Genomic DNA, 56679 nt, shown 5'->3' on the forward strand with positions numbered 1-56679 from the left:
TGGTTGGCGTTGACCCGGGCGGCCAGCGCGTGCACCTCGTCGAGGAGGGCGAAGTCGGCGCCGTAGGTGCAGAGCCGCTCGCCGTTGACGCCCGCGGTGGCGATCATCCGGTCCGCCGCGGCGCGGGCCTCGCCGTCGGTCCGCCCGTGCAGCAGGACCGTGGCCCCGCGCTCGGCGAGCAGCCGGGCGGTCTCGTAACCGATCCCGGACGTCGCGCCGGTGACCAGGACCGTACGGCCGGTGAGGGAGGAAAGGGTCAAGTCGTTCATGGGTGTCCCGTGTTCAGGAGTTCGGGGAACGCGCTCGGCGAATGCGTTCGGGGAACGAGTACGTGGAAGGGGTGCCGGACCGGTGGGGTCACGGCGCCCCGGGGCCGCGGAAGACGCGTCAGTGGGAGGCGGGCTCTTCCGGGCGGCAGCGGGGCGCACGACGGGGCGACGCCTGATGAGGCGGCCGGTCGAGAAGGAGCCACGCGCTGTTCACGTTCTTCATCCAACGCGCCGCCCGTGGCCGGTTCAAGGGACGGCGAACGACCCTGACGGAGTTCTGACATCGGGTGGGCGGGCCGGAGCGGACGCGGTCGGGTGATAGTTCCGCGTGCCGCCGGCGGCCGGTAGATTCACGCGCGTCGAGTTCCCCTGCGCGGAAGGAACTTTCATGAGGGCAAGAACCGGACGCGTCTGCACGGCCGTTGTGAGTCTGGCGGTCGCCCTGGCCATGGCACCCGCCCCGGCCTCGGCCGGAGGCGGAGACACAGCCGGAGCCGGAGAAGCAGCCGGAGCCGGAGCCGGAGCCGGAGCCGGAAACGCAGACCGGGACCGGGACCGGGACGAGGACCGGGGGCATACGGGGTGGACCAGCGCCTGGGGCTCCGCTCTCCACCGCGCCGTTCCGCCGCCGCCGTGGGCCGGGCCCAACTGGTCCATGGAGGGCTTCTCCGACCAGAGCCTGAGGCAGACCGTCCGGGTCACCGCCGCGGGCACGAAACTCCGCGTCCGGCTCTCCAACCGGTACGGACGGCAGCCGCTCCAGATCGCACGGGCGACCGTCGCCAAGACGGCCGAGGGAGCCGCCGTGCGTGCCGGAACCCTCCGGGAACTGCGGTTCTCCGGCCGGGCCGGCACCGTCGTGCCCACGGGAGCCGAGCGGCTCTCGGACGCGGCGGCACTGACCGTACGGCCGCTGGAGAAGCTCACCCTCACCCTCTACTTCGCCGCCGGCACGGGCCCCGCCACCTTCCACCTGGAGGGCTTCGCCACCTCCTACCGCGCCTCCGGAGACCGCGCGGGCGACGCCTCGGGCGCGGCCTTCGGCCAGGAGACCACCCAGTCGCTGTACTTCCTCTCCGGGGTGGAGGTGGCGGGGGCGCGCACCGAGGGAAGCGTCGTCGCCTTCGGGGACTCCATCACCGACGGCTACGCCTCCACGCCCGGCGCGGACCGCCGCTACCCGGACCGGCTCAGCGAGCGGCTCCTCGCCGACGGCCGGCGTCTCGGCGTCGTCAACGCCGGGATCAGCGGCAATATGCTCCTCACCGACTCCCGCTGCTTCGGCGAGAAGGGCCTTACCCGCTTCCGTCCCGAGGTGCTGGACCGGGCCGGCGTCCGTACCGCCGTCGTACTGATCGGCATCAACGACATCGGCGGCGGCGGGCTGCCCGATGTGAGCTGCGCGGTCCGTCCCGTGGTCGGCGCCGAGCAGATCATCGCGGGACACCGGGAGCTGATCCGGACGGCGCGGCAGCGCGGCGTCACGGTGGTCGGCGCCACCATGACCCCCTTCAAGAACTACCAGCCCTACTACACCCCGGAGAAGGAGGAGGTGCGCGACGCCGTGAACCACTGGATCCGGACCAGCGGGGCCTATGACGCGGTGGTCGACCTCGATCGCGCCCTCGCCGATCCCCGCCCCGGGCATGGGGACGAACTGGCCCCCGCGTACGACTTCGGGGACGGGATCCACCCCAATGACGCGGGCATGAAGGCCCTCGCGGAAGCCGTCGCGGACCGCCTTCCTGAGTCTGAGCTCTGATCGCTGAGCTCTGACCTCCGGTCCTGATGAGCTCCAGAGGCGCGCTGAGGATCGAAGGCCCCCCGGGGGCCCGGGCCCGGCCTCGGGCTCAGGCGACCTCGATGCCGTACTCCTGGACCAGGGATTCCAGCCCGCCCGGATAGCCCTTGCCCCCCATGACGAACTTCCAGTCCCCGCCCGCCCGTCTGCGGAACGAGCCGAGGACCAGGGCGGTCTCCCCGGCGCGGCCGTCGGAGACGGGCAGCCGGTCGAGCTCGGCCCCCGACGAGTCCAGGAGCCGGATCCGCGCGTCGGTGAATCCGGAGAGGTCCGCTTCCGGATGGGCGACGGGGTCGACCGCCGCCGCCAGCACCAGCCGGTCCGCGCCGCTGGGAAGCGCGTCGAACGCGACCCGCAGCGCCGCCTTGTCCGGTCCGGCGGCGGCTGCCGCACGGACCGCCCCTTCGGGGCACCGCGGATTGTTGAAGAACACGAAATGGTCCTCGCTCAGGACCCGTTGCCCCTGGCAGACGAGTGCGCACACGTCCAGGGCGACCTCGCCCGACCAGGACATCCCCAGCACATGGTGAGCGGAGGACGGAGCCGGTTCCGGGCTCGTAGCCGTAGCCGAAGCCGGAGCCGTGTCCGTACTCGCGTCTGTGTCCGCCGCATCCGGCCCGGTGCGCTGGGCCGGCACCCCGCCCCCGCCCCCGCTCCCGCCGCCGCCCAGCCGCCCGCGCAGCCCATGGCGGTGCAGCAGATCGACCAGCTCGCCGCCGGAGACCAGCTCCAGGGGCTTGCCATGGGCGAAGGCGTGCGACCCGGGGCCGAAGCGGGAAGTGGTGACCAGGACGCCCTTGTTGGCACCGGCGTCCTGCACCGTTCCGTAGAGATCCCGGACCGCGGTGGGAGGCACGGTGTTGCGGTAACGCTTGACCTGGACGACGATCTTGCCGCCCCGGATGGGCGTGGGGTCCATCGCGTCCACATCGACGCCGCCGTCGTTCGACCGCTGGGTCGTGACCGCCCGCATCCCCATGGCGCGGAAGAGCTCCGCGACCAGTGACTCGAAGGCGATCGGATCCATTTCGAATAGATCCGGGTCCCCCTCCCCGCCATGGGACACGACGCCCTCGCCGACATCGTCGGGCCGCCGCCCCGGGCGTACCGCCGTGCGCTGGTCGGGGCGCGCGGACAGCTGGCCCCGGAGCCCGTCCACCAGGCAGTCCACCGCCTGCACCTGCTCCAGACGCAGCTGGTCGAAGGCCGGACGCTGCGCCATGACCGTGGTGAGGAAGATCTGCGCCCGCCGCCCGGTCACCGGATCGTGGTCGTCCACGAAACCGTTCAGCGCGACGGACTCCAGCGCCCCGAACCCATCGGCGGCGAAGAGTTCGCGCAGCACCAGCAGCGCGCACTGAGCGATCACATCGCGGTACAGGGACCGGCGCTGCGCGACCGGACGGGCCGTCTCCCGGTCCTCATCGGCGGTCGGCATGTACCGCACCGACTTGGCCTCCGGGACGATGTCGTACCCCGGCAGCTCCCAGTCGATCACCAGCTGGCGCGCGGCCGGGTCATACGCCGCGGAGAGCTGCCGCGGCAGCTCCTCGGGCCATGCCGTGGACGCGTACAGGGCGGCGGAGAAGTACTCCACCACCGCGTCCGGCTCGCCGTCGCGCAGCTCCGCCGTCATCTCGGCGACGCCCGCGTTATGCCGGCGGATCTCCGTCAGCTGCGTCTCGGCCCACTGGTCGTACTGCCGCTGATACGCGGCCAGTTGGTGCTGCCGCTGGGTCTCCGCCGTCTGCGCCGCGTACCAGTCGCTCTCGTACCGCGCCCGTGCCTCGTCCTGTGCCCGCCGGTTCGCCCCGAAGGCCCAGCCGCTCTGCTGCTGTTGCTGGTAGAGGCCGGGGTCGGGCAGAGGGACGGGATGGGCGAGCGGGCCGGGGGAGAAGGGCTCGATCCTTTCGGAACGGGTCAGCGCGGACACGGTGAAGGAGGGGGCGCGGCACCCGGCGGCCAGCAGGTTTCCCAGGGCGTCGACCCGCGCGTCCAGCTCTTCGGTCCGCGCTCTGGCGTCCGCCTCCCGATGCCGCCGGTACGCCGCCTGCTGCTCGCGCTGGGTCCGTGCCACTTCGCGTTCCTGGGCCCGCTGCTGCCGGTCGAGATCGCGCTGCCGCTGGATGCGGGCACGTTCCTGTGCCTCCTGCTGCCGCTGCCGCTGGCGCTGGGCCTCGGCCCAGACGCCGATCAACCCGTTGGAGCGACGACTCATCGCGCAGGCCCTCCCCCTGGGGCCCGTCGTCCCCGCGATCGGCCGCCGGTCCCCGACCAGCGGTGGTGCAACGACTCTAGTCCGTCGTTCATTTGTCTGCCGTCCGTTCGCCGTCCGTTCGCCGGCCGGGTACGGGCCGGGTACGGGCCGGGTACGGGGCGAGCCTTTCGGACAACCTTCGCCGCGCGCGCATGGGCGGCCCGGTGCCGGGGCACTGATCGCCAGCGTGTCAGGGATCAGGACGGGGCAGAGGTGAGCACTGTGCGGGTGCGGGACGAGCGCGGGGCGGCGGAGCGTGCCTTCGTCGCCGTGTCCGAGACGCTGACGGGGTTCGACGCCGAGACGCTGTACGGGACCGGGCTGGTGGGCGAGTACCGGGCCCTGACGGCCGCCGAGGCGGGCGAGGATCGGTACGCGCGGTTCGCCGGAGGGGATCAGGGCGGCCCAGGTCATCAGGGTGACCCGGACGGTGATCCGGAGCTGACCCGCGCCGTCGTGCAGCTCTGGTACACCGGCCGCTGGCCGGGGCTCGCCGGTGGGCGGGGGCCGTACACGGTCTCCGTACGGGCCTATGCGGAGGGGCTGGTCTGGCGGGCGGTCGGCGTAGCGGCCCCCGGCGTCTCCGCGCCCGGCTTCGGGAGCTGGACCGAGCCGCCCGCCCCGCTCGACGGCTGGTCCGAGCCGCCCGCCCCGGCGGACGGGGCAGGCCGGTGAACCAGACGCCGACGCCGCAGCGGCGTTCCCAGCCGTACGATGTCATCGTCGTCGGGGCCGGGATCGCCGGTTCGATCCTCGCCCGGCGGCTGGGCGAGCTGGGCCGGCGCGTCCTGGTGCTGGAGGCCGGCGAGCGGGCCGCCGACCCGGAGCGGGCCCACCGCGAGGCGCTGGAGCGCTATCTCACCGCCCCGGTGAAGATGCCCGACTCCCCGTACCGGGAGAATCCGGCCGCGGCCTGGCCCGGAGGCACCGATGTGACCGGACTGCCCGGCGGCGGCTACCGGTCCGCCGGACATCTCGTCCAGCGCGGGGAGCTCCCGTACAGCAGCGGCTATCTCCGGGTCAACGGCGGAACCGGCAACGTGTGGACCGGGCTCACCCCGCGCATGCTGCCCGAGGACTTCGACACCGAGGCGTTCGGCTACGGCCGCCGCTGGCCGATCTCCTACGCCGACCTCGAACCGTACTACCGCGCCGCCGAACGGGAGATCGGCGTGGCCGCCGACGCCGGCGAACAGCGCGAGCGGCTCGGCCTGCCCTTCCCCGAGGGGTACGTCTACCCCATGCGGCCCATCCCGCCGAGCCGGCTCGACCGGGCCGTCGCCGCCCGGCTGGACGGTCGGCGGGTCGGCGACCCCGGCTCCCCGGACCCCGTGGAGCTCCGCGTCACCGGGACCCCGCAGGGGCGCAACAGCACACCCGACCCGGAGTACGACGGCGGCAGGGGATACGTCCCCATCGGCGCGCACGGGCGGCCCGATCCGGCGAGCCGGTGCGCGGGCAGCGCGACCTGTGTCCCGCACTGCCCGTCGTACGCGAAGTACACGCCGCTCAAGACGCAGGCACGCTGGGCCCCGTCCGTGACGCTGACCGCCCGCGCGGTGGTCAGCCGGGTGCTGGTGGACGGGACCGGCCGGGCCGTGGGCGTGGAGTACCTCTCGTACGAGGGCGGCGGTGGTGCGTACGGCGGCGGGTCCGGCGGCTCGTACGACGGCGGCTCGGGCGCGACCCGGCAGCACACCGCGCACACCACGTACACCGCGTACGCCGATGTCGTCGTCCTGGCCGCGCACGCCATCGAGAACGCCCGGCTCCTGCTGCTCTCCGATCTCGCCGGCCGCAGCGACCAGGTCGGCCGCAACCTCATGGACCACCCGGTACTGCTCACCTGGGGGCTGCTGCCCGAGCAGGCCGGACCGTACCGGGGACCGGCCTCCACCTCCGGTCTCGAAGGATTCCGGGCCGGTCCCGCCCGCCGCGCCCGCGCCCCGTTCCGCATCGAGATCGGGAACTGGGGATGGGCCTGGGCCAAGGGCCCGGTCGACGGCGACGTCGCCGAACTGCTGGGCCGGGGGCTCCTCGGCACGGAGCTGCGCCATGCCCTCCGGGACCGCGTCGGACGGCAGTTCACCCTCCAGTTCGAGCTGGAGCAGGGCGCCGACCCGGCCAACCGGATCACCCTCGACCCGGTGCTCCGCGATGCGCTGGGCCTGCCGCGCCCCGTGGCGACGTACGGTCTCGACACCCATGTCAGGGACGGCATCGCCGCCGCGAAGACGGTCTCCGACCAGATCTTCGGGCTTCTCGGCGCCGAGGACCGCACCGCGTACGAACCGGCCGAGGCATGGGCCGGCCGCTTCGAACACCGGGGCCGGACCTATGCGTTCCGGGGCGCGGGCCATGCCGCGGGCACCCACATCATGGGCGACTCCGCGGCCACCTCCGTCGTCGACTCATGGCAGCGCTGCTGGGACCACCCCGGCCTGTACGCGGTCGGCTGCGGCAGCATGCCGTCCGTCGCCACCTCCAACCCCACCCTCACCATGGCCGCCCTCGCGCTGCGCAGCGCCGAGCGGATCGAGGCCGAGCTGACCGAACGGGACCGCCCGCTCGCCGTTCTCAACCCTGGAGCGCACGCATGAGCCCGCTGACCCCGCCGCCGGTGCCCGAACCCTTTCAGCTCCCCTTCCACTACGGGGCGCTGCACACCATCGGCCTGGACTATCTCGTCGACCCGGCCCCCGTCCGCGAGCTGCTCGCCGAACACCATCCGGCGCTGAGCGCGGCGGAGTTCGCGGGGCGGGCGCTGGTGTCGCTCAACTATCAGCTGTACTTCGCCCAGTACGCGTCCGGCGGCGGCGTCACCCAGGAGATCGAGTACAACATCGTCGCCTTCCCCGCCGGGGACGAGGGGCGGCTCCCCGACATCGGCTACGCGCAGTACGCGCAGGGCTGGGACCAGACGAAACTGCTCGGCATCGCGCGTATCCACGTACTGTGCGACAACGCGCTCGCCATCGAGGCGGGGCGCGGGATCTACGCGGAGCCCAAGTATCCGGGCTGGTTCGAGACGGATACGCCCTCCCTCAACGGGCCCGCCACGGAGGTCTGGAGCATTCGCTGCAAGGCGGCCGGGTTCGGCGCGGACGGCGGCGTCGAGCGCCAGGACGGCGAGCTGTTCTCCTTCACGGCGGATCTCACCGGTCTGCCCGCCGTGCCCGTGAACACCACGCCGACCACCGGGTACGGCACCGACGCCGCCGGGCGGGCGCTGGCCGGGCCGATGAACGTCTACCAGCCCTACCGCTGGCACGATCTCGCGGACCCGGCCGCCGCCGGACGCGTACGCCTCGCCGTCCAGGACACGGCCTCCGGGATCGGCCGCGATCTGACCCGGCTCATCGGCGAAGCCCCGCCCGCCGGTGCCTGGACCTCTCAGTCGCCGCCGGTGGCCGCGCACAACCGGCCCTACTATCTGGCGGTGCCGCGCTGAGCTCCCGCCCGGGTCCGGGCGGTCCCGGACGGTCCCGGGCACGCCCGTCGATACCCAGCTGATACAGAGCCGTGCGGTGCCTGAAGCACTGCCCTGACCTGCCGGAAGTGTGACTCCCGGAGTCTGTGGACGTACCCGGTCCCGGTGTACGAGACGTTGGGAGACACGCGCCGTGCTGAGCTCGCCGAGGGCGTCCGCGCCCACTGAGGAGACCGGGCGCGCGGCTGCGGGCGTGGGGCCCGCCGTCCCGGGCGCGGCGTCCGCCGCTTCGAGCCCTACCGCTGTCCGCCGCCGGCGTGCCGGGCGTCGGCTCACCGCCGCCGCGCTGCTCTGCGCGGCGCTCACAGCGCTGCACGACCACGTCCCGAACACGGTCGGAAACCTCGGCAGCCTCTTCCAGACGCTGCTGCCCTGGACGGGCCTCAGCGTGCCCGTCCTGCTCGCGCTGGCGGCCGTCCGCCGCTCCCGGACCGCGGCCGTCGCGGCTCTCGCGCCCGCCGTCGTCTGGGGGGCGCTCTTCGGCGGCGCGCTCACCGACAAACGCTCCGGCGGCGGCGATCTGACGGTGGTCAGCCACAACGTGGACGAGGCGAACCCGGACCCGGTGCGGACCGCGCGCGTCCTCGCGGACGCGGACGCGGATGTACTGGCGCTGGAGGAGCTGCCCGCGCGGGCCGCGGAGGTCTACGAGCGTGAGCTGGCCGCCGACTATCCGCACCACGAGGTGCGCGGCGGGGTCGGCCTGTGGAGCAAGCACCCGCTCCGGGAGGTGGAAGAGGTGCCGATCATGCCGTGGACCCGTGCGGTACGGGCCACCGCACAGACCCCGGAGGGGCCCGTCGCCGTCTACGCCGCCCATCTCGCGTCGGTACGGGTCCACCCGGCCGCCGGTTTCACCGCGGACCGCCGCAACGAGGCGGCCCGGGCGCTGGCCGCAGCGGTACGGGCGGAGCCGCTGCCCCGCGTCGTGGTGCTGGGCGACTTCAACGGCACGGCCCAGGACGGGGCGCTGGCCCCGGTCACCTCGCAGCTGCGCTCCGCGCAGCGGGAGGCCGGGGACGGCTTCGGCTTCACCTGGCCCGCCGCGTTCCCGGTGGTCCGGATCGACGACGTCTACGTGAAGGGGATGACCCCGCTCTCCTCCTGGACCCTGCCCGCCACCGGCAGCGACCACCTTCCCGTGGCGGCCTCCCTGCGGCTGTGACCCGGCCCCGCTTGTCCCGGCCCCCGTCCGGGCATCGGGGGGACCGGCCGACTGACTACGATGCGAGCGACGAATGACTCATTACGGCCAAGTAGGCAGCGTGTCGGAAGCCCGGGTCCCGAACCCCGTCAGCGTGCTCCTCGTCGAGGACGACGCCGTCATCCGCCGCGCCGTCCAGCTGGCCCTGGAACGCTACGGCTACCAGGTCGCCGTGGCCGCCGACGGACTCAGCGGCCTGGAGGCGTTCCGCGCGGGCCGACACGGTGCGGGCGGACACGGTGCGGGCCGACACGATCTGCTGATCCTCGATGTGATGCTGCCCGAGCTCGACGGGATCGGCCTGTGCCACCGTATCCGCGAAGAGAGCCCGGTCCCGGTGCTGATGATGTCCGCGCGCGGCGACGCCCTCGACGTCGTCGCCGGGCTGGAGGCGGGCGCCGACGACTATGTGATCAAGCCGGTCGACACCGCCGTCTTGGTCGCCCGCATCCGCGCCCTGCTGCGCCGCGCCACCTTTCAGCCATCTCAGAGGCACCCGGCCACAGCGGCCCGGACCGCCGGCGGAGCCAATGCCGCCGAAGGGCTGCTCGTCTTCGGTGACCTGAGCGTGGACACCCTCGGCTTCGAGGTGCGCCGGGCCGGCCGGACCGTCCCGCTGACCCCCACCGAGCTGCGTCTGCTGCTGGAGTTCGCCGCCGCCCCCGGCGCGGTCCTCGACCGCCTCCGGCTGCTGCGCGACGTCTGGGACTACGGCTGGGAGGGCGACACCCGCGTCGTGGATCTGTGCGTGCTCCGGCTGCGCAAGAAGATCGGCAGCACCCGGATCGAGACCGTCCGGGGCTTCGGCTACAAACTCGTCCGCGACTGACGGCACTGACGGCACCGACGGCACTGACGGGCACTGACGGGAACTGGCGGGCACTGACGGCATGGACCTCCTCAACCCCCGCGCCCTGCGCTGGAAGATCGCCGGGCTGGCCGCCGCCGCCTGCTGCGCGGTCGCGGCCGTGATCGGCTTCCTGGTCCATGACGCGACCCGCGACCGCGGGCTGAGAGTGGGGCAGGACCGGGTCCTCACCCATCTGGCCACGGTGGAGAAGGAGTACGCCCGTACGGGGAAGCGGCCGACCGACGCCGACCTCAGGACACCGGACCAGCTGCCCGAGCCGCTGGCGCGCGACCTGGCCGAAGAGACGAGCCGGGGCGGAAGGTACGGCGTCTGGTACGACGTCAAGAGCCCGAACCACCACTGGATGTGGGGGGCGGCGGCCGTCGGCGACCAGGTGCTGGTCGTACGGAACGACATGATGATCGAGGAGCGCGGTCTCCAGCTCCTGGACCGCTCCATCATCACCTCCGTACTCGCCGCCCTCGCCGTCGTCGTTCCGCTCGCAGCCCTCGCGACCGAGCCCATCAACCGGCGGCTGCGCCACGGCGCGCGCACCGCCCGCGCGATCGCCGACGGCGATCTCGACGCCCGCATCGGCCGCACCGGACGGGCCCGTGACGAGATCACCGAGATGTCGGCGGCCGTCGACGAGATGGCCGGGGCCCTCCAGCGCGAGCTGGAGAACGAGCGGCGTTTCACCGCCGATGTCGCGCATGAGCTGCGTACCCCGCTGATGGGCCTGGTCACCGCCGCCGGACTGCTCCCGGAGGGCGACGAGGCGACCGAGCTGGTACGGGACCGGGTGCGGGCGCTGAACGCGCTGATCGAGGACCTGCTGGAGATCTCCCGGCTCGACGCGGGCGCCGAGCGGGCCCGCGTCGACGCGGTGCCGCTGGGCGAGCTGGTCGCCGACGTGGTGCGGCGGACGGGGACGGACACCCGGGTCGCCGCCGGGGCCGCCCGGACGGTGGAGACCGACCCGCGCCGGGTGGAGCGGATCGTGGTCAACCTGGTCGCCAACGCCCATCGGCACGGCGCCGCTCCGGTCGAGGTCACCGTCACGGGCGCGCGGATCGTCGTACGCGACCACGGGCCGGGCTTCCCCGCCGTGCTGCTCGACGAGGGCCCCCGGCGCTTCCGTACCGGCGCGAGCGAGCGCGGGCGCGGGCACGGCCTCGGGCTGACCGTCGCGCAGGGGCAGGCGGCGGTCCTCGGGGCGCGGCTGACCTTCGCGAACGACCCGGCTCAGGGCGCGGTCGCCACCCTCGAACTGGCCCCGGGCACGGTCTGAAACGGAACCGAAACGGGGTCTCGCGGCGGTGGAAACGGCGTCGCGCGGGTCCGGAAGAACGACTCACCGAAGGTGATTCAGGTGCGGGAACCGCACATGTCTCCCTGGAGGTGCCTCATGTCCGTCGACCACAGCAACCGCTCCGGAGCGGGAGCCGGAGCGGGAGCCGGAGCCGACACCGGAACCGACATCGACTCCGGAACCGGCTCCCGCTCCGATTCCGGAGCCGGTGTCCGCCCCGTGGTGGCCCGCTTCGGCCTCCGCTTCCGCTTCCGCCGCTCCGTTCTCGTACCGCTGTCCGCCGCCGCCGTCGTGCTCGTGACCGGCACTGGCGGCTGGTACGCCGCCGGCGGCGGCGGACAGCCCGGCCCGGGCGGCACCCCCCTGGCCCCCGCGGACCCCACGACCCCCCTGGCTCCTCTGACCCCCCTGGCTCCCGTGGCGAAGGAGATGGACCTGCCCTGGCCCGCCGAGGGCCAGTCGAGCGTGGAGGTCGAGGGGATCGGCAGTCTCGGCGCCGTGGGCGAGCAGACCCCCGTACCGATCGCCAGCGTCACCAAGGTCATGACCGCCTATGTGATCCTCAAGAACCATCCGCTGCGCCCCGGCGCCGCCGGGGCGAAGATCGTCGCCGACCAGCGGGCCGCCGACGAGTCGTTCTCGACCGTCGAGACGACGGCCCCCGTGCTGGCCGGGCGCGAGTACACCCAGCGCCGGCTGCTGGAGCTCATGATGCTGCCGTCCGGCAACAATGTGGCGCGTCTGCTGGCCCGCTGGGACGCGGGCGGTCAGAAGAAGTTCGTCGGGAAGATGAACGAGGCCGCCGCCGCACTCGGTATGAACCGCACGGTCTACACCGGGGTGAGCGGCATGGAGGCCAGTACGAAGAGCACCGCGGTGGACCAGCTGAAGCTGGCCCGCGCCGTCATGAAGGACCCCGCCTTCCGCCAGGTCGTGGCCACCCGCGCCGTCACGGCCCCCGGCGCGGGCACGGAGATCCGCAACACCAACAGGCTGCTCGGCCGGGACGGTGTGATCGGTCTGAAGACCGGCACCACCACCCCGGCGGGCGGAAATTTCATGTGGGCCGCCACCCAGAAGATCGCGGGGACCTCCCGTCTGATCCTCGGCGTCGTCCTGCGCCAGCGCGCCGGCACCAGCCCCGTCGAGGGCAGCACCGCCGTCCGCGAGGCCAGCCACGCGCTGATCACCGCGATCCGCGCCGACCTCCCGGACGCCGTCGCCCGGCACGCCGCCCGCGAGAAGTGATCCCGGACGCCCACCAATGGGCCGGCGCCGTCAGTCGTGGGTCGCGGAGTGCCAGACCGGGTTTCCGTAGAAGCCGTGGACGACCACGTTGCCGTCGTTCTGGACCTGTATCCAGCCGTACGTATGCGCGGTGCCTGCGGACCAGACCGCGGAGTTCGCCGCGTTGGTGACGACGAGATCGCCGGTCTCGGTGTAGACCGCGCATTGGCCCTTGCCGGCGGTGCCGGGGGCGGTCCAGGCGGTCCTGCCGTCCTTGACGACGGTCAGGGAGCCGGTGCTCGTCACCTTGAGGCTGGTGCGGCCGTTCCAGGAGGTCCAGGACTGGTTCTTGCAGATCTTGTTGCCGGGTGCGATCTCGAACTCGCCGGAGGGCGTGGCCGCTTGGGCGGCGCCACCGCCGAGGACGAGCACGGTCGAGGCGGCGACCGCCGCGCCGAGGGCACGGGAGAGCGGGTGGGTGAACGGGCGCATGGGGGACTCTTTTCGGCAGGGGGAATCCCGCTGTCGGCGGCTCATGTCCGGTCCACAGGGCGTCAGGGCCTCTTCGCCGGACGGGCACCGAGCGAGAACCTCAGCATCGCGTCCCCGGCCGCTCCGGGGATCGGGCGAACGACGGACATGTGCGTGACGTTACGAAACGTCCGCGCCGCACCGAGTGCGCAGCTCTCAAGCCTCCTCCGTCCGTCAAGCCTCTTCCGCGTGGGCGCCGACGCCGGTGGGAGGCCGACTGGTGGCCAGCCAGGTGCGGGCGGGTCCGGCCGCGGTCCCGGTCCCGGTCCCGGTGTCGACGGTGAGGTGGAGCCGGGTGCCGCCGCCGGGGGCGGGGTAGCTGCGCTGTTCGGTCCCGGCGAAGCAGTGGCGCAGGACTTCGGCGACCGCGCGGGCGGTCTCGGGCGAGGCGGCGACGATACGGACTTCGGCGTGTCCGGCTGTCGGCAGCGTCTCCGTGCCATGGGTTTCCAAGGTGGCTTTCAAGGGGGCGTCCTTTCTTCGGCGGGTCTTGGGCGGGTCTTGGGCGGGTCTTCGGCGGGCGACACATCGATGGGCCGGACGCCTGCGGCGTCCCGCCCATCGCGTGCTCATCGCCGGGTGTTTCCGGGTACGGGGGGAGCCTGCCGCCCGGTGAGGGGCCCGGAGGGCGACCCGCAGGCGCCGCCTTCGGTCTCCCAGGCGTCCTCGCGGCTTCGGGCGTCCCCTATGCCGCGGCTGACGGCGGCTTCGTCGGCCATCAGGGTTCCGGCGGTGAGGACGCTTCCGGGGATCGCTGCGGCGGTCATGAGACGGGCCGCGGCGGCCGGCTCGGTCTCGGGCGGGATCACCAGCAGATCCCAGCGGCCGGCGTGGAACGACAGCAGGATCAGCTTGTCGGGGTGCTGTTCGGTGAACCAGCCCACGCGTACGGTGCGTCCGGCGACGGGAACCTTGTGCGGGATGACGGGCCAGCGGGCGGGGTTCACGGTGACGCGCGTGATCCGCCCCCAGGCTCCGTCGAGTGCGGCGGCCAGCGGCGGGAGCTCGGCTTCGAGATCGCGGGAGCGGGGCCACCAGGCCCCGTCCAGCTGGCCGGCGAGGGTGGTCTTCGGCGTGAGGGACAGGCGTGCCGGGAGCTCTGGGGCGAGGTCGCGAGGCGCGGTCCGGCCGAGGGTCATGGTCATGGTGCGGACCTGCCCCCGGGCTGCTCGTCGGCAGCCCGGTTCTCCGTGATCGCCAGGAATGACACCCGCATGGAAGCCGGTGTGCGAAGTACTCCCGGTACCTGTGACTGTACGCCTGTTCGGCGGGCCCTGACCCGGCTGCGACCAGGTATTTTCCCGTGCCTGGCAGGGGCGGGACCGCTGTGGCGAGCGGTGGCGCGGGCACGGGGAGTACCGTGAGATCACGGCAGCACAGCGCCCATCGAGGCTGAGCGTCGGCCTTTGACGGGGTGCGGCCGGACCTCGTGGACGGGCGGATCGACATGGCTGACTCCGACACACCGCACACACCCCCGCTGTCCCTGCCGGATGCGATCCACGAGGCGGTCGAGCCCGGTACGGCGTTGCTGCGGCTGGAGACCACTCACTCCCGTGAAGGAGTCCTCGACGGCGCGTGGTGGCCCCGTACCCGTGACATCGAGACCGAGCTTCCGCCCCTGATCAGCGCGCTGGCCGAGCACCTCGGGCCCATCACCCGCGTCGGCGTGGACGCCTCCGCCTGGAACGGCCTCCCGACCCGTCTGATCATCGACGGCCGGGTCGTCCACCTCGACTCCGACCCCGTCGGCGACGACACCGTCCTGATCACCCGCGGCGATCAGGACCACTTCGCACTGCTGGTGGTGCCCCCGGACACGACGCCCGAGGCCGCACGCGTCGCGATGGCCCGCGCGGTCAACGTCGGGAACATCACCCAGGCCGCCGAGATCCTCATCGCCACCATCCCCGAACCCCGGCCCCAGCGCGGTAGCCGCGGTGATCCAGCCGGCGGACATCCCTAGCCGTATTGCCCTGCGGGCCTGGGACGCGGCGGACGCGAGGGACGCGAGGGGCCACCGGATGGGCGAGCCGCCCGGCACGGCACGGTCGACGCGGCTACGGCACAGGCCCCTTCTCCCGCAGCTCCGGGGTGTGGCGCAGGGTGTCGGCGTACCAGGAGCCGTAGCGGGATCCCAGGAACGCGGCCGACGCCCCATGCGCGTAGACACTGAGCGCAACGGTCACCGCGACGACACCGCTGAGCAGCTCCGGACCGGGGAGCTGTTCCTCGAAGGCGATCAGCCCGAACACCACGGACGCGAGCCCGCGCGGGCCGAACCAGCCGATATAGGACACGGTGGGCGTACGCAGCCCGGAGCCGATGAGGGAGACGGCGACGGGAAGCATCCGGATGACGGTGAGGCTGAGCACGGCGTACAGCGGCATCCGCCAGTCGGCGTGCTCCAGTACGGGCCCCAGGATCACGGCGCCGAAGAACAGAAAACTCAGCGCGGCCAGCAGTTCGCCGAGCCGGTCGCTGAACGCGATGTTGCGGCGGAGGTCGTCATCGGCGGCGGTGGCGGTGGTTGCCTCATCGGCGGGCGGTCGCCCGTCCGGCGTGCTGGCGCGCACGACGGCGCCGAAGGCGAGGCCCGCGGTCCAGGCCCCGATGAATCCGCTGCCGTCGATCACGACGCAGAGCGCGTAGGCCGTGATGGGCACGGTCAGGACCAGGATCTGCCGCCAGCCCGTGGCGCTCCAGCCCCGGACCGCCGACCAGCGCAGCACCCGCGCGCCCAGCCAGCCGGCCGCCAGCCCGATGGCGCTGCTGGCCACGAGGGCGAGCAGGAACGCCGCGAGCGGGCCCTGACGGCCGCCGTGTCCGCCGCCTGCCGCCGCGAGGGCCAGCACGAAGAACGGCAGCACGATGCCGTCGTTGAGCCCGGATTCGACATTGAGTCCGTGCCGTACGAGAGCGGGGACCCGTCTGTCCGCCACGGCCTGCTGGCCGAGTGCCGCGTCGGTGGGGGCGAGGACGATGCCGACCACCGCGAGCTCCCAGACGCTCAGCCCGGGCAGTACGGCCCATGCCACGAGCCACCCCAGCAGCATGGTCAGCGGCAGTCCGACCGCCAGCAGCCGCACCGGCAGCGGGCTCTCCCTGCGGAGCTCCGGCAGCCGGACCGACGCGGCTCCGGTGAACAGCACCAGGGTCAGAGCGCTCTCCAGCAGCGTCCGGGTGACCTCGGCGTCATGGGCGCGATCGACGAGATCGAGCCCCAGCGGCCCGATCGCCAGGCCGCAGGTGACGAGCACCATCGGACCGGAGACCGCCGTCGCGGCCAGGCGGCGCGAGACCGCCGCGTAGCCGGCGACCACCGCGCCCGCCGCGATGACAGCCCATGGATTCACCGGTCCTCCTCCGTGGGCCGACCGTGTCCGCCCTCCCTGGAAACCCACCGCCCCCGATACCCCGCCAGCTTGGGCCAGCCGCACGGGCCGGGCCGGGGCGGCGCTCCGGCGAGGGGCCCGGGTGCCCCGGATGGGCCTGTGGACCGGACCGGACCGGACCGGACCGGCGCACGGCCCGCGACCGCGCATCGCCGGGCCGCGTTCGGCCGCGGCCGGATTGCGCGCCTCGCCGGGCCGGGGTGCTGTTGAGGGGTGGAAGAGGAGGGTGGAGCATGCGCATACCCGGGTCGGCGGCGGGCCGCCGGCATTACGCGGCGGTCCTCGCGGCGGCGGTGATCTGCTCGACGGTCCTCACCGAGCCGAGCCTCGCTCCGGCCGGGGGCGGGCCGTCGCCTCCGGAGTCCGTGCCCCGGCTGAACTGGAGACCCTGCGTCCCCGGCAGCCCGTTCGACTGCGCGAGCGCGACCGCGCCGCTGGACTACGTCGATCCCGGCCGTCGCACCATCGATCTGGCGGTCGTCAGACGGAAGGCGACCGGCCCCGGGCGGCGTGTCGGGACCCTGTTCTTCAACCCCGGCGGCCCCGGCGGCCCGGGAACCGTGCAGATGCCGCAGTGGTACGAGTTCTTCCCCCGGGAGATACGGGAACGGTTCGACATCGTCAGCTGGGATCCCCGCGGGGTCGGCAACAGCACCCCCGTACGGTGCTTCGACAGCACCCGGGAAGCCGACGCCTGGGCGGCCCGCAAACCGGCCGGCTTCCCCGCGGGCGCGGAGCAGCGGGCGGCCTGGATCGCCGCGTACGCCGAACTGGGCCGGCTCTGCGAGCAGCGCGATCCCGAACTCCTGCGCCATGTGTCGACCGCGGACACCGCGCGCGACCTCGACCGGCTCCGCCAGGCGGTGGGCGAGCCGCGGCTCAACTATCTCGGGGTCTCCTACGGCTCGTTCCTGGGCGCTTCCTATGCCGCCCTCTTCCCCGGCAGGGTCCGCGCCATGACCCTCGACGGCGCCATCGACCCGCGGGCCTGGACGGACAACGCCTCGCCCGGCGAACCCCGGCTCCCGATCTTTCTGCGCATGGGCTCGGACCTGGGCGCGGCGGCGACCCTGGACCGCTTCCTCGCCTTGTGCGGCTCCGCCGCCCCCGCCCGCTGCGCCTTCTCCGCGGGCGACCCGGATGCGACCCGGGCCAAGTTCGACCGGCTGACGCGGCGGCTGAAGGAGCGTCCGCGGGGCGCGTGGACCTACGGCAGGACCGTCGCCGACGTGGTGAACGGTCTCTATGTGGTCCACCCGGGATGGACGGACCTCGCCGCCAGGCTCCAGGACCTGTGGCAGGGCCGCGCCCCGAAGCAGCCCGCACCGCCGCCCCCGCCCTTCCCGCTTCCGTATCTGGGCGATGAACAGGCGGGCGCCGTGCTCTGCTCCGACAGCCCCAATCCACGGGACCCCGGCGCGTACCACGCACTGGAGGAGGCCGCCGCCGTCCGCGCGGGCGACGCCGGACGCTTCTGGACCTGGGCCGCGGAGCCGTGCGCCACCTGGCCGGCCAGTGCTGTCGACCCCTACACCGGCCCGTGGAACACCCCCACGGGGGCGACCGTCCTGCTGGTCAACCCCGCCTACGACCCCGCCACCCCCTACCCGGGCGCCCAGGCCCTGGCCGGCGAACTGGCCGACGCCCGCCTGCTCACCCTCGACGGATACGGTCACACCTCACTGCTCAACCCCAGCCGCTGCGTCGCGGACCACGAGAGCCGCTACTTCATCGACGGCGCCCTCCCACCCCCCGGCGCCGTCTGCCACCAGGACACGCCGCCCTTCGCCGCCCCCGCCGGCCGTGAACACCCGCCGACCGGTCGCGACAGGGCCCGAACCACCGGCGAACCTCCGACCGGGGACACTGGACCCCGAGCCTGAGCCCGTCCAGGGGCGACTCCGGGCCCTTTGCCCCGGACCTCATGGGCCGCATGGGCCTCATGGGCCGCTCCCCGACGCAGAGGAGAACCGCCGAGTGCTGCACGGCATCCGCACCGTCATGATCTTCGTCGACGACCCCGAAGCCGCCGCCCGCTGGTGGGGCGGCATCTTCGCGGCCGAGGTCAAACTGGACGTCAACGGCGCCTCCGTCTACGCCTGGCTCGACCTCGGCGGCCTGGAGCTCGGCTTCCACCCCGCTTCCCCCGAGGCCAACCCCCATGGGGCAAGCACCGTCCCCTACTGGCCGGTCGAAGACCTCGACACCGAACGCGAGCGCCTCCTCACGGCCGGCTGCACCCACCACCGCGGCCCCCTCGACGTCGAACCCGGCCGCCGCGTCTGCCAACTCGTCGACCCGTTCGGCACCGTCTTCGGCCTCGACGGTCCCTGACCCACCATGCCCCCGCCAACCAGCCGCCCGCTCCTGCCGACTTCACCGGCTGAGCAGGTCCTGGAGGGCTTCGGCGACCTGATCCGGAGCCTCCTCGGCCATGGAATGGCCGCAGGCGACAGTCCTGTGTCGCAGATCGGGCACCCAGGCACGCCACCGCTCCTGACGAGAGTCGACGGACCATCACATCAAATCAGGGTTCACCGGCTCGTGACCCTGGTCGCTACATGGGCTTCATGAGCTTCATGAAGAGGAGAGGATATTTCGCTTCTCCGTCTCATAAACCTCAAGCGCCTGCCGCTGGTGATCGTAATAGGACTCCCAGAATCCCGGCTGATTCCATGATTCCGGACGCAAGGCGAATGATCCGGTATCGAACTGGAAGTAACGCCATGCCGATGGCAAGGCGTGGGAGGTCACCGTGAACGCTCTGCTGTCGAAGAGCGCGGAATCCTCTCCCTCGATGAATTCGACCCGGAATAGTGCGCTCTTTCCGCGGCGAGCAAAAATCTCAAGGATTACATACTCTCGCCCCTCTTTGAGGGCGTCGATACCCTGCAAGATCTCTGAGTCCGATGTCTGTGGAGGTGTGAAGCGGGCGCGCATGTGCATCACCTTCTGTTCATGACGACCTTGTAGTCATAGTTCAAAACTCTTCCCGTCTCGGGATTGTAATAATAATGCACCTGGAAGTCGCCATAAGGTGACTGGTGCGTCCTCGTGCTGTACTTGCCCCAATCGCTGATTTGGCTGCCGTCAGAGGTCATGAGATCGCGCACCACTGGGTTGCCGATATCCTCGCCGGCGATCACTCGGCGGGAATCTGTGATGGCCTGTGGAGTGAGCCATCCATTCTCGTTGAAGATGGATTCCGCAGATTCTCTGCGTAGTTGATCGGCCAGCTGCTGCCCTTCTGCTGAACCCGGCGTGAAGTTTTCGTTTGTGTCCTTGCCCTCCTTGCCTGTGTCGTTCAGGCATCGTGGAGCCAGTCCCAGCGGGTCGGTCCATGTGTGGGGATTGTGTACGTAGGTGTCCGGATTCGGAGCCGGTGCCAGGCCCAGTGGGTCCGGTGTCAGATATCGGGCGGTCTCAGGGTCGTAATGGCGGAAGTAGTTGTAGTGGAGGCCGGTTTCGGGGTCGTGGTACTGGCCGGGGAAGCGCAAGGGGGTGTAGGCGGTGGCGTCGCGGTTCCAGGCAGTGGCGCCCCAGAGGGTGGTGCGGGTGTGCCAGGCCAGTTCGCCCGTCTCGTCGATGAGTTCGGTGGGGGTGCCGATGACATCGGTGCTGATGGCGAAGAAGCGTTGATCGATCACCGACTGGGGAGCGTGGGCGTCGAGGATGCGTTCGGTCTGGGCGAGCGGTCGCAGACCCTGGTGGTCCCAGGTGAGGGCGATGGGGTTCGGCAGCTCCGGCGCGGTGGCGGTCTGTTCGCAGAGGGTGGCGCCGTCCCAGGTGAAGAGGGTTTCCTCGACGACTGTCGCACCGTCGTCGGAGAGGCGTTGCTTGGCGGTGCGGCGGCCCAGCGGGTCGTACCGATAGCGCCAGCGGGCGCCGTCGGGGGTGGTGACGGCGGTGAGACGGTCCTCGGCGTCCCATGTGTAGCGCCAGGTGTCGGGTCTGCGGGACAGACGGGTCTTCTGGCGCAGGGTGATGCGGCCGGCCCGGTCGTGTTCGTACCGGACGCCGCCGGCCCGGGTGATCTTCGTCCCGGTGTAGGTGCGGGGTCCGGTGGCTTCCTGGCCGGGGTGGGAGGCGGGCCAGGAGGCGCTGCTCTGGTTGCCGGCCTCGTCGTAGGCGTAGGACTCGGTCCAGCCTTCGGCCGCCACGGTCGTGACCCGGCCCCCGGCGTCGAGGTCGAAACGGGAACGGCCGCGCAGGGAGTCGTCGACGGCGGTGAGATGGCCGTCGGCGCGGTAGGTGTAGGCGCGGTGGTTCAGCGTGCGGTCGCCCGTGGTGAGACGCTGGTCGGTGAGTCGGCCCGCTGGGTCCCAGGCCGACGTGATGGTGAGGGTGTCGCCGAAGGCACGTTCGCGTTCGCGTCCGGACGCGTCGCGGGTGAAGGTGATGCGGCGCTCGCCCGCGGTGAGATGAATGCGCCGTCCGGCGGCGTCGTAGCCGTAGTCGGTGCGCTGGCCGGTGGGGGTGATGCGGTGGGTGCGGCGGCCGAGAGCGTCGTATCCGTAGGTGGTGACCCGGCCGTCGACCATCTCCGTTTTGAGCAGTCCGCGCCGGTCGTACTGGTGGATCAGCTCGCTCTCCGGGCCGGCGGCGTGGGTCAGGCGTCCGGCCGGGTCGTAGGCGTAGGTCGTCACCTGCCCCGCCGCGTCCTTGCGGAGTACCCGGCCGAGGGGGTCGCGCAGGAAGGCGATCTCTGCGCCGAGGGCGTCGGTACGGCTGGTGACCTGTCCGGCTGCGTCGAGGGCGTAGGTGAGGACGCGTCCGTCGAAGTCGGTCTCCGACGTCAGGCGTCCGGCCTGGTCATAGGCGTAGGACCAGGTGAGGCCCTGGGGGTTGGTGACCTGTGTCAGACGGAGCCCGGCGTCGTGGGCGAACTCGTAGCGGACCCCGTCAGGGTTGGTGCGGACGCTCAGGAGATCGAAATGGGTGTAGGCGAAGCGGGTGGTCTGGCCCAGTGGGTCGGTGTGGCTGGTGCAGTTGCCCTCGCCGTCGTACGTCCAGGACTCGGTCGAGCCATCGGGTCTCGTCCGGAGTGACAGCTCGCCGTCGGCGCTCCATTCGAGGGCGGTGGTCTGGCCGAGGGCGTCCGTGACACGTACGGCGCGGCCGAAGGCGTCGTAGGTGTGACGGATGGTGCCGCCGAGGGGATCGACGACCTCGATGGGCAGCCCCGCCCGGTCGCAGCGGACCGTGGTCACGGCGCCCAGCGGGTCGGTGACCGAGACGAGCCGGCCGCTGTCGTCGTAGACGTACGCCGTCCGGTTCCCGGCGTGGTCAGTGGCCGAGGTCCGGTTGCCGCGTTCGTCGTACTCCTGCTGCCAGCGGACGCCGTCCGGGCCGGTGAACTCTGTGACCAGCCCGAACTCATCACGCACTCCGCGTGCTTCGCTGCCGTCGGGGCGGGTGACGGCGGTGGGCCGGCCGTTCTCGTCGTAGGTGTAGGCGGTGGTGCGGCCGAGCGGGTCGGTGCGGGTGAGTTGGTTGCCGCGGGTGTCGTAGGTGTGGCGGGTGGTGTGGCCGAGGGGGTCGGTGGTGGCCAGGACGCGGCAGCCGTCGCCGATGAGGTGGCGGGTGGTGTGGCCCTCGGCGGTGGTGAGGGTGGTGGTGCGGTGGCCGGTGGCGGGATCGGGGTCGCTGTAGGAGAGGGTGAGCCGGAAGTGACCGGCCTCGCCGCCTTCGGCGATCACGCGGTGCCGGTCGTCGTAGGCGTAGTCGTAACGGCTGTCATTGGAGTCGATCCAGGCCGTGACCCGGTGGTGCTCGTCGTACTCGAAGGTGAGAACGGCGCCGGAGGGCTTGGTGACGGTGGTGAGGTCGCCGTCGGTGTAGCCGTACGTCCGTACCGGGTGGATCTCGTCGCCGTCGACCAGACAGAGGCCGGTCAGCCGGCCGTCGGCGGTGGTGAGCGCCAGGTGGTAGCCGGCGGAGTGGACGAGGGCGAGGGGGGTGCCGTCGTCGGTGCGGTCGATGGTGATGGTGTTCTGGTTGCGGTCGCTGATCTGGACGAGCCAGGCGCGGCCGTCGTCGCCGGGGCCGGTCCCGGGCGGTGCAGTGAAGTGGCGTATATGTCCGGTTTCGGGGCCGGTGATCGTGTAGTCGCCGTTCGCGTCCCGTGCCAGCCGATCGCGAGCTGTCCCGTTCTCGGGGAGGGTGGGGACCCCGGGGACGGGGTGGGGGTAGGCGATGAGACGGCCGTCGGCGGTGATGTGGATGACGCCGGCCGCGTCGATCTCCAGGCGTTCGTCGACGGTGGAGGACCAGGAGGGGCCGAGGAAACGTCCCTGGGTGTAGCCGGATTCGACACGGCGGGTGAAGGCGAGGGGAAGGGTGCCGGGGAGGACGACATCGGTCTGGGGGAGGAACATCCGGCCGGTCGCGAGGTCGACGGGGTCGGTGCCGGTGGTGGTCTTGTCGTCGTCGGTACGGTTGCTGGTCCCCGGCGGCGCGTCGTCGACCGCCCGGCGGGCGCCTGCGAGATCGGCGGCCTCCTTCGCGACCCGGGTGACCTTGACACCGGCTCCGGCGCCGCCGGTCGCGGCGGTCAGCAGCAGATCGGGGACGAGCCGGCCGAGCCCTTCGGCGGGGTCCTTCATGAACCCGTCGATCATCTGCTTGCCCGCGCCCCAGGGGTCATTGGCGACCATGACCAGCCCGGCGGCCGTGTTGTTGAGCGCGAGGGCGTACTCGGCGGGGTGGGTGATGTTGTACGGGTCGACGGGGTTCACGCTGCGGACGAAGTTCACCAGCCCGGCGGTCCCCTTGACGATGCCCGCGCCGGCGTGGGTCTGAAGGATCTCGTACTCGGCCAGGCCGTCCGCCATCTGCGCGGCGTACGACGGCTTGGGAGGCGCCGCGTCCCGTGCCGCGGCCACCGCGCCGCGGGCGGTCTCGGCGGCGGTGTTCCGCTGCTTCCGGGCCTCGGCGATGAGCTCCTGGGCCTCCTCCATCTGCGCCTTGCCCGGATCGGTGAACTCACCCGGCCTCGGCGGAAGCGATGAGGGATCCCGCTGGTCGGCGGGCTGGGCGTTATAGCGGTCGGCGGCGCTGTTGTAGGCGTCGACCTTCGCCTTGTGCGCGTCCAGGGCGTCCTCGGACGCCTTCGTCCCGGCCTTCCACTTGTCGATCGCGGTCTGCGCCTGCCCCTGCGCCCACTCCACCGTCCCGGCGAAGGCTTCCAGCGCTCCGGCGGCCTTCCCGAACGCGTCCGCGCCCTTGAACCACTTCGGCGGCTCGATCTTCACCGTCGCCCGGAAGGCGTCCGCGGCCTGGCCCTTGAGCGCGGAGGAGTCCAGTCCGCCGAGGCCCTTGCCGACGTTGTCGAACGCCTTCTGGAGATCCTTGAGATGGGATGCGCTGGAGCGGAGCTTCGACGGCGATCCATGGACCAGTTTCGTCTTGTCCTCGCTCTGCCCGAGATCGAGCTCGTCGACCTGGGCGCCCATGCGGTTGGCGAGGGAGCGGGACTTGTCCCGGACCCAGTCGGAGCCGGACTCCCAGCCGACGTCGTCGAGCCGGTCGGCGGTCCAGTCCCCGGCGTCCTCGACCCGGTCGCCGACCCACTCGGTCCCCTTCTCGATCGTGTTCTCCACCGAATCCGGCGTGAGATCACTGACGATGTCCCCGATGCCCACGGCTCAGCTCTCCCCGTCGCCCTGCTCTTGTTGCTGTTGCTGTTGCTGTTGCTGCTGTGCCCGCTCCGCCGGCGACGGCCCGAACGTCTCGTCCACCGCCCGGTCGAACTGCCCCTGATCGACCCCGACCAGATCGTTGATCGCGCTCGTACGCCGGCCGCCGATGCCCTCGGTCAGCACCGCCCGACCGGTGTCCTGCCACGTCTGGCCGGCCTCGTCCGCCGCCCGCTCGAACGACTCCCGGCTGTAGTCCGGGTCCAGATAGTCGGGCCTCAGTACATCGCCCCACTTCTGCCGGGTGATCTCGTCCTCGGAAGCGTGTGGATTCCCGACGGCCGCGTTCAGCGCGATCTTCATCGTGCCCTCGACGTACCGGTCCTCCTCCCACACCAGCCCGGCCGCCAGCCCCAGCTTCGCCGCGATCGTGTTCGCGTCCTGGACCAGGGCGCGTACGCCCCACTCCCAGCGCTCGCAGAAGTCCTCGAACTCCGTCGACAGGCCAGGGTGCCCGGCCTCCATCCCCGTCATCGACAGCTCCGAGAGCCCCTTGCCCATGAGCGACCCGGTGCCGGTGCCGATCTCTCCCAACTCGGCGATCGCGGCCCGCAGGCCCTGGGTGATCCGCTGGACGCTCTCCCTGCCGACGCCGAGATCCTCGGCTCCGCCCCCCATCAGCCCCGACCTTCCACGTCCACGTCCACGGCTACCGTGTCCGGCACGATGCCCGCCACCGGCGGAAACAGCATCGATCCGGCCCCGTCCGCGACATTGACCGCCACCCCGGCGGGCGCCCCCAACGCCGGAACGACCTCATCCAGCAACCGGGCCCCGCGCACCTCGGCGAACTCCCACTCCCGCCCGGACTCCCCCCGGGCCGCCGCGAACCGCGCGAGCGCCTCCTGGTCGGTGAACCCGCAGACCCACCGCACCCCGCCGAACTCCGCCGTCCACAACCCCCCGCCGTCCAGGGGCACCAGCACCAGAGCCCGCCGCAACTCCCCGACCAACTCCCGAGGATCCCCCACCCCCGCCCGCCGCTCGGCGATCCGCGCCAGGAGATCCGCCCCCGCAGCCATGTCAGCGCCCCCTTCGATGGTCGAGACCCGATAGGCACCGTAGGACACCCGCGAGGAGGTCGGCCACCGGATCAGCGGCGGACCAGAGCGGCTCCTCGGCCACCGCTGCCGGGTGAGGCCCGGAAACGCCGGGCAGGGAGTGGTCGGTGCCTACCGCCGGCGTCCGATACCCAATACGACCAGCAGACCTGTCAGCAGTGCGCCGAGCGAGCCCGCCGTACTCCCGCCGTCCTGCTTTCCGAACACGACCAGAATCACGTACGCCCCGACGGCGATGGTGATCAGCAGGACGGCTACCCACCAGGGAACGGGCGGGTCTGCGTGGTGCCGCTGTTCCGGTTCGGAGGAGTCAGAGAGGGGATTCGATGTCACCCGAGGAGCCTCCCGTTCAGCCCAGTCGCGCCCGGCGGCGATCGCCTCTGGATAGCGTCCCGGCAGTAGCCCAAAATGACTAGCCCATAAGGGCTATTGACATTGCATCTTGAACGAGATGCGGGATGGGTGATTTTTGGAGTCTGTACCGAGGCGGCACCCGCGCCGACCCGCCGGCCGCCGCCGGGCCGAGTACGACACCGAGTGAACCATCCCCGCAGGCGCGGGGCCGACGCGGACCGGCGCGACGCCGCACTCCTGATGCTCGAACCACCCCCGCAGGCGCGGGGCCGACCTCTGCGCCGCCACCGCTGTGCTGGCCTTCCTCGGACCACCCCCGCATCGGCAACGGCCCGGTCCTGTCCGACACGTACGGATTCCCCGGTTCCGAGAAGGACCTCCTCGGACGAGGACTCATCGGTGCCGGAGACGTCGGTCCGTACCAGGCGCGGCTCCTGCTGCACGCCCTGCTCGCCCAGGGCGCCGACGGGTCGGCGGTCCGCGAGACCTTCACCACCGCCTCCGCCCGCTGGCCCCACCTCTACAGGAGACACCCGCACACGCGTGCTCATGAGCTGACTGTCGGCCGTACCTTCGGCGTCACCTTCGACCACGGGGAGGACTTCTTCGAGGCGCTGTCCACCTTCTGCCAGGACAACGGCGTACGGCAGGGCTACATCCCCTCGTTCATCGGAGCCTTCTCGGAGGCCGAGATCGTGGGTGCCTGTGAGGAGCTCGCTGACCCGGACGCACCGGTCTGGGCGAAGACGTACGTCACCAACGTCGAGGCGTTCGGTGCGGGCATCCTCGCCCATGACCCCGGCACCGGCGGGATACTCCCGCACATCCACGTCTCCGCCGGCTTGAAGGGCCCAGCCGGCCGACGGCAGGACGAGCCACCTCCTCAGTGCCAAGGTCCAGTTCCTCAGCGAGCTGCTGATCGTGGAGGTCATGTCGCCCACGATGACCCGGCCCCGGAACCCCGACCTCTACGACGTTCCGCTGCTCACGTTCGGCTGACCGGAAGGAGCCGGCGAAGCCAGGGGTGGCCTGGGGTAGTCACGTTGATCGCGTCTGCCAGCCAGGCGCGTGCCGGAGCGTCGAGCAGCGGCAGTACCGCTTCGAAGTCGGTCTCGTCTTTGTCCCGGGTGGCCTTCGCCTTGTAGAAGAGCTGCACCTCGGGCGTGAGATACGGGATGCCCGTCTCGCTCGTTTTCCCGAGTCGGTCGATCGGGAGCCGGATCTCCTGGGTGCGCCGCGAGACCCACTGAGTGCCCTCGGCCTCGTCCAGCATGAGCTGCACCGACCAGGGCGCCGCGGGTGTGCGGCGGCACCAGATGTCGTGGAGCGGCGGCCGAAGGACCTCACCAGGAGGCCACGGTCGCAGCTTCCCCCGGCCGGGCGGGTCCGCCACGAACAGGTCCCAACCGGACATGACTTCGCATACGCGGGCCTGGTCACGCCGGAGGACCAGGACATCGAGATCACCGTGCGGGCGTAGTTCACGACCGACCGCCAGCTCGATCGCGTATCCGCCGGCGATCCACCAGGGGAAGTCCGCCTTGGCGAAGATCGTGGCCACTTCCTCGGGATGATGCGGCACCCAGCGCCCCAACACGTCATCACTCACCTGCCCATACTTTCAGGGACGTGGCGGTCGGATGCGAAGGCAAGCGGGAGACGAACGCTTCGGACCAGAATTCTTGTGGCCCGTTCGTCCCGGGCTCATAAACGCCCATGGGCGGCAGGGGTACCGACGGCCGTCGTTGAGCTTGTAGCACCCCGGCCGTGTGGCCGGCCCCTCCCCCGGGTCCGCTTGGCGAAGGGGTTTCAGGCCTCGTACGCCTTCCGGTGGCATGCCGTTGCTCTGCCACGACTACGCCGGAGCCGGGAGAGATTTCCACTGACGTCACCCGCAGGAGGTCCGCCGTCCGATGGTCGCGTTGTGCAGGCGGGGCCGACGGCCGTCCTACGCGGACCAGGGGGGCGATGTTGTGGATGTGGTCGTCGGTGTGGCGGACGGCGGCCCAACTCGCCGCCTTCGACAGGTTCATGGTGATCGAAGCGACCCGCGTCGCCGAGGCCGCCGCGAACGGCAGGCAGCTCGTCATCCTCGACCGCTCCGTAGACACCCTCCTCGCCCACGCCTACGCCCTGGACGCCCTGTTCGGGTACGGCGTCCACCGCCAGCTCCGCGACCGGCTCGAAGCGCTCCCGTTCCTGCGCCCCGACCACACCCTCTACCTCGACGTACCGGCCGAGACGCTCCACCTCCGCCGGAAGACCGCTGGTCACACCGCCGCCGAGTCCGAGTACTTCCTCCACGAGCCCGGCTTCCTCCACCACGCCCGCGACTACTTCGTCCATACGCCCCGCCGGCCCGTGACGCGAGAGCTCACGGTTCTGGCCGCCGACGGGTGCCCGGACGAAGTCGCCCAGGCCGTGGAAGCCCTCGTCGCCTTCTGGGCGAGGTGACCGCCGATGCCCACCGCTCTCTTCGCCTGGCGCCGCACCCCGCCCCCTTTCCTCATCGGCGGCGCCGAGGTCACCCAGCAGCTCCTCGCCGAAGAACTTGCCGCCGCCGGCTGGCATGTCACCTACCTCGGCTCGCACGAGGCGCCCTGGGACGGAGCCACCCGGCTCCCCGACATGCGCGCCCACCTGGACAAGCATCGCGTCCCGTACGACGAGGAAGAAGGCGCCCTGCGCTACCGGTGGAACGGGGTCGAGTGTGCTGCATTGATGCAGAACAACGTAGAGCACGCGCTCGGGGGCCTCCTGGGCGCTCTCCGCCCCGACATCGTGTTCACCGCCCAGGAAGGCTCGGCGCGGCTGGCGGAACTGGCCAGTCCGACCACGCTCGTCGCCGGCCTGCTGCACTCCGTCTCCGCCACCGGCCTGGGGGTGCTCGCCGGCCGCCCCCACTACGGGCTGGCCGTGTCGGAGTGCGTCCGCGACCGAGCACCCCACACGCCCGGCACCCGTATCGGCGTCGTGTACCCTCCGTTCTCCTGCCCCGGACCGGCCACGGACACGGCGCGCACCGCGGCCGTACTCATGGTCAACCCCATCCCCGCCAAGGGCTCCGAGCTGCTGCACCAGCTCATCCGTCTCATGCCTGAGCAGCGCTTCACCCTCGTCGAAGGCTGGTGGGACACCTCAGCCGACTTCGCGGCCTATCCGAACGCCACGTATGTGCCCCGCGTCTACGGCATGGAGCCGCTGTACCGCCGCCACCAACTGCTTCTGGTCCCGTCCACCGTGGAAGACGCCTTCCCCCGTGTGATCGTCGAGGCCGCCCTTCACGGCGTCCCGAGCATCGGCACCGAACGGGGCGGGATTCCCGAAGCCATCGGTGATGAGGGCATCGTCCTGCCCGTCACCGCTGGTCCCGAGGCGTGGGCGCGAGCGATCCGAGACGTCGACCACGAAGCGCTGGGGGAGCGGGCTCGGAGCAGAGCGGCACGGTTCACACGCCCGTGCCTGCCGGAGCTCCGGGAACTGGGGATCTAGGGAGCGCCGACGAACGCTCGCTCCACCTCGTCGAGCCGTTCTGTCCACCGGTGAAGGAGCGCCTCGTCGGCGATGAACAGGTCGTCGCAGGAGTGGTCATGCCGGTCGTAGTGGAATTCGAGCTGCCAGAAGTCCGTCATCCGCTTCCACCACAGGCGGCGTGCGGCGTCGAGCAGCGTGGCCGGTTCCAGAGGGAGCACCGACCGGTAGCCGTCCACGAAGGCCGACACCCGTCCCAGATCGAAGACGCCCTCGACCCCGAACTGCACCTGCGCCGTACGAACGACTTCCTCCGCGTACGGGCGAATGCCCAGCCGGTCCCAGTCCAGGACGGCAACCAGCTCGCCGTCCGCCCAGAGGACGTTGCGGTACTGGAAGTCGCCGTGCGTCCAGCCATGCGGGCCCGCAGCGGCATCTCCCTCGGGGCGCAGGTGGGCGTGCTTGCCGAGGAGGATCTTGCGCTCTTCGAGGGCAACGCCCGTAGCCACGTCGAAGCTGTCACCTACACCCCGGGCTGACACCGCTCGGGCAAGCCGGTCGGCCTTCTGGAGTGCTCGCCCGGGCTCCGTCACCTTAGCGGTGACCGAGGCAGGCACGGCGGGCAGTCCGGCCTCATCGGCAGCATGGCCGAGCGCCGTATGGAGTCGGGCAAGGTGCGCGCCGAACTCGGACGCCTGCGCCAGCGACAGGTCGGTTCCACGCACGTGGCCCCCAGCCGACCAGGGGAACAGGCAGTAGCCGCTACCGCAGACCTCGGCGATCACATCGCCGTGAACGGTGGAGAGCGGGACGCATGTGGGGACGCCGTGCGAGACGAGGATGGGGAGGACTGCGAGATTACGACGCAGTCGATCGATCGGCACGTCGGTGACCCGCTTCAGAGCGAACCTCCCGGCCCGGGTGTCCAGCCGCCAGTTCACGTTCATGAGGCCATCGGTGAGGTGCTGCTGATCCAGCACCTCACCGATGTCGAACACCCTGATCAGCTCGACAAGATCATCTGCGGGGATGCGCGTCCTGTCCGCCACGTTCGCGTCGGTCACCCAGGCGACGATATGGGAGTCAGACGCTCAGGCGCACGAGGAGCACTGGACTGCTCCAGGTGGAAAGAGTGCCGGTGCTGGATCTCGAACCGGTACGGGCTGATGTCGTACTCGGTCTCGCCCAGCTTGCAGACGATCTTGAAGTCCGACAGGCCGGTCTCCTCACGGGCCTCGCGCAGAGCGGCGGCCTCCGGAGTCTCACCGGGACGGATGCTGCCCGCGGGAACCTGGATGCCTACCTCCTCGTAGGAGTAGTCGGTGTGGCGGAACACCAGCAGACGCCCATCGCGCACGACGTAGACCAGGACCCTTTCCTTCGTGACCCTCTCGGGCTGGCGAAACCTCCACTTGGTACAGGAGTTGACGCGGTGCGCTCGCGTGGTCCGGCGTCCCGGCCGAAGCTGAGCGGTGTGCTGTTCGCTGTGCTCGAGGAGGAGTTGGCCAAAGGCCCGGCTGCTCCACGGGCGGATCGGAGATGGACGCTGGCCAGGATCAAGACGCTGATCGGCCGCCGGTTCCACAAGTCCATGACCTTGTCGGGGATCTCCCAGATGCTGCGGCGGCACGGATGGAGTCATCGGGTTCCGGCCCGTCGTGCGGTCGAGCGTGATGAGGAGACGGTCGCCGGCTGGGTGAAGGACGTGTGGCCACATGTGGAACCACCGCGGCGGCGCTCGGGGCCTGGATCGCCTTCGAAGACGGGGCCGGATTCTCGATGACGCCGCCGACCTCACGCACCTGGAGCCGACGCGGGAGTACTCCGGTCATCCGGGTCCGCGGCCGTTCCCGGCGCCGATTCTCCATCGCGGCCCTGTGCTGCTACAAACCCGGCGAACGCTCCCGCCTCATCTACCGTCCCAAACGGCATACCGACCACAGGAGCGGGGGCCGCAAGAGCTTCGCCTGGACCGAGTACCGCGACCTCCTCATCGCCGCCCACCACCAGCCCGGCAGCCCGATCGTCCTCATCTGGGACAACTTGAACGTCCACAAGGATCGCCGGATGCGGGCCTTCATCGACGCAATCCACCGCGCAGCCCGGTCCCAGTCGTCTGGAGTGGAGGCGTCTCCCGCCAGAACCCCGGTCTCCGCCCCCGCCATGCAGCCAACGAGGACACGGGGACGACGGTCAAAGGGCCGCTGACAACGCCCCCGGCGGCCCAGTAGCGCCCATCTGGACCTGCCCCGGGCGGGCAGCGACCACCGGCGGATGCTGGCGGTGCTGAGATTGCCGGAAGGAAACGGCTGGCCCCAGGTGCTTGCCGAAGGCCCGGCCGACACCCGGGCGGCGAAAAGCTTGGTGTGCGGGGCCGATGGAACCAGGTAACGTCTTTGTCATATTTCTTCCAGACGCCGATTTACGAGTGAGTGTGCGATGGGCCCCTGCTTGACGCCCTTCGACGTCGTCGCGCCCGTCCCCACCGATGAATCCGTAGATCACTTCACACCATTACCGGGAGGACCCGTGACCGTGAGCAAGAACATCAACAACCCCGTGGGCATGGGCGGCGGGCAGCGCAAGAAGCTCTCCCGCGCCGAACGGCAGAACAACGGTCCGCACCGCAACCTCGACCGCCAGGGTGCCGCCGATCAGAAGGCGGAGCTGGTGCGCAAGATGCGCGAGAAGGCAGGCGCAGCTGAGGACGCCGGGCAGACGGGCGACGACACCGCACAGAGCTGACGCACCGCCGCCGCACGGCGGCACCGTGCGGGGCAGGGCCGGGCTGCCCAGAATGCCCGAGACCTGGTTGCCATCGCGGTGCTGCGCAAGTGATGCGGGACTCCGGAATAGGTTTGGACAACGCTGATCGAGGTTGGCTGCTTCCAGCCCCCGTTGAGCATCGTCATGTCCTGCACCTCGCCGGGGACGCTCTCCGGGTGCGTCGTGGTGCGCCAGTGGTGCGAGGTCCCGGAATTGGTCTAGACAACAACAAAGCCCCGGGCCGCTGGCCTGGGGCTTTTCTCTGGAGCGGGTGACGAGAATCGAACTCGCGCTCTGAGCTTGGGAAGCTCATGTTCTACCATTAAACTACACCCGCGCAGCGGACCGGTGATCCAGTGCCGCAGTGTTGCTCACTCTACCTCATCCCTGGCCCGGGGCGGATGACCCCCCGATTTCCGTCCGCTCCCGTGGCTCGATGTGACTGCGCCAGGCGGCAGTTGAGGCGTAGCGTTGGGTGCGGAGTGCCGCTCGTGAGGGCGTGGAGTTCATCCCCTAATGTGGTTGTTCGTCCGCATTCGTTGGGGAAGGGACTCGATGGATTTGATGGAGCGCACCGTCGTCCGCTGTGCCGAGGGGCATGTATTCGCCACCGCTTCGTTTCCGATGCAGCAGCTCGGGGCCGGGCGGATCGGGCCCGGGCGGCTTATTCGGTGTCCGCGGTGTGCGCGGTTGCGGCATGCCGTGATCGTGGAGTCCGCCAACAGTGGTAGCGATGGGTCCGTGGAGCGGTAGCGGTGAGTCCGCCACGCGGTAGCCGATCGTGAGAATGGAGCGCGCGGTGCTGTCCGAGTAGGGCGGGTCCGCGCGCTCTGCGTATCCTCGGGGGGTGCTTCTCTCAGACAAGGACATCCGGGCCGAGATCGACGCCGGACGGGTGCGCATCGACCCGTACGACGAATTCATGGTGCAGCCTTCGAGCATCGATGTGCGGCTGGACCGCTACTTCCGTGTGTTCGAGAACCACCGCTATCCCCATATCGACCCCGCGGTCGAGCAGCTCGATCTCACGCGGACGGTCGAACCGGAAGGTGACGAGCCGTTCATCCTCCACCCGGGGGAGTTCGTTCTCGCATCGACCTATGAGGTCATCTCCCTTCCCGACGATCTCGCCTCCCGGCTGGAGGGAAAGAGCTCCCTCGGGCGGCTCGGGCTCGTCACCCATTCCACCGCCGGGTTCATCGACCCCGGATTCTCCGGGCATGTCACCCTCGAACTGTCCAATCTCGCGACCCTGCCGATCAAGCTCTGGCCCGGGATGAAGATCGGCCAGCTCTGTATGTTCCGGCTGAGCTCGCCCGCCGAGTTCCCGTACGGCAGTGAGCGGTACGGGTCCCGTTATCAGGGACAGCGCGGGCCCACCGCGTCCCGTTCGTTCAAGAATTTCCACCGGACGCAGGTGTGAGCATGAGTGACGTACGAGAGAACCTGACCTACGACAGGTTCGGCGGCGCGATCCGGGAGCTGGCGCAGACCATCGCCGATGACGGGTACGAGCCCGACATCGTGCTCTCCATCGCCCGGGGCGGAGTCTTCGTCGCCGGCGGTCTCGCCTACGCGCTGGACTGCAAGAACATCCATCTGGTGAACGTCGAGTTCTACACGGGCATCGGCACCACCCTGGAAATGCCCGTCATGCTGGCGCCCGTGCCCAACGCCATCGACTTCTCGGACAAGAAAGTCCTCATCGCCGACGACGTCGCCGACACGGGGAAGACGCTCAAGCTCGTGCACGACTTCTGTGTCGACCATGTCGCCGAAGTGCGCTCCGCGGTCATCTACGAGAAGTCGCACTCCCTGGTGAAGTGCGAATACGTCTGGAAGCGCACCGACGACTGGATCAACTTCCCCTGGAGTGTGGAGAAGCCCGTCGTTCGCAGAAGCGGACAGGTGCTCGACGCGTAGCCGATGCGCGTGGACATGGATAGTGGACATGGATAAGGGGAGGCCCCGCCGTCGAAACGGCGGGGCCTCCCCTCTTCAAGTCAGATCGTGCCGAGCTTGATGATCGACAGCAGCGCTATCAGCTGGATCGCCGACGCCCCCAGCGCCTTCGGCCACGGCAGATCGTGCGACTTGCTCACCATCGTGGTGAACAGCACTCCCGCCGCCAGCCAGGTCACCCAGCCCAGTACCTGCACCAGCCCGTTCTCGCCGCCCAGGAACATCGCGAAGAGCAGCCGCGGGGCGTCCGTGATCGACATGATCAGCATCGAGAAGCCGACCGTGGGCTGCCACGCTCCCGTGCCGCCGAGCTGGCGGGCCAGGGTGTGGGTCACCGCGCCCATGATCATGCCGCCGATCGTGAACGCGACCCCCGTCGTCAGGACATAGGGGATCGCCGTCGAGATCGTGGCGTTGATCGTATCCTCGCGCGCCTTGTCGAAGCCGAAGATCGCGAGCATGCCGTACAGGAAGGTGACCAGCAGCGCGGGGCCCCACACGGCGTAGTCCCGCATCTGCCAGAACGTCGCGCCCGGGCGCAGCACGATCCCGCTCAGCAGCTGCTTCCACGGCAGCCGGGGGCCCGCCGGGGGCGCGGGCGCGTTCCCGGCCTGGTAGGTCGCGCCCTCGCCATAGGGGTCGGCCACGTTGAACGCCTGGGTGTGGCCCGGGTGGTTCGCATACGGGTCCGGGCCCTGGCCCTGGCCGCCGTGGGGCGGCTGTGGCGCGTACTGCTGATGGGGCTGCTGGTGGGGCTGCTGGTACGGGTCGCCGAAGTACTCCGGCTCCCCGTGCGCGCCCTGCTGGCCCCCGTATCCGTAACCGCCCTGGCCCTGGGGGCCCCGGTGGCCGCCCGAGCTCTGGGGCCACTGCGGTGGTTGCTGCTGCTGCGCATACGGCGGCGCCGCCCGGCCGCCCCCATGCGGTGGCGGTGCCTGCTGCGGTTGCTGCTGCTGCGTGCGGTTGTCCCGGCCGCGTCCGATCCTGAATCCAGCCACGCTCTCGAACGTACCCGCTCCGGCCCCGGCTGACAGGGGCACAAGGGGATCGAGCGGCCCTTTGCGGCCGACCTGTGACATCCCCTAGGGGATGCCACAGACCGCCGGGAGGCCCGCTACTTCACCGGCTCGGGCTCCGGAGCGCCCTCCGGCGCCGGGGAGGGCGTCGGGTCCGACGGCGGGGTCTTCACCGAGTCGAGGAGCAGCTGCGCCACATCCACCACCTTGAGCGACTCCTTCGCCGTTCCCTCGTTCTTCTTGCCGTTGACCGAATCGGTCAGCATCACCAGACAGAACGGGCAGGCCGTCGAGACGATGTCCGGGTTCAGCGACAGCGCCTCGTCCACCCGCTCGGTGTTGATGCGCTTGCCGATCCGCTCCTCCATCCACATCCGCGCGCCGCCCGCGCCGCAGCAGAAGCCGCGCTCCTTGTGGCGGTGCATCTCCTGCTGGCGCAGGCCGGGGACGGCGGACATGATCTCGCGCGGGGGCGTGTAGACCTTGTTGTGGCGGCCCAGGTAGCAGGGGTCGTGGTACGTGATCAGACCCTCGACCGGCGTCACCGGGGTCAGCCGGCCCTCGTCGATCAGATGCTGGAGCAGCTGGGTGTGGTGGATGACCTCGAACTCTCCGCCCAGCTGGGGGTACTCGTTGGCGATCGTGTTGAAGCAGTGGGGGCAGGTGGCGACGATCCGCTTCGCCGACTTCGGCTTGCGCGTCGACTCGTCCACCTCGCCCTCCTCGTCGAAGGACTCGCCGAACGCCGTGTTCAGCATCGCCACGTTCTCCTGGCCGAGCTGCTGGAAGAGCGGCTCGTTGCCCAGTCGCCGAGGCGAGTCCCCGGTGCACTTCTCCTCGCCGCCCATGATCGCGAACTTCACTCCCGCGATATGGAGCAGCTCGGCGAACGCCTTGGTGGTCTTCTTGGCGCGGTCCTCCAGGGCTCCGGCGCAGCCGACCCAGTAGAGGTAGTCGACCTCGGAGAGGTCTTCGACGTCCTTGCCGACGATCGGGACCTCGAAGTCGACCTCCTTGGTCCACTCGACGCGCTGTTTCTTCGCCAGGCCCCAGGGGTTGCCCTTCTTCTCCAGGTTCTTGAGCATCGTGCCCGCCTCCGAGGGGAAGGCCGACTCGATCATCACCTGGTAGCGGCGCATGTCCACGATGTGGTCGATGTGCTCGATGTCGACGGGGCACTGCTCCACGCACGCACCGCAGGTGGTGCAGGACCAGAGCACATCCGGATCGATGACGCCGTTCTCCTCCAGCGTGCCGATCAGCGGGCGCTCGGCCTCCGCCAGCGCGGACGCGGGCACGTCCTTCAGCGCCTCGGCGGACGCCTTCTCCTCGCCCTCCATCGTCTTGCCGCCGCCCGCGAGCAGATAGGGGGCCTTGGCATGGGCGTGGTCGCGCAGCGACATGATCAGCAGCTTCGGGGAGAGCGGCTTGCCGGTGTTCCAGGCCGGGCACTGGGACTGGCAGCGCCCGCACTCGGTGCAGGTGGAGAAGTCGAGGATGCCCTTCCAGGAGAAGTGCTCGACCTGGGAGGCGCCGAAGACCGCCTCCTCGCCCTCGTCGTCGAAGACCGTCTCGAAGTCGATCTCCTTGCCGCCGGAGGTCATCGGCTGGAGCGCGCCGAGGGCGGAGGATCCGTCCGCGTTCCGCTTGAACCAGATGTTGGGGAAGCCGAGGAAGCGGTGCCAGGCGACGCCCATGTTGGTGTTGAGCGAGACCGTGATCATCCAGATCAGCGTGGTGCCGATCTTGATCATGGCGGTGAAGTAGATCCAGGTCTGGAGGTCGGCGGCGCTCAGCCCGTCGAAGGCCGCGACCAGGGGGTACGAGACGAAGTAGGACGCCTCGTAGCCGTCGACGTGGTGGATCGCGCCCTCAAGGCCGCGCAGCACCAGGATGGCGATGCCGATGACGAGGATGACGTACTCGACGAAGTACGCCTGCCATGCCTTGGAGCCGGTGAAGCGGGACTTGCGCCCGGCCCGTGAGGGCAGATTCAGCAGCCGGATCGCCATCAGTACGACGATGCCCGCCACGGTCATCAGACCGATGAACTCGGTGTACATCTCGAACGGCACGAAGCCGCCGATCACCGGGATCACCCAGTCGGCCTGGAAGAGCTGTCCGTACGCCTGGACCAGCGTCGGCGGCAGGGTGAGGAAGCCGATCGCGACGAACCAGTGGGCGAAGCCCACGATGCCCCACCGGTTCATCCGGGTGTGGCCGAGGAACTCCCTGGCCAGGGTGATCGTGCGCTGCTTGGGGGCGTCGGTCCGGCTGCCCGCGGGCACGGGCTGGCCGAGCCGGACGAAGCGGTAGATCTGCGCGACGGCTCGGGCGATGAGCGCAACGCCGACCACGGTCAGGACCAGCGACACGATGATCGCGGCGAGTTGCATGTCGGGGCTCCTCGGGCCTGCGAGGGTGGGGGACGGTCCAGCACTGACGATCCGGCGCAGCCGGGTGACCACTGGACACTACTAAGCGGTAACTTAATCAGTTCGTGCTGAGACTACCCAGTTATTCCGCCGCACTGTAGCCACGCGGCCGGTGATCTGTATCGCTCAGGCCACCCTTGCCGGGGGCGAGGCGGGCGGGCCCGTGCGCGGACGGCTCCGTCCCGCGCCGTGCGCGCCGTCTCAGACCGTGCGCGCCGCGCCCTCACGCGTACGGACTTCACGCGCCGCGCCCCCGGGCGTACGGGCTCCACGTGCCGCGCCCCGGCGCGTACGGACATCAGGGGTACGCCCCCGCAACGCCATGCGCGCCGTGCGCGCGAGGATCAGCAGGTCCAGGCCGAGCCAGTACTCCTGTACGTAGTGGAGATCGAGCACCGCCGCCTCCTCCCAGGGCAGCCCCGAGCGGTCACTGGTCTGCCACAGGCCCGTCATCCCGGGGCGTACGGCCGCACGGGCCCGCTCCGCCCCCACCGCCGACGCCGCCCGTTGCAGGGTCACCGGGCGCGGGCCCACCAGCGACATCTCGCCCCGTACGACATTGATCAGCTGCGGCAGCCGGTCCAGGAAGCGGCGTCGCAGCAGCCGGCCCGTGCGGGTGGCCGGGGCGGTGCGGAAGGCCAGCATCGTGAACGGGCGGTCCGCGAGGCCCGCGCGGACGGAGCCGACCAGCACCGGGCCCCGGGCGCTCAGGGCGACCGCCGCCGCGACGGCCGGCAGGAGCGGGGCTCCGAGCAGCAGCAGGAGCAGGGCGCCGAGGAGATCTACGGCCCGTTTAACGGAGAAGGTCGCGAAGAGGGGCATAGTGAGCCGTCCGCCGTCCTTGACCGTAATCAGTGGTTTTGGCAGGTATTACGGGCATGACTCTCTCAGATGCGGCGTACCGCCCGGGGTGCGGCACGCGCCCTTCAGGGCCTCGGGCGGCCAGAGTGCTCGTAAGTGCTGGATAAAAGTTGAGTGGGGTCGACTCAGCTCTGTTGACTCGGAGGGAGGGCTCGTGCATTCTTGAGCCAGATCCACTCAAGTAGTCAGCTGGAGGAATTGACATGGCACGTGCGGTCGGCATCGACCTGGGCACGACGAACTCTGTCGTCAGCGTTCTGGAGGGCGGCGAGCCCACCGTCATCACCAACGCCGAAGGCGCCAGGACCACGCCGTCCGTCGTCGCCTTCGCGAAGAACGGTGAGGTGCTGGTCGGCGAGGTCGCCAAGCGTCAGGCGGTCACCAACGTCGACAGGACCATCCGGTCGGTCAAGCGCCACATGGGCACCGACTGGAAGATCGAGATCGACGGGAAGAACTTCAACCCGCAGCAGATGAGCGCCTTCATCCTGCAGAAGCTCAAGCGGGACGCCGAGGCGTACCTCGGTGAGAAGGTCGCGGACGCGGTCATCACCGTCCCGGCGTACTTCAACGACTCGGAGCGCCAGGCCACCAAGGAGGCCGGCGAGATCGCGGGCCTCAACGTCCTGCGCATCGTCAACGAGCCCACCGCCGCCGCCCTGGCCTACGGCCTGGACAAGGACGACCAGACGATTCTCGTCTTCGACCTCGGCGGCGGCACCTTCGACGTCTCGCTGCTGGAGATCGGCGACGGCGTCGTCGAGGTCAAGGCCACCAACGGCGACAACCACCTCGGCGGCGACGACTGGGACCAGCGCGTCGTCGACTACCTGGTGAAGCAGTTCGCCAACGGTCACGGCGTGGACCTCGGCAAGGACAAGATGGCTCTCCAGCGTCTCCGCGAGGCCGCGGAGAAGGCGAAGATCGAGCTGTCGTCCTCCACCGAGACGACGATCAACCTCCCGTACATCACCGCGTCCGCCGAGGGCCCGCTGCACCTGGACGAGAAGCTCACCCGGGCTCAGTTCCAGCAGCTGACCGCGGACCTGCTGGACCGCTGCAAGACCCCGTTCCACAACGTCATCAAGGACGCGGGCATCGCCCTCTCCGAGATCGACCACGTGGTCCTGGTCGGCGGCTCCACCCGGATGCCCGCCGTCGCCGAGCTCGTCAAGGAGCTGACCGGCGGCCAGGAGGCCAACAAGGGCGTCAACCCGGACGAGGTCGTCGCCATCGGCGCCGCCCTCCAGGCCGGCGTCCTCAAGGGCGAGGTCAAGGACGTTCTGCTCCTCGACGTCACCCCGCTGTCCCTCGGCATCGAGACCAAGGGCGGCATCATGACCAAGCTGATCGAGCGCAACACGACCATTCCGACCAAGCGCTCGGAGATCTTCACCACGGCCGAGGACAACCAGCCGTCCGTGCAGATCCAGGTCTACCAGGGCGAGCGCGAGATCGCGGCGTACAACAAGAAGCTCGGCATGTTCGAGCTGACCGGCCTGCCGCCCGCCCCGCGCGGCGTCCCGCAGATCGAGGTCGCCTTCGACATCGACGCCAACGGGATCATGCACGTGACCGCCAAGGACCTCGGCACGGGCAAGGAGCAGAAGATGACCGTCACCGGCGGCTCCTCGCTGCCGAAGGACGAGGTCGACCGGATGCGCCAGGAGGCCGAGCAGTACGCGGACGAGGACCACCGCCGCCGCGAGGCCGCCGAGGCCCGCAACCAGGGCGAGCAGCTCGTCTACCAGACCGAGAAGTTCCTCAAGGACAACGAGGAGAAGGTCCCGGGCGAGGTGAAGACCGAGGTGGAGACCGCCGTCACTGAGCTGAAGGAGAAGCTCAAGGGCGAGGACACCACCGAGATCCGCACCGCCACCGAGAAGGTCGCCGCCGTCTCGCAGAAGCTGGGCCAGGCGATGTACGCCGACGCCCAGGCGCAGCAGCCCGCGGGCGACGCCCAGGGCGACGCCGGGGCCGGCCAGGCCAAGGCGGATGACGATGTCGTGGACGCCGAGATCGTCGACGACGAGAAGGACAACAAGGGCGGTGCCGCGTGACGGAGGAGACCCCGGGCTTCGAGGAGAAGCCCGACGTCCCTTCCGGCGCCACCTCTGACGATGCCGCCGCCGAGTCCGCCGAGCCCTCCGACAAGGAGGGCGAGGCGGCCCCGGCAGGGGACGAAGCGAAGATCATCGGTCTGACCGCTCAGCTGGACCAGGTCCGTACGGCGCTCAATGAGCGCACCGGCGACCTCCAGCGGCTCCAGGCCGAGTACCAGAACTACCGCCGCCGTGTGGAGCGCGACAGGATCACGGTCAAGGAGATCGCCACGGCGACGCTGCTGACCGAGCTGCTGCCGGTGCTCGACGACGTCGGGCGTGCCCGGGAGCACGGGGAGCTGGTGGGCGGCTTCAAGTCGGTCGCCGAGTCCCTGGAGACCGCGGTCGCCAAGATGGGCCTCCAGCAGTTCGGCAAGGAGGGCGAGCCCTTCGACCCGACGATCCACGAGGCGCTGATGCACAGCTACGCGCCGGACGTCACCGAGACCACATGCGTCGCGGTGCTCCAGCCGGGGTATCGCATCGGCGAGCGGACCATCAGGCCCGCCCGGGTCGCGGTGGCCGAGCCCCAGCCGGGCACGGCGTCCACGTCCGGCAAGGACGAGGCGGCGAACGACGAGGAGAGCGGTGGCCCGGACGAGGGCTGACGCGATGTGTGCCCCGTGCGCCCCGCGCGCGGGGCACACGGAGCCGGGAGCGCGTACCGTGCGGGCAGCCGAGCGGATGAAGCGCGCGGGGCGCCCGGTGGCCGTCCGGGGATCCTTCCCCGGGCGCCTCCGGGAGACCGTCCCGGGAATCGACTGGAAGGAGGGACGTCGGTGAGTACGAAGGACTTCGTCGAGAAGGACTATTACAAGGTCCTCGGCGTCCCCAAGGACGCCACCGAGGCCGAGATCAAGAAGGCGTACCGGAAGCTCGCCCGCGAGTTCCACCCGGACGCCAACAAGGGCGACGCCAAGGCCGAGGAGCGCTTCAAGGAGATCTCCGAGGCGAATGACATCCTCGGCGACCCCAAGCGGCGCAAGGAGTACGACGAGGCCCGCACCCTCTTCGGCAACGGCGGCTTCCGTCCCGGCCCCGGCGGGCCCGGCGGCGGATCGTTCAACTTCGACCTGGGCGACCTCTTCGGCGGTGCCCAGGGCGGTACTGCGCAGGGCGGCGCCGGAGGCTTCGGCGGCGGGCTCGGCGATGTGTTCGGCGGGCTGTTCAACCGGGGCGCCGGCACGGCCGGCCCGCGCACCCAGCCCCGGCGCGGCCAGGACGTCGAGTCCGAGGTGACGCTCAGCTTCACCGAGGCCGTCGACGGGGCCACGGTCCCGCTGCGGATGTCCAGCTCGGCCGCGTGCAAGGCATGCTCGGGCACCGGCGACAAGAACGGCACGCCCCGGGTGTGCCCGACCTGTGTCGGCACCGGCCAGGTCTCCCGCGGCGGCAGCGGCTCCTTCTCGCTGACCGACCCCTGTGCGGACTGCAAGGGCCGCGGGCTGATCGCGCAGGACCCCTGCGAGGTCTGCAAGGGCAGCGGGCGGGCCCGCTCCTCGCGCACCATGCAGGTCAGGATTCCCCCGGGCGTCACCGACGGCCAGCGGATCCGGCTGCGCGGCAAGGGCGCCCCGGGCGAGCGCGGCGGACCCGCCGGCGACCTCTATGTGATCGTGCACGTCGGTGAGCACCCGGTCTTCGGACGCAAGGGCGACAATCTCACCGTCACCGTGCCCGTGAGCTACCCGGAGGCGGTGCTCGGCGGCGAGGTGAAGGTGCCGACCCTGGGCGGCCCCCCGGTCACCCTGAAGCTGCCCGCCGGTACTCCCAACGGCCGGACCATGCGCGCCCGTGGCAAGGGAGCGGTCCGCAAGGACGGCACCCGCGGAGATCTGCTGGTCACCGTCGAAGTCGCGGTCCCCGACGAGCTGAGCGACAAGGCGAAGGAAGCGCTGGAGCTGTACCGCGAAGCCACCGCGGAGGAGGACCCGCGGGCCGAGCTGTTCCAGGCCGCGAAGGGAGCATGAAATGGACGGAAGGCGCCGCAATCCCTATGAACTGACCGATGAGTCGCCGGTGTATGTGATCTCGGTGGCGGCTCAGCTCTCCGGTCTGCATCCGCAAACGTTGCGGCAGTACGACCGGCTGGGTCTGGTCTCGCCCGATCGCACCGCCGGCCGGGGCCGTCGCTACTCCGCCCGCGACATCGAGCTGCTGCGCACCGTGCAGCAGCTGTCGCAGGACGAGGGCATCAACCTGGCCGGGATCAAGCGCATCATCGAGCTGGAGAATCAGGTCGCGGCCCTTCAGTCCCGGGTCGCCGAGCTCTCGGCCGCGGTCGAGGGCGCGGCGGTCGCCCTTCAGCAGCGCGAGGCCCAGGTGCACGCCTCCTACCGGCGCGATCTGGTGCCGTATCAGGAAGTGCAGCAGGCCAGCGCGCTGGTGGTGTGGCGGCCCAAGCGGGGCGAGCCCCGGCGCGGCGAGTAGCCCGAGCCGTGCCGGACCCCGGCCGGGGCCCGGCACGTTCCGGCTCGGCTCGGCTCGATGCCCCTCGATACGGCTCGGCACGTTCCGGCCCGGCTGTGCGGCGCCGCCCGGCTATGCGGCGGCGCCCCCTGGCAGAACCTGATAGAACCCCTCCGGCAGCGTCGGCACCTTCCGTAACACTCACACCATCGCCCCCGGTGCTGTTCGCACCGGGGGCGATGGTTTCCGGCCGTCTATGCGGTCCGGCGGCCCGGCGGGCCCGCACCGTCCGAAGAGGGCCCGCCGCGGCCCTCAGGCGCCGTTCTCCAGGATCTTCGACTGGGCTATCAGATACCCCAGCTGGGTCCTGCTGCCGCTGCCCAGCGAGGAGCCCAGCTTGGCGATATGGGCCCGGCAGGTCCGTACATTCATTCCGAGCCGACGGGCTATCGCCTCGTCCACATGCCCCTCCACCAGCAGTTTCGCTATGGAACGCTGCACCCCGGTGATCCCGTCCAGGTCCGGTCCGTAACAGACGGGCTCCTCCCACGGCAGACCGTGCAGCCAGAACTGCTCGAAGACCCCGACGAGATACTCCACGATCCCCTTGTGCCGCAGCTCCAGCGCCGAGAGCCGGTCGCTGCTCGCCGGGATGAAGGCGACTCTGCGGTCCACGATGATCAGCCGGTCGATTATCTCCTCCAGCGTGCGCACCTCGACGCCGGATGGCCCCACCTGCTCCATGTACGCGAGCGTCGCGGGGTGGTGGCGGGCGGTGTGCTGATAGAGCGTGCGCATCCGTACACCCCGCTCTATCAGGGGTTCCACCCTGCGGAGCGCCTTCTCCAGGATGTGCGGCTGCCGTCCGCTGCCGGGCTGCACCGTCAGCAGTTCCTCGGTGCAGTCCGCGGTCACCTGGTCAAGGGTTGAGTTGATGCGATTGAGCCCCTCAAGGACCGTTATGCCCTGTGGCGCTGCGGAATTCTGCGCGGTGAACGCCATGAATGGCTCAAGTGCATCGGTCAGAGCGACAGTCCGTCGTCTCCGCTCTTGGATCTCCCGCTCAATGGGGTGTATCAGCTGTGTCAGCGCGGTCGTCGGAGGCACCGGACGCAGCCACTGTGCGTCGTCGGGATCCGGGTGCAGTAGGGCGAGATCAAAAAGGCAAGGCATGGGTTCCGCTTCGGACCGGGCGATACGGCCGGTACGAAGAGCGGTGATGTACAGACTTTTCCCAGCCTCGCACAGCTCGCCGTCTGCATGAGGGTGTCCGAAATCGCCCCCGTTAGACGTCATATGCACCCCCTCAGGCTCCTGCATTACAGGAACATGATGCCTGCCGTCGCTGGTGCAAGCGTTCGGAGTGAGACATCGTCTTATGCGCGGGGGAGGAGGAATGATCAAAAGAGGTGGAGATCACCCATGTCTAGGACGCTACGTGCTCTTTGTGCTCTTGCCATAGCGGCTGCCGCGCTCGGCGTGGGAGTCTCCGGTGAGCCCTCCTGGGGTAGCTCTCCTGCCGACAAGGTGGCGGGGACCCAGGGTGAGCCTTCATGGGGACTCAACGGTGAGCCTTCGTGGGGTTCCGCCCCCGCGGAGACGGTGGCGACCGCACCCGGTGAACCCTCCTGGGGAATCACTCCCGCCGGTGAACCCTCCTGGGGCTTCACCACAGTCGGCGAGCCCTCCTGGGGAGTCCCTCCGACCCACAGCACAGAAGCATGACCGTTCCACCGGACGACCGGGTCTTCCGGCGTGAGATGGCGACCGCATACCGCTCGGGGTGGCATTTCATCGACCTCGTCACGGCAATCCCCCACCGTGGCGACTCGTTGATGGTCACCTTGTTCGGAGAGCCGATCGTCGTGGCACGCGAGGAGGACGAGGACGTCCGCGCCTACCGGTGCCTTCGCCGGCCGCGTGGGGCCCCGCAGCCCGTGCGATGCGCGATCCGTTACGGAATGATTTTCGTCAACCTCGACCAGCGAGACCAGCAGATGGTCGAGCCCGACACCACCACCGCCACCCCCCGCAGTGCTTGAGCGATTCCCCCGTCGTTCCAAATCGCTCAAGCGCTTCCCCCACACAGCGGTGCCATCGCGGACCTGAAACGCGATGGCACCGCTGTGCTTTTCCCGACCTCTTCCGGGCCCGGGGCGGGCTCAGGCGCGTGAGATGCCCGCGCCGCGACCGAGGGCCCGCGTCACCGCGATCTCGATGACCACCCGGTCCGGATTCGGGGCCGGCATGCGCCCGTAGCGCTCCGCGTAACGCCCTACGGCGTCCGCCACGGCCTCCGCCTCCGTCCGCACCCTCGCGCGGCCCTCCAGGGTCGCCCAGCGCCCTCGGTCCACCTGGCAGACGGCCACCCGCGCACCGCCCGCGTCCGCCGACTGGAGAATGTTGGCGACCTTCCGGCTGCCCTTGTTCGTGATGATCCGGGCGAACCCCGTCCCCGGGTCGAAGGTCACACCCACCGGCACCACATGCGGACTGCCGTCCGGCCGCTGGGTGGTCAGGGTGCAGAGGTGGTACTCCCGCCAGAACGCGAGGTACTCCGGGCTGAAGCTGCTCATATCCAGGGCCATGGCCCCAGAGTAGTTGCGGCTGCCAACGGTCGAACGCCGGAATATCCCATGCGCAGGGGACGATGGCGCCAGAGGGTTGAGTGGAATAGACTCAACTTTAATTAGGTTCAATCAGTCAGGATCAAGGGGAACACCGAGCCTGTACGCCGAGTGCACACCCCTGCCCGCCAGACCCCGCCCGCAAGGATCCGCCGGATCCCGCCCGCAAGGAGGAGACACCGCACGTGGACGCCGAGCTGACCAACAGGAGCCGGGACGCCATCAACGCCGCCACCGAACGGGCGGTGGCCGCGGGGCACCCCGATCTGACCCCCGCGCATCTGCTGCTCGCGCTGCTCGCGGGTCAAGGACATCAGGCGAACGAGAACATCGTCGATCTGCTGGCCGCCGCCGAGGCCGACCAGGCCGTCATCCGGGCGGGGGCGGAGCGGCTGCTCGCCGCCGAGCCCAGCGTCACCGGATCGACCGTGGCGCCGCCCCAGCCCAACCGCGCGTTCCTCGCCGTCTTCGCCGACGCCGCCGCCCGCGCGAAGGAGCTGGGCGACGAGTATCTCTCCACCGAGCATCTGCTGATCGGTCTCGCCGCCAAGGGCGGACCGGCGGGCGAGCTGCTCACCGAACAGGGCGCGTCGGCCAAGCGGCTGCTGAAGGCGTTCGAGACCGTACGCGGAGGCAGGCGAGTGACCACACCCGACCCCGAAGGCCAGTACAAGGCCCTGGAGAAGTTCGGCACCGACTTCACCGCCGCCGCCCGCGAGGGCCGGCTGGACCCGGTGATCGGCCGCGACCAGGAGATCCGCCGGGTCGTCCAGGTGCTCTCCCGGCGGACCAAGAACAACCCCGTCCTCATCGGCGAGCCCGGCGTCGGCAAGACCGCCGTCGTGGAGGGCCTGGCCCAGCGGATCGTCAAGGGCGACGTCCCCGAGTCGCTGAAGAACAAGCGTCTCGTCTCGCTCGACCTCGGCGCGATGCTGGCGGGCGCGAAGTACCGCGGCGAGTTCGAGGAACGGCTCAAGACCGTGCTCTCCGAGATCAAGGAGAGCGACGGCCGGATCATCACCTTCATCGACGAGCTGCACACCGTCGTCGGCGCGGGCGCGGGCGGCGACTCCGCGATGGACGCGGGCAACATGCTCAAGCCGATGCTCGCCCGCGGTGAGCTGCGCATGGTCGGCGCGACCACCCTGGACGAGTACCGCGAGCGGGTCGAGAAGGACCCGGCGCTGGAACGCCGCTTCCAGCAGGTCCTGGTCGCCGAGCCGACCGTCGAGGACACCATCGCCATCCTGCGCGGGCTCAAGGGCCGTTACGAGGCCCACCACAAGGTCCAGATCGCCGACTCGGCCCTGGTGGCCGCAGCTGCGCTCTCCGACCGGTACATCACCTCCCGCTTCCTCCCGGACAAGGCCATCGACCTGGTCGACGAGGCCGCGTCCCGGCTCCGGATGGAGATCGACTCGTCCCCGGTCGAGATCGATGAGCTCCAGCGGTCCGTGGACCGGCTGCTGATGGAGGAGATGGCGCTCACCAACGAGTCCGACCCGGCCTCCCGCCAGCGGCTGGAGAAGCTCCGCCGCGACCTCGCCGACCGGCAGGAGGAGCTGCGCGGTCTGACCGCCCGCTGGGAGAAGGAGAAGGAGGGCCTCAACCGCGTCGGCGAGCTGAAGGAGCGGCTCGACGAGCTGCGCGGCCAGGCCGAGCGCGCCCAGCGCGACGGCGACTTCGACTCCGCGTCCAAGCTGCTGTACGGGGAGATCCCGGAGCTGGAGCGGGAGCTGGCCGAGGCGACCGAGGCCGAGGAGGAGGCGCGCTCCGACACCCGGGCCACCATGGTCAAGGAGGAGGTCGGCCCCGACGACATCGCGGATGTGGTCGGCTCCTGGACCGGTATCCCGGCCGGGCGGCTGCTGGAGGGCGAGACCCAGAAGCTGCTGCGGATGGAGTCCGAGCTCGGCCGTCGGCTGATCGGCCAGTCCGAGGCCGTACGGGCGGTGTCGGACGCGGTGCGCAGGACCCGCGCGGGCATCGCCGACCCGGACCGGCCCACCGGATCGTTTCTCTTCCTCGGTCCCACCGGGGTCGGCAAGACGGAGCTGGCGAAAGCCCTCGCCGATTTCCTGTTCGACGATGAGCGGGCGATGGTCCGCATCGACATGTCCGAGTACGGCGAGAAGCACACCGTCGCCCGGCTCGTCGGAGCGCCTCCCGGCTATGTCGGCTACGAGGAGGGCGGCCAGCTCACCGAGGCGGTGCGCAGGCGTCCGTACAGCGTGGTGCTGCTGGACGAGGTGGAGAAGGCGCACCCGGAGGTCTTCGACATCCTGCTCCAGGTGCTCGACGACGGCCGGCTCACCGACGGACAGGGCCGCACGGTCGACTTCCGCAACACCATCCTGATCCTCACCTCCAACCTCGGCAGTCAGTTCCTGGTGGCGCCGCTGACCGGCGAGGAGGAGAAGAAACAGCAGGTCCTGGAGGTGGTGCGGGCCTCCTTCAAGCCGGAGTTCCTCAACCGGCTCGACGATCTGGTGGTGTTCTCCGCGCTCACCAGGGACGAGCTGGAGCTGATCGCGAAGCTCCAGACCGACCGGCTGGCCAAGCGGCTGGCGGAGCGCCGGCTCACCCTGGAGGTCACGCCCGCCGCGCTCGCCTGGCTCGCGGACGAGGGCAATGACCCTGCGTACGGGGCACGGCCGCTGCGACGGCTGGTGCAGACGGCGATCGGCGACCAGCTGGCCAGGGAGATCCTGGCCGGTGAGATCACGGACGGCGACACCGTACGGGTGGACCGCGCCGGGGACGCTCTGATCGTGGGGCCCGGCTCCGGGAAGACGCTGTAGCCCCCGCGGCCGGAGGCAGGGGGTTGTCACCGGGGCCCCGCCATGGGGGAGGATGGCCGCATCCGTACGAAGGGAAATCCACGGTGACCATCGATCCGTCCTCGATTCCGAATTTCGGGGGCCAGCCCCAGCCTCAGGCCGCAGGACCGGCGGGCCCCGTCGTTCCCGACCAGGACCTGGTCAAGCAGCTCCTCGACCAGATGGAGCTGAAGTACGTCATTGACGACGAGGGAGACCTCGCCGCCCCGTGGGAGGAATTCCGCACGTACTTCATGTTCCGCGGCGAGGACGAGCAGCAGGTCTTCTCCGTCCGGACCTTCTACGACCGGCCGCTGCCGGTCGACGAGCGTTCCAAGATCCTCGACGTGATCGACGACTGGAACCGCCGCACCCTGTGGCCCAAGGTCTACACCCACCTCCACGAGGACGAGGAGGGCGGCGCCACCATCCGTCTCATCGGTGAGGCGCAGATGCTCATCGGCACCGGCGTGAGCGTGGAGCACTTCGTGTCCTCCACCGTCAGCTGGGTGCGGGCCGCGATCGAGTTCGACAAGTGGCTCATCGAGCAGCTCGGCCTCAAGGCCCCGGAGGACGAGAAGCCCTCCGACGACGACGAGATCTGAGCCCTGGCTCAGCGCGTCAGAGCGCGATAGGGGACAGCATCAGCAGATATGTCCCATAGGCGAATGAGAGCCCGGCCAGGGCGACGGTCACCAGTGCCGCCGCCCCCGGCCGGGCTTTCGTCATCGCCCGTGCCAGCGGCAGCAGCAGCGGGAAGGCGGGCAGCAGAAAACGCGGTTTGGACTCGAAGAAGCCCGAGCCGCCCACGGTGATCAGCACCAGGACGCCCGTGTAGACCAGCAGCGCCACCGGGGGCCGCGCCAGCACCAGCAGGGCGAACAGCACCACCGACGCCGCCACGATCAGCATCGCCAGCACCATCGGCAGCAGCGCGGGGCGCAGCACGATGTCCCGCACCACCCGCAGCGCCCCCACGCCGAAGTCGAACTTCGAGGTCCAGCCGCGCTGTACGGCGAAGTAGCCGCCGAGGGGGTCGCCGGTGCGGAACCCCACGTACAGCACATAGGCGCACCAGCCGGCGGGTGCGAGCACGGCCCCGGCCCAGAGCCGCCGGTGCTTTCCCCAGGTCTTTTCCTGGCGCCGTTCCCGGCCTCTCTCCCGGGCCTTTCCCCGGTCCCTCTCCCGGGCTTCGCCGCGAGCGTCTCCGCGGGCCTTGAGCGCGCTGTACCCGGCCGCCGCCAGCACCGCCGCCGCGACGGCGATCCCATTGGGCCGGGCGAGCCCCGCGAGCGCCGAGAGCGCGCCCGCCCAGAGCCAGCGCCCGGTGAGCACCGCGTACAGCGACCAGGCGGCGAACGCGGTCAGCACCGGCTCCGTATAGGCCATGGAGAGCACGATCGAGTGCGGCAGCAGCCCCCACAGCAGCACCAGCGCCGTCGCCGCCCGCCGCCCGTACAGCAGTTCGCCGATCGCGTAGATGCCGAGGGCCGCCGTGGCCGCCCCGGCCCAGGAGATCAGCAGACCGGCGCTTCCGCTGGTCACCGGGAGGACGGCGGTCACCGCGCGGATCAGCCCCGGGTAGAGCGGGAAGAAGGCGAGATCGCTCTGCACCGCGCCGTCCGGCCAGGTCAGGGTCCGGCCGTAGCCGTGCTCGGCGATCAGCATGTACCAGTCGGAGTCCCAGGATCTGGCGAGGGTACGGCGGGGCGGGCGGTCGATGCGCCAGGCCCAGCCGGCCATCACCAGCAGCCCGGTCAGCCGTGCCGCGGCGAACAGCCCGAGCGCGGGGGCCGCCCGCCGGAGCGCGGAGTGCAGTCGGGGCAGGGGCCGGACGTCCGCCTGCGCCGAGCCGTCCGCTGTTTCCTGACAAGTCTCGGCGGACAGGGAGCACCTCCGGGAGCGCGCAAGGTCGGTCAACCCGACCATGAGCGGCCGGGGCGGCTCGCGCGAGCGCTGAGCTGCCGACAGGGCCGGTTTCGCCTCCGTTCCCACCCGGTCGGCTGAAGAGAGGCGCGCGGCCCCTGCCCGCGCGCCCCCCCCGCGCCCGGGGACGCCCGGGGCCCGTACCGTCAGCCCGCCGCAGGGGAGAGGGTGTGCAGCCGGGCGACCGCCTCGCGCAGCGTCTCCTCGCGCTTGCAGAAAGTGAAGGTGCGCACCGCGAACGCTGGGCGGGCGGTCCGGCGGGTCACGCTTCGGCATGGAAATCAGATCGTGATCTGAGTAGACTCGGGGCATGGCCATCGCACACCTCGAAGCAGAGTCGGAGTCCGTCTCTTTCACCGATCTTTCCCGCAACCCGAAGGGCGTCGCGGCCAGGGCCGCTGCCCTGGGGCGCCTTCGTGTCACCCATCGGGACGCGCCCGACATGGTCCTGACGACGGCCGCGCGGGCGGAGCATGACGAGGAGAACCTGACCACCGCTTCCCGGCTCTTCCTCGCGCTGATGAAGCAGGATGACGGCGCCAAGGCACTTCTGCTCGCGCTGCCCGAGGTATTCCCCTGGGTGCGGCACTTGGACGCCGAAGAGGTTCGAGCCTTCACCGTCGAGCTTCTTGAGGCGCTGTCCGACGCCGCCGAGCTGGGTGCGGGGGAATCCGTGCACCGCGCGATCATCTCCTGGCGTGCCACCGCTCGTATCAACGCCGACCCCGAGCAGCTCAGGGAATCGCTGCGTCCCCTCGAAACCGAGTGAACTGCGGGTCGATCCAGGGCTTGGGCCTACGAGTAGGCCGCCCAAGCCCTGTCACCCGACAGTACGTATTGCTTGCGCCCGTCAGAGCGTCAACCGCTTGAGGCGGGTTACTGCCTCATCCAACACAGCCTTCCGCTTCGAGAACGCGAACCGGACGAAGGGCGTGCCCTGTTCGCGGTGGTCGTAGAAGACCGCGTTGGGGATCGCCACCACTCCGCACCGTTCGGGCAGTGCCCGGCAGAAGGCGAATCCGTCGCTCTCGCCCAGCGGCCGGATGTCGGTGGTGACGAAGTACGTCCCGGCGGGGCGGTAGACCGTGAACCCGGCGTCCGCGAGGCCCGCGCTCAGCAGATCGCGCTTGGCCCGCAGTTCGTCCCGGAGTTCGTCGAAGTACTCCGTGGGCAGCCGCAGCGCCTCGGCCACGGCGTACTGGAAGGGGCCCGCCGAGACATAGGTCAGAAACTGCTTGGCCGACCGGACCGCCGCCACCAGCTCCGGCGTCCCGGTCGCCCAGCCGACCTTCCAGCCGGTGAACGCGAAGGTCTTGCCGGCGCTCCCGATGGTCAGCGTCCGCTCCCGCATCCCCGGGAAGCCCGCGATCGGCAGATGCTCGCCCTCGAAGACCAGATGCTCGTACACCTCGTCCGTGACCACCAGCAGATCCCGCTCGACGGCCAGTTCGGCGACGGCCGCCAGCTCCTGCCGGGTCAGCACGGTGCCGGTCGGATTGTGCGGGGTGTTCAGCAGGATCAGCCGGGTGCGGTCGGTGACCGCGTCCCGCAGCTCGTCGAGGTCGAGGTGGTACGCACCGTCCCGGGGGTGCAGGGTCACCGGCACTCGCCGTCCGCCCGCCATCGCGATACAGGCGGCGTAGGAGTCGTAGTACGGCTCCAGCGCGATCACCTCGTCGCCGGGTTCGACGAGCGCGAGCAGCGCCGCCGCGATGGCCTCGGTGGCACCGGCGGTGATGAGTACCTCGGTGTCGGGGTCGACGGTCAGTCCGTGGAAGCGGGACTGGTGTCCGGCGACGGCGGTGCGCAGCTCGGGGACGCCGGGGCCGGGCGGGTACTGATTGCCCCGGCCGTCGCGCAGCGCCCGTACCGCCGCCTCCCTGATCTCCTCGGGGCCGTCGGTGTCGGGGAAGCCCTGCCCCAGGTTGATCGATCCGGTCGCCGTCGCCAGCGCCGACATCTCCGCGAAGATCGTGGTGCCGAACTCCGCGAGCCGCCGGTTGAGCAGCGGTCGGTTACGGGCGCGCGGCAGCGGGCCGGGCGCGGGTGCATCCATGGTCGCCATGGCGCCATCCTGGGTGGAAGCTCTGGAGTTCCTCAAGTCTGCTTTGACCCGGGGACGCCGGGGGCATCCCCCTCTCACGCGGATACCGGCGCCGCGCGCCCATGGGGTGGAACGTCTACGCATGGACGGTTCACGCGGCTGCCGGAAGCGATCCGTGGTTCTACGCAGGACGCGGTAACGCATGAATAGCGATCGGACGGAGAAGCGGTCACGCAAGGGCGCGGGGGGCTTGCTTCGGGGGAGTGAGAGGTGATGGTGACCATGTTGGGTTACTTCGCTGTTGCGCTGATGGTCATTCTGGTGGTCGGCTCGCTGGCGATTGCGCGCCGTCCGCACCGGAGCCGGGGCCGCGGGCGCGGCTATGGGTCCGGAGGCGGCGGTTCCAGCAGCGGATGGGCGGGCGGCGGGGACGGAGGATCGTCCTGCGGCGGCTCCTCCGGGGGGTCGTCCTGCGGTGGCGGTGGCGGCGGCGGATGCGGCGGTGGCGGCAGCTGACACGGGGCAGCTGATCACCGTCGGTCCGCGGCCGGTCCACTACCGGCCGTCGTCAGGCCGTCGTCAGGCCGTCGGTCAGCCGTCGACCGGCCGTCGTCAGGGGGGGGGAGGGGCATCCGGCGGGAATCTTCCGCTGGATGCCCCTTTTCCTTGATGTCCTTTTCCTTACGCCTGCCTCGGCGATGTCCGCTTTCGTGGTGACGGGGGATTCAAACCCTGATTTCACAGGTTTTCAAGGTTCGTTCTGTTGAACAGTTGAACCGTAAGGCCCCCTAGCGGATGGAAACCCCTTCAAGTTGGGTAAAAACACTGCGAGGGTCGCGTACTTCATGATTCAGTCGCTGACGGAACCTGTCGCAACCATCCAGCCCTCGGGCCGGCTTTCCGGCCCCGAGCAGGCGGTCCCCCCACCTTTATGAACTCCCGTCTCAGGGGCGCCTCAGGTCCACGTGTCCACCGCCGAAGCGTGTTTGCGGAGCCGACCCATGCTCACGACCCTCAGTACCGCCTACACCGACACCCGTGCCGACGATCTCGCCTGGGCACTCGGACGGGAGCCGCTTCCCGCCCTGGCCGTTCTCGATCTGGAGCTCTCCGGAGCCAAGCTCCAGCTCAGACTGCTCGGCGCCTCACATCAGGTGCTTCTGGAGGAGGAGCAGGGCAGCTGCTCCGAGACCGTCGCCTGCATGCCCGGCAGCAGCACACCGCTGCCGCTGGGCGTCGCCAAGCGCGTCGGCGACTGGGAGTACGAATTCGCCGCCCGCGTCGAGACGCTCTCCGAGGGCTCGTTCGCCGGGCGGGCGCAGGAACTCCTCGCGCTGGTCGCCGACCACCCCAACTCGCTCGCCGGGACCTTCCCCGGCTCCCCGCACGCCTTCACGGCGATGATGGCGCAGCGGGAGGCGGGCCAGGTGCGCTGGCGCACCTGGCACGCCTACCCCCAGGAAGGCCGGCTCGTCGTCACCCGCACCCGGGTCGGCGCGGTCTCCCGCAGACAGCGGGCCGAACGCCGGCTGGAGCCGGTCGGGATCTGAGCTCCCCGTCCGGACCGGTCGGGATCTGAGCTCTCCGCCTGGACCGTTCCCGGACCGGTCGGGGAACGGTCGGGGAACGGTCGTCTTCGGTCCCGTCCGGTCCGGGTCGGGTGCGGCCCGGTCCCGTACCGGACGGCCCCGCCTCCGGCTCGTACGCCGTACCGCAGTTGCACACGTGTGGGTGACAGGCCGCCTTCATCTCGTGACGTAGCGTTACTGCATGATCGACCAGCCGCAGCAGCTGTCACCGCCCCCGCAAGCGGTGCGACTGCCGGTGCGTCCGGCGGCCGGCAGACATCTCGTCCTGCTGGTCGTCTTCGTCTGCGCCGCCTGCGGACTGGTGTACGAACTGGAACTGGTCGCGCTCGCCTCCTATCTCATCGGCGACTCGGTCACCCAGGCGTCCGTGGTCCTGTCGGTGATGGTCTTCGCCATGGGCGTAGGCTCCCTGCTGGCCAAGCGGCTGCGCTGCCGGGCCGCCGTCGGCTTCGGCCTGCTGGAGCTGTCGCTGGCCCTGGTCGGCGGCTGCTCGGCGATGGCGCTGTACGCCTCCTTCGCCTGGACCGGCGAATCCCGGGTGGTGCTGGTCGGGTTCGCGCTCACCATCGGCGTACTGATCGGCGCGGAGCTTCCGCTGCTGATGTCGCTGATCCAGCGGATCTCCCGGCGGGACGCCGAGGGCACCGTCGCCGATCTCTTCGCCGCCGACTACGTGGGCGCGCTCGTCGGCGGGCTCGCCTTCCCGTTTCTGCTGCTGCCCTGGCTGGGGCAGCTCACCAGCGGGCTGCTCACCGGCGCGGTCAACGCGGTGGTGGGCGGGCTGCTGGTGCTCTGGCTCTTCCGCCGCGATCTCACCCCGCGCTCCCGCGCCTGGCTGCTGGTCGCCAACGCCTCCGTCCTCGCCGTGCTGGGCACCGCCACCGTCCTGGTCGACGACTTCGAACGGGCCGCGCGCCGGGCGGTCTACGGCGACGACGTACGGGTCGCCGTGCAGACCGGGTTGCAGGAGGTGGTGCTCACCGGCGGCCCCCTGGGCCCGCTCGACCTCTTTCTCGACGGGCGGCTGTGGACGAGCGAACGCGACGAGTACGTCTATCACGAGGCCCTGGTGCACCCCGCGATGCGCGGCCCGCACTCCCGGGTGCTGATCCTCGGCGGGGGCGACGGGCTCGCCGCCCGCGAGGTGCTGCGCTACCGCGACACCCGCTCGGTGACCGTCGTGGAGCCGGACCCGGGGGTGGTGCGGCTGGCCCGCACCGATCCGGCGCTCACCAGGCTCAACCAGCACGCCTACCGCGACCACCGGATACGCGTGGTCGCCCAGGACCCGTTCAGCTGGCTGCGCGTCCCGCGCGGCAGCTGGGACGTGGTGATCGTGGATCTGCCCGACCCCGGGATCACCGGGAGCGCCAAGTTCTACTCGCAGGAGTTCTACGGGCTGGTCGCGGCCGTCCTCGCCGACGGCGGCCGGCTGGCGGTGCACGCCGGACCGCCCGACACCCGCCCGCATACGTACTGGACGGTCGAGGCGACACTGCGCGCCGCCGGGTTCACCGCCGGCCCCTACCGCGCCACCGGACGGGTCTCGGGGGTCGCGGCAGGCCCGGACCGCACCGCCGCCGGGTCCGGTTCCGGGGTGCCCGGCTGGGGCTTTCTGCTGGCTGCCCGGGGACCGGCCCCCCGGCTCGGGCTCGATCCGGACGCGCCGCCGCTGCGCCGGCTGACCCGGGCGGTGCTGGCGGCGGACGCCTGGGGCGCGGAGCGCACCAGGGTGCCGGGGCTGCCGCCGTCGACGCTGAGCCACCCCCGGTACCAGGACTGAGCCGCGCCGGTACGAGGACGGGGCCGCGCCCCCGCCCGGGTGGCCGCCGGCCCGCCGCGTCCGCCGCGACCGGCGGGACATCCACGGACCGAAAGGCAGACGAGCGGAGGCCCGCTGGGTACGCTCGATTCCCATGGACCACCAGGTGTTCGTTCCGGTACCGGCCGAGGCCGTCCGAGAGGTGCTCAGAGACCCCGCGCGGGTCGCCCGCTGCGTCCGGGGACTCCAGCAGGACGCCGACGACGGCAAGGGCCCGCTCGCCGGGCGGCTCAAGGTCCGGGCCGGCAGCCACACGATCACCTACCGGGGCGCGCTGCGCGTCGTGGAGCGGGGCGGCGACTTCGCCGTCGAGGGCGAGGGCGCCGAGGCGCGCGGCGCCGGCTCCGTGCGGGTGGCGCTGACGGTCCGGCTGACGGAGACCGACGGCGGTACGACCCTGAGCGTCACGGGCACGGCCCAGGCGGACGGCCGGCTCGCCGAACTGACGGACGACGCCCGTGAGCAGGCCGCCCACCGGCTGCTGGACCGGTTCGGGGAGCGGCTCGCGGAGCTGGCGGCCGGGGAGGGCGCGGACGCCGGGCCGGGGTCCGAGGGCCCGGGGCCGGTGAGCCGCCGGGACGCGGAGCGGATCGGGATCGCGGAACACGAGGCACCGGAGGCACCGGAGGCACCGGACGAGGCGGAGACCGTCTCCGGGACCGGGACCGGGACCGGGGCCGGGACCGCGTTCGACGCGCCCGTGCCGCCGCCGGCCCCCGACGCCGGGGCGGACGACGAGCCCGCCGCCGACGCCCCCGGCGACGGCCTCGAAGACGACCTGGACGGTGCCGAGGCCCCCGGCGACAGCCTCGACCACCTCGACGACCTGGAGCACCTCGACGCCCTGGAGGATCTCCCCGACACCCCGCCCGCCGAGGCCGCCCACGCCCGGCGCACCATGATCGGGCGCAGCGCCGAGGAGGTCGACCACGCCCCGCCGCGCGGCCGTTACGCCCCCGTGCCCGCGCCCGACGACGGCGGCCGGGGCCTGCCCCTGCGCTGGATCGCGCCCGCCGCCGCCCTCGCCATCGCCTCCGCCGTCGTCGCAGGCCGCGCGCTGCGCCGCCGCCGCTGACGCCCATTGCCAGTACTGTCGTGACGTGAGCAGCAGCGAAGAGAATGTCCGGCTGGCAGCCGGAGACGTCGAGTTGACCATCAGCCCGCGCAACGGCTGCCGTATCGAGAGCCTGATCGTCGGCGGCGCCGAACTGCTGCGCCAGGGCCCGCGGTACGGCTGTTTCCCGATGGTCCCCTGGTGCGGCCGGGTCGAGAACGGGATGTTCCACGACGGCGCTGTCACGCGTCAGCTGCCGCTCAACGCCCCTCCGCACGCGATCCACGGCACCGTCCGCGACCTCCCGTGGCGCACTGCCCGCAAGGAG

Annotated in this window: 50 protein-coding genes, 1 tRNA gene and 3 pseudogenes (1 of these 54 only partly in view); 31 read left to right on the forward strand and 23 right to left on the reverse strand. The window is 70.7% G+C overall.

The features are described from left to right. Positions 1 to 269, reverse strand: a 269-nt coding sequence (locus tag FF041_RS24840; RefSeq protein ID WP_153525037.1) for an SDR family NAD(P)-dependent oxidoreductase, incomplete at its 3' end; no start/stop codon positions are given. Between the two features lie 388 nt (positions 270 to 657). Here FF041_RS24840 and FF041_RS24845 point away from each other — a divergent pair. Then, positions 658 to 2031: an SGNH/GDSL hydrolase family protein gene (locus FF041_RS24845; protein WP_153524885.1), complete on the forward strand. Its 1374-nt coding sequence runs from the start codon at positions 658 to 660 to the stop codon at positions 2029 to 2031. An 88-nt stretch (positions 2032 to 2119) separates the two neighbouring features. Here FF041_RS24845 and FF041_RS24850 read toward each other — a convergent pair whose 3' ends face one another. After that, entirely contained in the window at positions 2120 to 4288 is a 2169-nt protein-coding gene (locus tag FF041_RS24850; protein ID WP_194292167.1) for a restriction endonuclease, read from the reverse strand. A gap of 252 nt (positions 4289 to 4540) precedes the next feature. Between FF041_RS24850 and FF041_RS24855 the strand changes: the two genes are divergently transcribed. From FF041_RS24855 to FF041_RS24885, 7 genes are all read left to right on the forward strand, one after another. Then, positions 4541 to 5002, forward strand: a complete 462-nt coding sequence (locus tag FF041_RS24855) for a hypothetical protein (RefSeq protein ID WP_323392631.1) — start codon at positions 4541 to 4543, stop codon at positions 5000 to 5002. Continuing rightward, on the forward strand, positions 4999 to 6927 hold the full coding sequence (locus FF041_RS24860) for a GMC family oxidoreductase (protein WP_323392633.1): 1929 nt from the start codon (positions 4999 to 5001) through the stop codon (positions 6925 to 6927). The genes FF041_RS24855 and FF041_RS24860 overlap by 4 nt, the downstream gene beginning before the upstream one ends. After that, entirely contained in the window at positions 6924 to 7778 is an 855-nt protein-coding gene (locus FF041_RS24865) for a hypothetical protein (RefSeq protein WP_153486396.1), read from the forward strand. Before FF041_RS24860 ends, FF041_RS24865 begins: the two co-directional genes overlap by 4 nt. Positions 7779 to 8010: 232 nt before the next feature. Further along, entirely contained in the window at positions 8011 to 8982 is a 972-nt protein-coding gene (locus tag FF041_RS24870; RefSeq protein WP_323392727.1) for an endonuclease/exonuclease/phosphatase family protein, read from the forward strand. A 73-nt stretch (positions 8983 to 9055) separates the two neighbouring features. After that, positions 9056 to 9850, forward strand: a complete 795-nt coding sequence (cseB, locus tag FF041_RS24875) for a two-component system response regulator CseB (RefSeq protein WP_153524887.1) — start codon at positions 9056 to 9058, stop codon at positions 9848 to 9850. A 61-nt stretch (positions 9851 to 9911) separates the two neighbouring features. Then, positions 9912 to 11162: a sensor histidine kinase gene (locus FF041_RS24880; RefSeq protein WP_153524888.1), complete on the forward strand. Its 1251-nt coding sequence runs from the start codon at positions 9912 to 9914 to the stop codon at positions 11160 to 11162. Positions 11163 to 11279: 117 nt separating this feature from the next. Continuing rightward, positions 11280 to 12431: a D-alanyl-D-alanine carboxypeptidase family protein gene (locus FF041_RS24885; RefSeq protein ID WP_153524889.1), complete on the forward strand. Its 1152-nt coding sequence runs from the start codon at positions 11280 to 11282 to the stop codon at positions 12429 to 12431. 30 nt (positions 12432 to 12461) lie between these two features. On the opposite strand, the gene FF041_RS24890 is transcribed toward FF041_RS24885, so the two are convergent. The 3 genes from FF041_RS24890 to FF041_RS24900 all read right to left on the reverse strand — a co-directional run bounded on the left by FF041_RS24890 (position 12462) and on the right by FF041_RS24900 (position 14086). After that, positions 12462 to 12902 (reverse strand): hypothetical protein, encoded by a 441-nt coding sequence (locus FF041_RS24890; protein ID WP_194292168.1) that lies wholly within the window; start codon positions 12900 to 12902, stop codon positions 12462 to 12464. Positions 12903 to 13115: 213 nt separating this feature from the next. Beyond that, a complete protein-coding gene (locus FF041_RS24895; protein WP_228388612.1) occupies positions 13116 to 13406 on the reverse strand; it encodes a hypothetical protein in 291 nt (96 codons plus the stop codon). A 104-nt stretch (positions 13407 to 13510) separates the two neighbouring features. Beyond that, positions 13511 to 14086 carry a DUF5994 family protein gene (locus FF041_RS24900; RefSeq protein ID WP_153524891.1) on the reverse strand — a complete coding sequence of 192 codons (576 nt, stop codon included), beginning with the start codon at positions 14084 to 14086 and terminating at the stop codon, positions 13511 to 13513. Positions 14087 to 14388: 302 nt separating this feature from the next. Here FF041_RS24900 and FF041_RS24905 point away from each other — a divergent pair, with 302 nt between their 5' ends. After that, complete coding sequence (locus tag FF041_RS24905) at positions 14389 to 14907, forward strand: DUF5994 family protein (protein WP_153524892.1); 519 nt, start codon at positions 14389 to 14391, stop codon at positions 14905 to 14907. Between the two features lie 94 nt (positions 14908 to 15001). On the opposite strand, the gene FF041_RS24910 is transcribed toward FF041_RS24905, so the two are convergent. Further along, positions 15002 to 16297: a cation:proton antiporter gene (locus FF041_RS24910; protein ID WP_323392638.1), complete on the reverse strand. Its 1296-nt coding sequence runs from the start codon at positions 16295 to 16297 to the stop codon at positions 15002 to 15004. 272 nt (positions 16298 to 16569) lie between these two features. On the opposite strand from FF041_RS24910, the gene FF041_RS24915 reads away from it, so the two are divergent. Next, a complete protein-coding gene (locus FF041_RS24915; RefSeq protein WP_153524894.1) occupies positions 16570 to 18219 on the forward strand; it encodes an alpha/beta hydrolase in 1650 nt (549 codons plus the stop codon). Between the two features lie 94 nt (positions 18220 to 18313). Next, the gene (locus FF041_RS24920) at positions 18314 to 18670 is read left to right on the forward strand and encodes a VOC family protein (protein WP_323392641.1); all 357 of its coding nucleotides are present in this window, start codon (positions 18314 to 18316) and stop codon (positions 18668 to 18670) included. Positions 18671 to 18712: 42 nt separating this feature from the next. Here the strand turns inward: FF041_RS24920 and FF041_RS39320 are convergent. From FF041_RS39320 to FF041_RS24950, 6 genes and pseudogenes are all read right to left on the reverse strand, one after another. Then, positions 18713 to 18826, reverse strand: a pseudogene (locus tag FF041_RS39320) (alpha/beta hydrolase); the annotation flags it as partial. An 87-nt stretch (positions 18827 to 18913) separates the two neighbouring features. Beyond that, on the reverse strand, positions 18914 to 19276 hold the full coding sequence (locus tag FF041_RS24930) for a hypothetical protein (RefSeq protein ID WP_153524895.1): 363 nt from the start codon (positions 19274 to 19276) through the stop codon (positions 18914 to 18916). Between the two features lie 5 nt (positions 19277 to 19281). Beyond that, a complete protein-coding gene (locus FF041_RS24935) occupies positions 19282 to 23979 on the reverse strand; it encodes a putative T7SS-secreted protein (protein ID WP_323392643.1) in 4698 nt (1565 codons plus the stop codon). A 3-nt stretch (positions 23980 to 23982) separates the two neighbouring features. After that, positions 23983 to 24651, reverse strand: a complete 669-nt coding sequence (locus FF041_RS24940; RefSeq protein ID WP_153524896.1) for a hypothetical protein — start codon at positions 24649 to 24651, stop codon at positions 23983 to 23985. Beyond that, on the reverse strand, positions 24651 to 25055 hold the full coding sequence (locus FF041_RS24945) for a hypothetical protein (RefSeq protein WP_153524897.1): 405 nt from the start codon (positions 25053 to 25055) through the stop codon (positions 24651 to 24653). Before FF041_RS24945 ends, FF041_RS24940 begins: the two co-directional genes overlap by 1 nt. 150 nt (positions 25056 to 25205) lie before the next feature. After that, a complete protein-coding gene (locus FF041_RS24950) occupies positions 25206 to 25427 on the reverse strand; it encodes a hypothetical protein (RefSeq protein WP_153524898.1) in 222 nt (73 codons plus the stop codon). Between the two features lie 125 nt (positions 25428 to 25552). Here FF041_RS24950 and FF041_RS40580 point away from each other — a divergent pair. Continuing rightward, positions 25553 to 26233 (forward strand): annotated as a pseudogene (locus tag FF041_RS40580) (PCC domain-containing protein); the annotation flags it as partial. Between the two features lie 200 nt (positions 26234 to 26433). Here the strand turns inward: FF041_RS40580 and FF041_RS24960 are convergent. Continuing rightward, complete coding sequence (locus FF041_RS24960; protein ID WP_323392645.1) at positions 26434 to 27057, reverse strand: nucleotidyltransferase domain-containing protein; 624 nt, start codon at positions 27055 to 27057, stop codon at positions 26434 to 26436. Between the two features lie 359 nt (positions 27058 to 27416). On the opposite strand from FF041_RS24960, the gene FF041_RS24965 reads away from it, so the two are divergent. Further along, positions 27417 to 27902, forward strand: a complete 486-nt coding sequence (locus tag FF041_RS24965; RefSeq protein WP_228388613.1) for a hypothetical protein — start codon at positions 27417 to 27419, stop codon at positions 27900 to 27902. 6 nt (positions 27903 to 27908) lie between these two features. Continuing rightward, positions 27909 to 28940: a glycosyltransferase gene (locus FF041_RS24970; RefSeq protein WP_153524899.1), complete on the forward strand. Its 1032-nt coding sequence runs from the start codon at positions 27909 to 27911 to the stop codon at positions 28938 to 28940. On the opposite strand, the gene FF041_RS24975 is transcribed toward FF041_RS24970, so the two are convergent. Next, positions 28937 to 29983 (reverse strand): phosphotransferase, encoded by a 1047-nt coding sequence (locus FF041_RS24975; RefSeq protein ID WP_323392647.1) that lies wholly within the window; start codon positions 29981 to 29983, stop codon positions 28937 to 28939. The two genes, FF041_RS24970 and FF041_RS24975, sit on opposite strands and share 4 nt — an antisense overlap. Further along, on the reverse strand, positions 29980 to 30453 hold the full coding sequence (locus tag FF041_RS39330; protein WP_323392729.1) for an NUDIX domain-containing protein: 474 nt from the start codon (positions 30451 to 30453) through the stop codon (positions 29980 to 29982). The genes FF041_RS24975 and FF041_RS39330 overlap by 4 nt, the downstream gene beginning before the upstream one ends. Between FF041_RS39330 and FF041_RS40775 the strand changes: the two are divergent. Continuing rightward, positions 30358 to 31001 (forward strand): annotated as a pseudogene (locus tag FF041_RS40775) (winged helix-turn-helix domain-containing protein); the annotation flags it as partial. The gene FF041_RS39330 and the pseudogene FF041_RS40775 overlap by 96 nt on opposite strands. Positions 31002 to 31448: 447 nt before the next feature. Further along, the gene (locus FF041_RS24995) at positions 31449 to 31664 is read left to right on the forward strand and encodes a DUF6243 family protein (RefSeq protein WP_323392649.1); all 216 of its coding nucleotides are present in this window, start codon (positions 31449 to 31451) and stop codon (positions 31662 to 31664) included. Positions 31665 to 31948: 284 nt separating this feature from the next. On the opposite strand, the gene FF041_RS25000 is transcribed toward FF041_RS24995, so the two are convergent. Further along, positions 31949 to 32022, reverse strand: a tRNA-Gly gene (locus FF041_RS25000). A 218-nt stretch (positions 32023 to 32240) separates the two neighbouring features. On the opposite strand from FF041_RS25000, the gene FF041_RS39340 reads away from it, so the two are divergent. The 3 genes from FF041_RS39340 to FF041_RS25015 all read left to right on the forward strand — a co-directional run bounded on the left by FF041_RS39340 (position 32241) and on the right by FF041_RS25015 (position 33608). Continuing rightward, positions 32241 to 32438, forward strand: coding sequence for a hypothetical protein (locus FF041_RS39340; RefSeq protein WP_153486440.1), 198 nt, complete (start codon positions 32241 to 32243; stop codon positions 32436 to 32438). A gap of 94 nt (positions 32439 to 32532) precedes the next feature. Continuing rightward, positions 32533 to 33108: a dCTP deaminase gene (gene dcd, locus FF041_RS25010; protein ID WP_323392651.1), complete on the forward strand. Its 576-nt coding sequence runs from the start codon at positions 32533 to 32535 to the stop codon at positions 33106 to 33108. Between the two features lie 2 nt (positions 33109 to 33110). After that, positions 33111 to 33608, forward strand: coding sequence for a phosphoribosyltransferase (locus FF041_RS25015; protein ID WP_153524900.1), 498 nt, complete (start codon positions 33111 to 33113; stop codon positions 33606 to 33608). Between the two features lie 80 nt (positions 33609 to 33688). Here the strand turns inward: FF041_RS25015 and FF041_RS25020 are convergent, their stop codons facing one another. The 3 genes from FF041_RS25020 to FF041_RS25030 all read right to left on the reverse strand — a co-directional run bounded on the left by FF041_RS25020 (position 33689) and on the right by FF041_RS25030 (position 37920). Beyond that, a complete protein-coding gene (locus FF041_RS25020; RefSeq protein WP_323392653.1) occupies positions 33689 to 34645 on the reverse strand; it encodes a Yip1 family protein in 957 nt (318 codons plus the stop codon). Between the two features lie 116 nt (positions 34646 to 34761). Continuing rightward, on the reverse strand, positions 34762 to 37059 hold the full coding sequence (locus tag FF041_RS25025) for a (Fe-S)-binding protein (RefSeq protein ID WP_153524902.1): 2298 nt from the start codon (positions 37057 to 37059) through the stop codon (positions 34762 to 34764). Between the two features lie 240 nt (positions 37060 to 37299). After that, positions 37300 to 37920 (reverse strand): sugar transferase, encoded by a 621-nt coding sequence (locus FF041_RS25030; RefSeq protein WP_153524903.1) that lies wholly within the window; start codon positions 37918 to 37920, stop codon positions 37300 to 37302. A 242-nt stretch (positions 37921 to 38162) separates the two neighbouring features. Here FF041_RS25030 and dnaK point away from each other — a divergent pair, with 242 nt between their 5' ends. From dnaK to FF041_RS25050, 4 genes are all read left to right on the forward strand, one after another. Further along, positions 38163 to 40019, forward strand: a complete 1857-nt coding sequence (gene dnaK, locus FF041_RS25035; protein ID WP_153524904.1) for a molecular chaperone DnaK — start codon at positions 38163 to 38165, stop codon at positions 40017 to 40019. Next, complete coding sequence (gene grpE / locus FF041_RS25040) at positions 40016 to 40669, forward strand: nucleotide exchange factor GrpE (protein WP_323372289.1); 654 nt, start codon at positions 40016 to 40018, stop codon at positions 40667 to 40669. Before dnaK ends, grpE begins: the two co-directional genes overlap by 4 nt. A 171-nt stretch (positions 40670 to 40840) precedes the next feature. Next, positions 40841 to 42031: a molecular chaperone DnaJ gene (dnaJ, locus tag FF041_RS25045; protein WP_323392655.1), complete on the forward strand. Its 1191-nt coding sequence runs from the start codon at positions 40841 to 40843 to the stop codon at positions 42029 to 42031. A gap of 1 nt (position 42032) precedes the next feature. After that, a complete protein-coding gene (locus FF041_RS25050) occupies positions 42033 to 42491 on the forward strand; it encodes a heat shock protein transcriptional repressor HspR (RefSeq protein ID WP_153524905.1) in 459 nt (152 codons plus the stop codon). 291 nt (positions 42492 to 42782) lie between these two features. Here FF041_RS25050 and FF041_RS25055 read toward each other — a convergent pair whose 3' ends face one another. After that, on the reverse strand, positions 42783 to 43766 hold the full coding sequence (locus FF041_RS25055; protein ID WP_153524906.1) for a helix-turn-helix transcriptional regulator: 984 nt from the start codon (positions 43764 to 43766) through the stop codon (positions 42783 to 42785). Positions 43767 to 44191: 425 nt separating this feature from the next. On the opposite strand from FF041_RS25055, the gene FF041_RS25060 reads away from it, so the two are divergent. After that, the gene (locus FF041_RS25060; RefSeq protein ID WP_153486448.1) at positions 44192 to 44512 is read left to right on the forward strand and encodes a Rieske (2Fe-2S) protein; all 321 of its coding nucleotides are present in this window, start codon (positions 44192 to 44194) and stop codon (positions 44510 to 44512) included. Between the two features lie 120 nt (positions 44513 to 44632). On the opposite strand, the gene FF041_RS25065 is transcribed toward FF041_RS25060, so the two are convergent. Next, on the reverse strand, positions 44633 to 45058 hold the full coding sequence (locus tag FF041_RS25065; RefSeq protein ID WP_153524907.1) for a pyridoxamine 5'-phosphate oxidase family protein: 426 nt from the start codon (positions 45056 to 45058) through the stop codon (positions 44633 to 44635). A gap of 224 nt (positions 45059 to 45282) precedes the next feature. Between FF041_RS25065 and clpB the strand changes: the two genes are divergently transcribed. Both clpB and FF041_RS25075 read left to right on the forward strand, forming a co-directional pair. Continuing rightward, the gene (gene clpB, locus FF041_RS25070) at positions 45283 to 47898 is read left to right on the forward strand and encodes an ATP-dependent chaperone ClpB (protein WP_323392657.1); all 2616 of its coding nucleotides are present in this window, start codon (positions 45283 to 45285) and stop codon (positions 47896 to 47898) included. Between the two features lie 83 nt (positions 47899 to 47981). Beyond that, the gene (locus FF041_RS25075) at positions 47982 to 48521 is read left to right on the forward strand and encodes a type III secretion system chaperone family protein (RefSeq protein WP_323392659.1); all 540 of its coding nucleotides are present in this window, start codon (positions 47982 to 47984) and stop codon (positions 48519 to 48521) included. 16 nt (positions 48522 to 48537) lie between these two features. Here the strand turns inward: FF041_RS25075 and FF041_RS25080 are convergent, their stop codons facing one another. Beyond that, complete coding sequence (locus FF041_RS25080; RefSeq protein WP_153525049.1) at positions 48538 to 49743, reverse strand: hypothetical protein; 1206 nt, start codon at positions 49741 to 49743, stop codon at positions 48538 to 48540. Positions 49744 to 50152: 409 nt separating this feature from the next. Here FF041_RS25080 and FF041_RS25085 point away from each other — a divergent pair, with 409 nt between their 5' ends. Beyond that, on the forward strand, positions 50153 to 50611 hold the full coding sequence (locus FF041_RS25085) for a prevent-host-death family protein (protein WP_153524909.1): 459 nt from the start codon (positions 50153 to 50155) through the stop codon (positions 50609 to 50611). Positions 50612 to 50692: 81 nt separating this feature from the next. On the opposite strand, the gene FF041_RS25090 is transcribed toward FF041_RS25085, so the two are convergent. Further along, a complete protein-coding gene (locus FF041_RS25090) occupies positions 50693 to 51907 on the reverse strand; it encodes a pyridoxal phosphate-dependent aminotransferase (RefSeq protein ID WP_153524910.1) in 1215 nt (404 codons plus the stop codon). A 980-nt stretch (positions 51908 to 52887) separates the two neighbouring features. On the opposite strand from FF041_RS25090, the gene FF041_RS25100 reads away from it, so the two are divergent. From FF041_RS25100 to FF041_RS25115, 4 genes are all read left to right on the forward strand, one after another. Beyond that, positions 52888 to 53436 carry a DUF2617 family protein gene (locus FF041_RS25100; protein ID WP_153486457.1) on the forward strand — a complete coding sequence of 183 codons (549 nt, stop codon included), beginning with the start codon at positions 52888 to 52890 and terminating at the stop codon, positions 53434 to 53436. 220 nt (positions 53437 to 53656) lie between these two features. Further along, entirely contained in the window at positions 53657 to 55258 is a 1602-nt protein-coding gene (locus FF041_RS25105) for a polyamine aminopropyltransferase (RefSeq protein ID WP_153524912.1), read from the forward strand. A 133-nt stretch (positions 55259 to 55391) separates the two neighbouring features. Further along, the gene (locus tag FF041_RS25110; RefSeq protein ID WP_153524913.1) at positions 55392 to 56372 is read left to right on the forward strand and encodes an SRPBCC domain-containing protein; all 981 of its coding nucleotides are present in this window, start codon (positions 55392 to 55394) and stop codon (positions 56370 to 56372) included. 25 nt (positions 56373 to 56397) lie between these two features. Next, positions 56398 to 56679, forward strand: the 5' end (the start) of a protein-coding gene (locus FF041_RS25115; RefSeq protein ID WP_323392662.1) for an aldose epimerase family protein. The gene runs 513 nt beyond the window's last position; only the first 282 of its 795 coding nucleotides appear in the window; it begins with the start codon at positions 56398 to 56400; its stop codon lies beyond the right edge, outside the window.

Origin of the sequence: Streptomyces jumonjinensis (assembly GCF_009600885.1) — a bacterium.
Lineage (GTDB): Bacteria > Actinomycetota > Actinomycetes > Streptomycetales > Streptomycetaceae > Streptomyces > Streptomyces jumonjinensis.

What these genes read in the sequence shown, in the direction of transcription:
- FF041_RS24930 (WP_153524895.1), bottom strand. Translation starts at nt 19,276, where the DNA reads ATGCGCGCCCGCTTCACACCTCCACAGACATCGGACTCAGAGATCTTG.
- FF041_RS25030 (WP_153524903.1), bottom strand. Translation starts at nt 37,920, where the DNA reads ATGCCCCTCTTCGCGACCTTCTCCGTTAAACGGGCCGTAGATCTCCTC.
- FF041_RS25060 (WP_153486448.1), top strand. Translation starts at nt 44,192, where the DNA reads ATGACCGTTCCACCGGACGACCGGGTCTTCCGGCGTGAGATGGCGACC.
- FF041_RS24965 (WP_228388613.1), top strand. Translation starts at nt 27,417, where the DNA reads ATGTTGTGGATGTGGTCGTCGGTGTGGCGGACGGCGGCCCAACTCGCC.
- FF041_RS25055 (WP_153524906.1), bottom strand. Translation starts at nt 43,766, where the DNA reads ATGACGTCTAACGGGGGCGATTTCGGACACCCTCATGCAGACGGCGAG.
- FF041_RS24880 (WP_153524888.1), top strand. Translation starts at nt 9,912, where the DNA reads ATGGACCTCCTCAACCCCCGCGCCCTGCGCTGGAAGATCGCCGGGCTG.
- FF041_RS25090 (WP_153524910.1), bottom strand. Translation starts at nt 51,907, where the DNA reads ATGGCGACCATGGATGCACCCGCGCCCGGCCCGCTGCCGCGCGCCCGT.
- FF041_RS24905 (WP_153524892.1), top strand. Translation starts at nt 14,389, where the DNA reads ATGGCTGACTCCGACACACCGCACACACCCCCGCTGTCCCTGCCGGAT.
- FF041_RS24865 (WP_153486396.1), top strand. Translation starts at nt 6,924, where the DNA reads ATGAGCCCGCTGACCCCGCCGCCGGTGCCCGAACCCTTTCAGCTCCCC.
- FF041_RS24890 (WP_194292168.1), bottom strand. Translation starts at nt 12,902, where the DNA reads ATGCGCCCGTTCACCCACCCGCTCTCCCGTGCCCTCGGCGCGGCGGTC.
- dnaK (WP_153524904.1), top strand. Translation starts at nt 38,163, where the DNA reads ATGGCACGTGCGGTCGGCATCGACCTGGGCACGACGAACTCTGTCGTC.
- FF041_RS39340 (WP_153486440.1), top strand. Translation starts at nt 32,241, where the DNA reads ATGGATTTGATGGAGCGCACCGTCGTCCGCTGTGCCGAGGGGCATGTA.
- FF041_RS24915 (WP_153524894.1), top strand. Translation starts at nt 16,570, where the DNA reads ATGCGCATACCCGGGTCGGCGGCGGGCCGCCGGCATTACGCGGCGGTC.
- FF041_RS25065 (WP_153524907.1), bottom strand. Translation starts at nt 45,058, where the DNA reads ATGGCCCTGGATATGAGCAGCTTCAGCCCGGAGTACCTCGCGTTCTGG.
- FF041_RS24845 (WP_153524885.1), top strand. Translation starts at nt 658, where the DNA reads ATGAGGGCAAGAACCGGACGCGTCTGCACGGCCGTTGTGAGTCTGGCG.
- FF041_RS24940 (WP_153524896.1), bottom strand. Translation starts at nt 24,651, where the DNA reads ATGGGGGGCGGAGCCGAGGATCTCGGCGTCGGCAGGGAGAGCGTCCAG.
- FF041_RS25015 (WP_153524900.1), top strand. Translation starts at nt 33,111, where the DNA reads ATGAGTGACGTACGAGAGAACCTGACCTACGACAGGTTCGGCGGCGCG.
- FF041_RS24900 (WP_153524891.1), bottom strand. Translation starts at nt 14,086, where the DNA reads ATGACCATGACCCTCGGCCGGACCGCGCCTCGCGACCTCGCCCCAGAG.
- FF041_RS25110 (WP_153524913.1), top strand. Translation starts at nt 55,392, where the DNA reads ATGGACCACCAGGTGTTCGTTCCGGTACCGGCCGAGGCCGTCCGAGAG.
- FF041_RS25105 (WP_153524912.1), top strand. Translation starts at nt 53,657, where the DNA reads ATGATCGACCAGCCGCAGCAGCTGTCACCGCCCCCGCAAGCGGTGCGA.
- FF041_RS25085 (WP_153524909.1), top strand. Translation starts at nt 50,153, where the DNA reads ATGGCCATCGCACACCTCGAAGCAGAGTCGGAGTCCGTCTCTTTCACC.
- FF041_RS25025 (WP_153524902.1), bottom strand. Translation starts at nt 37,059, where the DNA reads ATGCAACTCGCCGCGATCATCGTGTCGCTGGTCCTGACCGTGGTCGGC.
- FF041_RS25050 (WP_153524905.1), top strand. Translation starts at nt 42,033, where the DNA reads ATGGACGGAAGGCGCCGCAATCCCTATGAACTGACCGATGAGTCGCCG.
- cseB (WP_153524887.1), top strand. Translation starts at nt 9,056, where the DNA reads ATGACTCATTACGGCCAAGTAGGCAGCGTGTCGGAAGCCCGGGTCCCG.
- FF041_RS25100 (WP_153486457.1), top strand. Translation starts at nt 52,888, where the DNA reads ATGCTCACGACCCTCAGTACCGCCTACACCGACACCCGTGCCGACGAT.
- FF041_RS24850 (WP_194292167.1), bottom strand. Translation starts at nt 4,288, where the DNA reads ATGAGTCGTCGCTCCAACGGGTTGATCGGCGTCTGGGCCGAGGCCCAG.
- FF041_RS24885 (WP_153524889.1), top strand. Translation starts at nt 11,280, where the DNA reads ATGTCCGTCGACCACAGCAACCGCTCCGGAGCGGGAGCCGGAGCGGGA.
- FF041_RS24945 (WP_153524897.1), bottom strand. Translation starts at nt 25,055, where the DNA reads ATGGCTGCGGGGGCGGATCTCCTGGCGCGGATCGCCGAGCGGCGGGCG.
- FF041_RS24970 (WP_153524899.1), top strand. Translation starts at nt 27,909, where the DNA reads ATGCCCACCGCTCTCTTCGCCTGGCGCCGCACCCCGCCCCCTTTCCTC.